Genomic DNA, 57,671 nt, shown 5'->3' with positions numbered 1-57,671 from the left:
GCTAACTCTAATGTGATGCGAACGAACTGGTCGTCTTGATACTGCACTTCATAATTGAAGGTACCACTGGCGTAAATGCTGCCAAGGAAAAGTGAGCGTTGACTCATCGGTCCGCGGAACAGCATCGAAATAGGAGCGATTAGGGCGTTATTATCATCGAAGTGCTGATTTAAGTTCTCAGAAAGCACACACAGCAAACAGCCGTGTTGGTCGTGAGATAAGTCGACGTCTTCCGGTCGCGATAATAACACGGTAGTCCCCAGTTTCTTCTCAATCTCGTTGATCAGCAGCAAGTAGCTATCTAGATCGGGTTGAGGATTTCTGGGTTTGTCTGCACCGACGCAGCGCTCGAGTAATTCTTCCAGATTTCCGTTCTCACCTTTTGCCTGCTGAGTCAAAGACTTTAACGGCTTTTTAATCAGCTTATAGCGATTACTCTTCAGTTTTGGTTTCAGCCATTTCTGAAGTAAGTCATTACGTTCTTTAAGGGAGAGGCCATGCGAGGACGCGTGAATTTTAAAGTGCAGGTGTAATAAAGCGTGAACCGCAAGCTCACTCAGAAGTTGATTAGCATCTGTAGACTGTCTTGCCTGCTTAGAACTTTGCATTACACTCGAACAAAATTAGGGAAGAAGGATAATGGTGCCGAGAGAGGGACTCGAACCCTCACACCAAAGGCACTAGCACCTCATGCTAGCGTGTCTACCAATTTCACCATCTCGGCATCATGATGCTCTGAATACTCAGAGGCCTCGAAAGAAGCAACGCGAATTGTATAACCAAAATCCACCTGTTGGCGAGAGCAAAATGACGAATTTTGGCTCTTTCGAGTTTGATTGCATATTTATTGGTCACTTTTATGTTTTTTACCATCAACGCCTATCCTTATGCCCTTACTTTTATTAATAGTATGACGACAAAAGAGTACTTTTGCCTAAATTTTGAACGCTTGAACGTTTGCGTAAATAAATGTGATGAATATCTCTTTTTGTTGGCTATACTTGCGTCCCGTTTAAGCGGGAATTAGGGTTTAGTTGTTCAGGACCCTTACCCATACAAGCCGTCACATGGAGCAGGCCAAGCAACATGCTCGCCAGCAGTGAATGACCCCACGGACCGGACCAGCTACGTTCAATTGCTTGTATAAGGTAAAAATAAGATGTCGAACTATTCGTTCTGTCTACATTCTGGATCTAAAAGTGAGTTATCACTCGCTGCGTTGTCCCTTTCTTCTGCCAATTCCTTTGGCTCTTTTTTCTTTTTCAACGTTTAGTAGGTCCAGCTCATGAGTGTTCTATTTAGTCTATTTGGTATTGTTGCACTGCTAGGTTGTGCTTTCCTACTTTCTGAGGGTCGTTCTTCCATTAATTGGAAAACTGTATCTCGCGCCTTGATGCTACAAATGGGGTTTGCTGCGTTAGTGCTCTATTTCCCGTTGGGTCAAGCGGCGCTGGCGAGTTTAAGTAATGGTGTCGCGGGGCTACTCAGCTTTGCTGATGAAGGGATTAAATTCCTCTTTGGTGACCTCGCTTCTTCTGGCTTTATCTTCGCTATCCGTGTCCTTCCTATCATCATCTTCTTCAGTGCTCTTATCTCCGCCCTTTACTATTTGGGCATTATGCAAAAAGTGATTCAATTTATTGGCGGCGCTATCCAGAAGTTCTTGGGTACGAGTAAAGCAGAGTCTTTGGTTGCAACAGGGAACATTTTCTTATCTCAAGGCGAGTCACCACTTCTTATTCGTCCATTTCTTTCTAACATGACTCGCTCTGAACTGTTTGCCGTGATGGCTGGTGGTATGGCTTCAGTGGCGGGCAGTGTGCTTGGTGGTTATGCTGGTTTGGGTGTCGACCTCAAATACTTGATCGCGGCAAGCTTTATGGCAGCACCAGGTAGTTTGATGATGGCAAAAATCATCGTTCCTGAGCGTCAAACGCCAAGCGATTACAACAATATTGAGCTAGATAAATCAGAAGAAAGCAACGTAATTGATGCGCTAGCAAGCGGTGCCATGGGCGGTATGAAAGTTGCCGTTGCTGTTGGTACCATGCTTATCGCTTTCGTGAGTGTTATCGCGATGGTGAACACGGGGCTAGAAAACTTGGGTGAGATACTTGGTTTCTCTGGCGTAACGCTACAAGCGATTTTTGGTTATTTGTTTGCACCTCTAGCGTGGTTGATTGGTGTGCCAAGCCACGAAATTCTAGCTGCGGGTTCATACATTGGTCAGAAAGTGGTGATGAATGAGTTTGTTGCGTTTATCGATTTTGTGCAGCACAAAGCGACACTGTCTGAGCATACTCAAATTATTATCACTTTTGCGTTGTGTGGTTTTGCGAACATTGGCTCAATTGCGATTCAGTTGGGTTCTATCGGCGTGATGGCACCTGAGCGCCGCAAAGATGTTGCAAGTCTAGGCCTAAAAGCGGTTGCTGCTGGTACACTCGCTAACCTGATGAGTGCGTGCTTAGCGGGCATTTTTATCTCTCTCTAATTTAGATTGAAGATACACACTAAAAACCCGCCTAAATGGCGGGTTTTGTTATTTCTAAGGCTTGGGCATTAAGCCGTAAGGTATCGATTTAAAAGCCTCTGGGTGCTCTTGATAAGTTGGCGCTTTATGTACCCCTTTCCAATCGAGCAGCATGATGGCTAGTACGTTACGGTGTTCGCCGTACTTGAGATCAAAGTTACCGTCGACCGACGGAATCATCCCTTTTTCTGCGTTGATTGCGTGACGAATGGCTTGGCGGGTTTTCTTTACGACCGGATCATGGTCCAAGCCTGCTAACAAAAACGAAATGCCGACTTCCGCAATCACGTCTTCTTTGGCGCGCAGTAGGATAGTGTCGATATTGTTGCGAAAGTAATCATAAATCCATTGGTGTTTCTTCTCGCTTACTCGCTCCTGATAATACTGTGAATCGGCAAAGATGATGTGCGTCATACCATAAAGTTTGTTCCAATACTGCTGAGCTGAAAGCATCTTATCTTTATCGTCGGGGTAGGTGTCACGGAAGGTTTGAGTGAATTCCTCGACCACATCTTGCTCTCCTAACTGACGAAGCCAGTAGACTTGGTTTGCAAGCTGAGCTGCCCATGCTTCTATCATCTCTTTGTCCGTAACGTAACGCGAGAAATCGTAGCGCCTAATAATTTTTCTCAGCGTTTTGTCTTGTTTATGCTTTAGGCCGTATTCGTTTGCTCTTGCCATTGCGCCAAGCAAATCCACACCAAGATAAAGGTACTCAGGATGGTGTTTAGTCACGGTATAGCGTCGCTGCCCTCGTTCGGTTTCTTTCTCTTGATACGTGGTCAGCCTTTGAGATGAATAGAGAATGATGTCTTCTGGTTCAACGACTTCATTAGCAAATTGGTTTAACCGGCTGGCTACTTGTGCCATGTCGGTCCAAATGGCAGCGTGATATTTCTCATCTAATGTTTGGCGGTACATGCGTAAGCCAAAATGGCCCTCTTTAAACGCCGGGAAAGTGAACAGTTCTTGTTCGTAGGTACTACGAATCAACTGCGCTGATTGAGTATTATCGAGAAGCGGTACCTCTTCCTGTGATGCCTGAGCTGCAAAGGTAAGTGAGCAAGAGAGTAAGACCGCTAAGCTAAGAGGTTTAATACGCATAAATCCATTCCCTATGAAGTCCTGAACCTAAACCTACCATCAATATTAATTGAGAATGTAAAAGCTGAGTCAATAGTTAAAAATTTGCCTAAAAGTCAGGTTGATACGTTCATCTTTGGTTTTCGCGGTTTTTGGTACGCAGTGCTTCCAGTGATGCTGTAGCTCGCCAGCCATAATCAGTAAGGAGCCATGAGAAAGCTCATATTCAATCTCAGTTTTACAATGTAAATTTCTAAGCAAAAATCGACGTGTTTCACCTAAGTTCAAAGATGCGATAACAGGGTTTCTACCTAACTCTGGTTCATTATCTTGGTGCCAGCCCATTGAGTCTTGGCCGTGTCGATATAAGTTAGCGAGAACAGAATTAAAAGTGACATCAGCAACTGATTCACAACGCACTTTGAGCTGAGTTAACTCAGGAGTCCAAGGGTGAGGCTGCATGGTTAAGCCTGAGTAAGTATATGCTGCATCACCGTGCCACGCTTGTAAGCGAGGTTGAAGTACTGACTTGCCGAACATAGCAATGTGTTCTTGGTGCCATGGCAGTGTCTTTCGAAGTTGGTCAAAGTAATTATCCGCCTCAAGATGGTTAAGAAATTGAGGATCATAATAAAGTTTTCCTCTTTCTACTTCTTGCCATAGATCGCCGCCAAATAAATCGCCTTGTTGATGCATCATCTCACACCTAAAACATAAAAGTTGTCAATCACTGTTACCTTTCTGATTATGATTGGTTATTCTTGTGATAATAAGAATTTTAACAATAAATAAAAAATCTCGTAGTTGTATACGAGTTGTGGGGAGAAAATGCGTTATTTACCCAGAAAACGATGCTATTTTGCATTGTTCTTCCTCACCTTTTTCGCTTTGTGTATTGGGGTTATCGAGCTGTTAAATCGAAACCAGCAAGAGCTTCACAAAGAGCGAGTTCAAGTTGAGGCCAAAGAACAACTTTCCATTCTCCGTTCCAATTTGGAAGCGGTACTTATGGCGGATATCTACAAAGCCAGTACTTTAGCGACACTCATTACGTTACTTCCTAAAAACCAAGAAGAAGAATTGAGTATCGCCGCTCACCGAATCCTAAATAAAAGTAAACATATTACAATCATCGGTATCGCGAAAAATGATGTAATTAGTCATGTATTTCCACGCCAAGGTAATGAGCGCCTAATCGGCCTTGATTACCGCGCAGTGCCACAGCAGTGGGTACAGGTGCAAAAAGCCAAGGATGTACAAGAAATTTTCATCGCAGGGCCAGTGACTTTGATTCAAGGTGGCCGAGGTTTGATCGTGCGTGTGCCTGTTTTTCTTGATCCTCCAATGAATCAGGACTACTGGGGAGTGATCAGTGCGGTGATTGATTTCGATGCTCTGATGAGAGAAACCGGCGTAATTGATTTCTCGTATCGTTACCCTTTAATGATCCGTGGTTACGATAGCGGTGGCTCATTTGGTGATGCTTTCTTTGGCGCGCAAAGTGTAAATAGCATGGTATATGCAAAAGAGATGGTTCATTTTCCTTATGGTGGGTGGAGTATGGTGGTTTTCTCTGGAGGCAAAGCTGATCGCCAAATCTCTTGGCATCAGTTGCATTTAGCTAGAGTAATCGGCTATCCCATTATATTCGCACTTAGCCTCGCGCTGTTCGCCATTTATCGACTGTATACCATTGCAGATGACAGAGCTTTACACGATGAACTCACGAATTTACCAAACCGTCGCTATTTTATGAAGTTTTATAAGCAGCAGTTCGAAATAGCGAAACGTTATAAAAAGCGTTATAGCTTCGCCTTAATTAATATTGACCTAGATAGGTTTAAACACATTAACGACACCTATGGTCACGACGCAGGTGACAAAGTTTTAATCGCTACGGCTGAAAGGGTAAAAAGCTCTCTGCGTAAATCAGACATCGTGGCCAGAATGGGCGGTGATGAGTTCTTAGTTGTAGTTCATCACCCAGGAACGGAAGAAAATGTTCAGTCCCTTCTACAAAAACTTCGATTAGCGCTATGCTCGACGCCCGTCATTTACGATGAAACGCTTATCTATTTGAAAGCCAGTATTGGGTACGCGATATTTGACCCGAAAATGTCATCTCCTGAGCAAATGATGAAAATAGCCGATGAGAGAATGTATCAACAAAAGCATGGCGGATGAGCCTGAACCCAGTTTCAATAAGGGGTTAGAAGAATGGTAAAGTTGGGAGCCCGAAATCTCATCATCATTGAGGTGCAAGAATATGTGACTTCATATGTTCACAGACACTTTGCTGAGAGAGTCGTTATTAGCAGTGCATTCAGTGGCATATTTGCATAATGTTGCATTTTGCAAATGCAGTTTGCGAAATTAATGGTTAATAAAGCAACGATATGCATCTGGATCTACTAAAAAACGGCTTTTTTAAAGTTGGCACGCATCGTGCATTACTTAGAGTGACCCTTATTAAGCCGAGGGTCACCTAGCCAACTGACGTTGTTAGTGAATACAAATTGTTCACAAGTATATACCGCCAATCACGTTTATTGTGATTGGCGTTTTTTCTTTCTAAAGCCCGATGATATTCACGTCGCTGCCCGTCTCATCAGCTTCTCCGCACTTGCTGTAACAACTAGGTTGTCTTGGACAAACCGCCCCTCTGGAGCAGATCAACCTTGCTTGGGTTTGAATCCCGCGCTCTATCCAGTTGATGTTTAATATCTTAGCGATAGTCGTTAAGTCTTTTTTGATGTGGGGAGGAATAACACTACTTCCGCCGGAAGCGACACAAAGGGACTTAAGTTCTTCCGCTATGGAAACGGCATCGCCACCTTGTGCAGAAATGGCAGGGTTAAGATCAATACCGGCACATAGCACGCGATTATTCCCCGCAGGATCAAATACGTTGACCGATTCGCAGCAGTAGATACGTGGCTCGTCGCCAACATTTAAAATCGAAATTTGCGCTGAACTGGTATCCAAAGGCTGGGAAAGGCGTCGGAATACCGCCCAGTGCTGGCAAGGGTCGTTCACTTTGCGCATGTTACCCCAAGGCAATGGAATACCATTTCCGCGATACACGGCTTTTAACTTGCCAGGGCCATAGGCATCAAAATAGTGCCAATGAGGGTAAGGCGAGACCACCGTCATGCGACGCATTGCAACAGAAGGAGAAACCCCCGCCTTTTTGTGAACATCAATCTCGTAACCAGAACGGTCAAGCAACTGACGAAAGGGTACTTTGGGGCAGAGTAGGGCACCGGCAAAGAAGCTGGACTCAAAATCACGCCAAGCTTGCAGGATATCTTGCGAATTGAGTTCAGAGTTCGACACAGGGCTGTCCATTTGCTCCCAATTGTTTTGATGCCCGATAGATAGAACGTTATTCATTGCATCGCTGCTATGGAGCACTCGATGGCCGATATATACCGCCAAGTCATACTTCAATCGGGTTGGATAGTCACGCATTCGTTTATTGAGATAAATAGTCCCAGGAGGCTCCATGAAAGACGTAATCAACTGTTTGGCGCTGACGCCCAGTTCATCAATCACATCTTGTGGCGCTCGATCTACCCAGCGGATATCCAATCCCATACTCTTTGCAATGTCTACGAGATCTTCTACAGATAGATTCAGCCGCTTCAAGCCGACCTCTTCGGCGGCGCGCTCTAAATCAGGAAAATGGTTTTGATGGTTTTCTTGGTGTGCTCGAATCAAGAGATGAGCAAACTGACGCCCCGTGATACCTGTTTGGGAGAGCATTTCTGGTATCGCGATTTGAAGAATATCATTGGAGAACAGAAAGCTCGGCTCCAACGCCATGCCACTAATCCCGCCACGATTTCCTTTGTTGGGTGTGATGGCTTCTAATTCGGGTTCATCATCTAAAAACCACGCCGGATCTTTTTGAAAAACTTCCGCGATCACTTCGAGCATATCGATACTCGGTACGCGTTTTCCGCGCTCAATCATTGAAAGGTAAGAAACCGACGGAGCGTACTCTGGATTAATTCTTACACAACGGGCAGACAAATCTTCCATCGTTAAATGGTTGTTTTTTCTTAGGTTACGAATTTTCGTACCAAGAAAATGAGACTGACGAATAAGGCTTTTTGACACAGACATTTTGTAAAATTCACATTGTAAAATTTTTGTTGTGAAATTGTAGTCAATATTTCGCTAGTCTACATAATGAGCAGGCAAGGAAATTAACCATCCACTTCACAGAATTGCCTGAAACTTAAATAAAGGATTTAAGTTTTTACTCTAGGACGAGTTTTTAAGTGCGAGGATATGACGATGAATATGCTGAACTTCGATAAAAAAGAGATGCAACAACAACAACGCCCATTTATCGCTGAAGCCGTATTTGCCGTCGAAGCGGTAAGTGCTGAGCAGCAGAGTGAGAAACAAGTAAAAGCGAAGCAACTGCTTGACCGCATGTTCCCATTGGAGAACGGGTCGCACCAAGATGTATCAAGTTACGTGATTGATTACCGCCATGTTTTGGCTTATTTCAAAGACGGTACACACAGCGGCCTGAAAAGCCCAAAACACTTCGTGGCGTACACTGGTGAAAAGGAAGATCCAAAGTCTATTTTGTTCAAAGATGATTCGGGCAATCATGTAGAAGTGCTGTTTGGCTGTCATAAAGGCACTGGTTGCGTGGAATTAGTGGACATTGACGATATTCAATTGGAAACTCGCACGACGTTTCATCCTGAACTAACTGGCAATTCACCAACCGCGATGCGCCATTGGATAAGTCTAATCAAAGGCGACAAAAAAGGTAAGCCGATGGCATGCAGTGAAGATAAAGAATATACCGCAAAAAATGGTGACGACTATATTCTAAGTTACTGCTACAGCGTCGATTAAGATACTCATGATTGGATATAAAAACCCCGCACTTTACGTCGCGGGGTTTTCTTTTTCATCGTAAAAGTCGTTTTCGCTTAGTCAGTTTATTTAAATTGGCATCACGCGGTTACGACCGAGTTGTTTTGCTTCATAAAGCTGTTTATCGGCTTTATTGATTAAGGCTTCAGGCGTATCACCAGGCTCAAATTCTGCTACCCCAAAAGAAGCGGTAATGCTGTGAACTTGTGTGCCTGAGCGCTTATCTCTGATACGCAGTTTTTCTATCATCCGGCGTAGTGTGTCTGCATATTGGCGAGCAATTCGCAGAGATTTGTTAGGTACAATTAACGCGAATTCTTCACCACCAAAACGGTACGCACATATCCCATCTCGACAACTTTGTTGTAGCCGGCGGGCAATGGCTTTTAATACTGTATCGCCAAAAAGGTGCCCGTAATTGTCGTTAAATGATTTGAAATGATCGATATCAAGCATGATCAAGGTCATTGCCTGATTTGATGCAATAAGTGAAGAGAGATCTTTGTCAAATGCTCGGCGGTTGTATAGGTTTGACAAACCATCGAACAACGCATCTTGCTGTACTTCAGCCAGTTGGTTTTTGAGGCGAGAAATTTCTTCACTCGCGTTAGTCAATTGGCTATTCAAAAACTTTGTTGAGTGACGAATTTCGTGTGACTCTGCGACAAGTTGACGAATCACTACCATCACTTCTTCAATGCTTAGGCTATTGTCCTCAACTTTTTCCAGTTTATTAAAGCTTTTGTCTACCATCTCAGAAAAGGAGGAAGTATCTGAAATCGTATCGCTCATTGAACTGGATACTTCGTGTAGCAGAACTTCTACATTGGTTCTAAGATCTTCAAGGCTGGTTTCTGCTTTGCTGGCCACATAGTTGTTGTAAAGCTGTTTATTGGTTGCTGGCGGGCAAATACCGTAGTTTTCTAACACCATGTCTAACTCAAAGTTGAGTTCTGGAATGGTCTTGTCAACGTAGGTATACCAAAGCGCGTAGTTGGCTGGCGTGGCAGCAACATGGTTTTTGATCATCAGTGGGACCGCTTTTTTTAAATTAGCGGTTGATTTCTTAAACTCGTCGGTCATTTCTGCGATGGTACTAGCAAAATGGGATTGGGCTTAGATTAACGGATATTAACTAATGTCGCTTTAATTTTTATCACTTTTGCATGGTTTATATAGAAAATGAGTGATTAAGATCGTGATCAATACCGTTGGATTCGAATTTTATAAAATATCAGTATGAAACATGTACAGGCATTTGGTGGTATTGCGTGTTTTGAGATATCCAGCAAATGGATTCTGTGTAAACGTTAGTAACCTAATGATCGTCAAACTCTCGTTTTCGTATAAAAGCAAGTAAATCAAAAGGCTTAACGTCAGGGTCTCCGTGAAAAGAACTCGTAGACGAAGAATTAACATCTGAGGGTGCGAATTGAAAAAGAAAATAGGACTTTATTGGTTCACGAACGACTTGCGATTGCACGACAACCCACTGTTGAAAAGTGCCAGTGTAGAAATGGACGAGTTAATTTGCTTGTATTGCTACCCTTCAATGACGCCTTACTTGCATCACTTTGCGCAGGAAGCCTCTTTCGGGCGTGCGAAATTGCAGTTTCTCGACGCATCGCTTAGTGAACTCAATCAATCTTTGAATCACCTTGGTCAGCGATTATGGGCGGTTGAACTAACGCCCGATCAAGCAATCAAGTATGCTGTTAACCGCTTCGGCGTCACACATATATATGCTGACGCCTTTCCCGGTTCGGATGAGCAACAAGCGTTAGATCGCGTAGCTGAAGGCGCTTCTCATGTAAAAATAAAACAGCAAGCAATCCGGACCCTGTTAAGGGAAGAACAACTGCCATTTGACTTGAGCAATCTGCCTACCACTTTCACGCAGTTTAGAAAGCAAGTTGAAGGTTTAGACATCTCTCGGCCCCACGAGAGTATCCGTTCGTTACCTCCAATTCCTTTAGGTGTGAATCTTCCTTCCGTTACTGCATATTACTTTGACGCAAAAGCTGCGTTTCATGGTGGAGAAAGCCGCGGGCTTGAACATTGTCGCCAGTATTTTGCTTCCACACTAGCCAGTGAATACAAACAAACACGCAACGGTTTAGATGGCATGGATTACTCCACCAAGTTCTCTCCTTGGTTAGCTCATGGGTGCGTTTCTCCGAAAACTATTTATGCCATGTTGAAACGTTATGAAGCGGAGAATGGTGCAAATGATTCAACCTACTGGATTTACTTCGAACTGCTTTGGCGTGAATACTTTTATTGGTATGCCCGTCGACACAAGCGACAGCTCTTCCGATTCGGTGGCATCCAAAATCGAGCACCACTCACCAGCTTTTACGCGCACCGTTTTCAACAATGGAAGAAAGGTGAAACGCCATTTCCTATCGTCAATGCGTGTATGCACCAACTTAATGAAACGGGTTATATGTCGAATCGTGGCAGACAGTTAGTTGCCAGTTGTTTGGTGCATGAGCTTGGCCTCGATTGGCGTTATGGCGCGGCGTACTTTGAGTCACAACTGGTCGATTACGATGTGGCATCAAACTGGGGAAATTGGCAATACTTAGCAGGCGTTGGTGCTGATCCGCGTGGTTCACGACAATTCAACCTCGAAAAGCAAACCGAAATGTACGACCCGCACATGGAGTTCATCGATAGGTGGCAAGGTCGTTGTCCTGGCGCGCATTTGGATAGTGTAGACATGGTCGATTGGCCGATTGTGATGGGCAGCAGTGACAAAGCTTCGTCATCGGAGAAACCGTAATGCAATTTGAAACCGTACGATTGATCTTGGGCGATCAACTTAACAGTGAGCACTCTTGGTTTCAGCAACCGGATGAGCAAGTGCTTTACCTGATTGCGGAGCTCAAGCAAGAGAATACTTACGTCACGCATCATATTCAGAAAGTGTGTGCGTTCTTTTCCGCAATGGAACAGTTTGCGAAAGAGCGTCAGAGTGAAGGTCACCAAGTTCTGCACCTCACGTTGGATGACACACAATCCTTCGACGATCTTGAGCAAGTCTTGCAACACTACGCGAGTGAAGTTGGTGCAAGTAAGTTTGAATATCAACGCCCGGATGAATACCGTCTTCTGGAGCAGTTAGCCAAACTAAAGCTTGATGGGGTCGTGACGCGTTGTGTCGACTCGGAACATTTTTTGTTGCCGTTTGAGGAAATAGAATCGCAGTTTCCTCAAGGTAAACACATCATGATGGAGCACTTTTACCGCCGTATGCGCAAGCGCTTCGACATCTTGATGCAAGACGGAAAGCCCGTCGGCGGAAAATGGAATTACGATGCCAATAATCGTAACAAGCTCAAAGCCAAAGACATTGAACAACTGCCACAACCTTTGATGTTCAGTACTGACATCCACGGCATTATTGAGCGGCTGGCACGACATGACATCAAAACCATCGGAAATCTCGAAGGGGACTTGTTGTGGCCGATTAATCGCGCGCAAAGCCTCTCTTTACTCGCGCATTTCTGCCAAGTCTGTCTGCCGTTATTCGGACGTTTTCAAGATGCCATGACAGGCCAGCACGACGCTAAGTGGAGCTTGTATCACAGCCGAATTTCATTCTCGCTTAACAGCAAATTACTGCACCCGAGAGAAGTCATTGATGCTTCACTCAAGGCATTTCATTCCAACGCGGACATCGACATTTCTCAAGTTGAAGGGTTTATTCGCCAAATCTTAGGATGGCGAGAGTACATTCGAGGGGTCTATTGGGCGAACATGCCTCATTACCCGAAAAACAACGAATTGGGCGCAGAAAGAAAGCTGCCAGATTTCTTCTGGAATGGTGAAACTAAAATGGCTTGTATGCGCAATGCGATTGGGCAGTCCCTCGATTACGCCTACGCACACCACATCCAACGATTGATGGTCACTGGTAACTTTTGCTTGCTAACCGAGATCGACCCAGATCAAGTGGATGAGTGGTATCTCGGTATCTATGTTGATGCGATTGAATGGGTCGAAATGCCGAACACACGTGGCATGGCATTGTTTGCGGATGGCGGCATTGTTGGCACCAAACCTTACGCGGCGAGTGGTTCTTACATCAACAAAATGAGCGACTACTGTAAGGGTTGCCATTACGACAATAAGGCGAGGAGTGGGGAAGGATCGTGTCCGTTTAACAGCCTTTATTGGCGCTTTATGAACAAACACGACAAGCGCCTCGCAGCCAATCCACGAATCGGGATGATTTTCCGCTCTTGGGACAACATGGAAGAACAACAACGCCAAGCGATTCTTGATACCGCAGAGCACTACATAGAAAACGTGGAGAACTTGTGATGGAAATACTCATCGTCGGTGGCAATGGTGGAATTGGTTTGGCGATGGTGAGAGAAGCCGCAGCTCGGTTTCCTCAAGCTCGCGTGCATGCCACTTATCGTAAGCAGCAACCAGATTGGCAACACCCAAATGTCGTTTGGCATCAAGTGGATGTATCGCAAGACGAGCAGGTAAAAGCGTTCAGTGAGCAGATTGAACACGTCGATTGGTTGGTGAACAGCGTCGGTATGTTGCACACCCAAGAAAAAGGCCCTGAGAAGAATCTTAGCTCGCTCGACGCAGACTTTTTTCAGCAAACCATCACGGTTAATACTTTGCCAAGTTTGCTGTTGGCGAAATACTTCACGCCCAAACTAAAACGCAGTACTGCACCTAAGTTTGCGACCATTTCGGCCAAAGTTGGCAGCATTAGCGATAATCAGTTAGGTGGTTGGTACAGCTATCGAGCATCGAAAGCCGCATTAAACATGTTCCTTAAAACCATGTCGATCGAATGGCAAAGAATGGTCAAACATGGCACGGTGCTTTCACTTCACCCTGGCACCACAGATACCGCTTTGTCGGCACCTTTTCAAACCAATGTCCCAGAGGGAAAGTTGTTCACGCCAGAGCGAGTTGCTAAGGATTTATTAGGCTTGATAGAAAAAGCAACCCCGCAAGATAGCGGGGCGTTTTGGGCTTATGATGGGACGTTATTACCTTGGTAAGAGAACGCGTACAAACGTTAATACAAATGAAATAACATACTCCAGAGAGGGTCGGAGTGACCTACGTTTTCGTTGATTTATTTCTTCGGCAACGCTCAGAACAATAAACGATTTCCTCCCAATTTCGCGCCCACTTCTTTCTCCAAGAAAATGGGCGCTGACAGACCGGACAGACTTTCATGGGAAGGTTGGATTTAAAACCTTTCATCGCGCTGAATGTTCACTCCTAATTTGGTTAAAACTACTTATCAAATAGGTACAGGTAATCGCCGTAGCCTAAACTCGCCATCTTGTTCACAGGTACAAATTTCATCGCAGCAGAGTTCATACAATAGCGTAATCCCGTCGGCTTCGGACCATCTTTAAACACATGACCTAGGTGTGAATCACCAAACTTACTGCGGATCTCCGTTCTAGGGTAGAGCAGTTTATAATCGGTTTTCTCCACGATGTAACCCGGGTTAATTGGTCGAGTAAAGCTTGGCCAACCTGTGCCAGATTTGTATTTATCAGTAGAAGAAAATAGCGGTTCACCGGTCACAATATCCACATAAATTCCCGCTTCTTTGTTGTCCCAGTATTCATTATCAAACGGACGCTCCGTGCCTTCTTCTTGCGTCACGTAATACTGTAGCTCTGTTAAGTTTGATTTGATTTCAGACTGAGCAGGTTTACTGTACGCTTTCACTTTCGAAAGCAGCTTTTTTTCTTCAATCAACTGTCGAAGTGTTTTAGGACTTTCTTTTCGATCTTCACCAAATACTTCGTCGAGATATTTATCGCGACCTGATGCGTAGCGGTAGTATTTGTACTTCAAGCTACTCTTCTTGTAGTAATCCTGATGGTACGACTCCGCAGGGTAAAACTTTTCAAACTCGATCAGCTCTGTTTTCAACGGTTTTGGATAGATCATCGCCTTGTCGATTTCCATCATAAACTGCTTAGCAATCTGCTTTTGCTCCGCATTATGGTAGAAGATCGCTGGACGGTATTGAGGACCACGGTCAACAAATGAACCTTTATCGTCGGTAGGGTCGATATGACGGAAGAAGTAGTCCAGCACTTGCTCGTAGTTCACGACAGCAGGATCGTACTTCACCTCAATCACTTCAATATGACCAGATTTACCAGAAGAGACTTGGCGGTAAGTCGGGTTTTCAATATGACCACCTGAATAACCTGATACAACATCGATTACGCCGGGCAGTTGCTCTAAATCCGATTCTGTACACCAGAAACAACCGCCAGCTAGCGTTGCGATTCTTGTATTCTCTGAAGCCTTCAGCTTATCCATCGTATCGGCGGTACCTGTTTTACTCAATAGTAGAAACAAGACTGGAAGTGCGAAGGAGAAACCGGCCAATAACTTAGACATATTCTTCATAGCTACCTCATCGTTATTTTGTAGAAAGTGTTACTTAAATAAAAAGTGTTACTTAAATAAAAAGTGTTACGTATAGAGAAAGGTAACCGAGCGAAAAAATTACAGTAATGTTGAAAATTCCGTTGCCCTTTTATGCGATAGAGCTAAAGTATCGACAAGAAACACACCGCTAGTAAGGGCAACGATGCCTTGAATAAGCGATGCTAAATGAGGTAAATCATGCAAGCTGAAGTTAAATGGATAGAAGATTTTAAATTCCTTGGGCAATCTCAGTCGGGCCACTCCGTAGTGATGGATGGCAATGGTGGTGCAACCGCACCAAGCCCAATGGAAATGGTACTAATGGCTGCTGGTGGCTGTAGCTCTGTCGATGTTGTTGATGGTTTGAAAACAGCAGGCCAAAAGGTTTCGTCAGTTAATGCCAAGCTAACCACAGAGCGTCGTGAAACCGCGCCGCGTATCTTTACGCAAGTGAATATCCACTTTGAAGTGTCAGGTGACGAGCTTGACCCAGAAGTCGTAGCAAAAGTGGCGGCTGACTCGCTAGAAAAATACTGCTCGGTTTGCTTAATGCTAGGCGAAGGTGTTGAGATGACCCACAGTTGGGAAATTGTGTAAGTCGACAAACTCCACAAAATATAAAAACAGGAAAGAGAAAAGTCCGGGCTTTTCTCTTTTTTTATTTTGCAATTCACGTACCTTGTGAGGAGTCTGAAAGCAGTAATTGCAGGTTGTAGGAGTCTTCCAGTGACAGAACTAGAAAAAATGATGTCTGGCCAGGTCTTTGATGGCATGGACAAAGAAATTGACGCCATTAGAAGCCATGCTCTTCAAGCACTTAGAGCACTCAATAATAACACCGACGAAAGTCAGCGCGACGAATTGCAAAAGCAGCTATTTGGCAAGGTAGGCCGTTGTATTGTCCAGGTCCCTTTTCATTGTGAATTTGGTAAGACCATCGAAATAGGTGAAGAAACCTTTATCAACATGAACGTGGTCATGCTCGATGGTGCCAAAATTACCATCGGGAACCACGTGCTCATTGGACCGAGCGTGCAATTTTATACCGCTTCTCATTCTGTTGATTACCGAAGTCGTCGACGTTGGGAAACGTTTTGTAAACCTATCACGATTGAAGATGATGTGTGGATTGGCGGAAATTCCGTCATCAACCAAGGTGTAACAGTTGGCGCTCGCTCGGTGATTGCGGCGAACTCGGTCGTTAACCATGATGTGCAGCCAGATTGTCTATACGGAGGCACGCCAGCTAAGTTGATTCGCCGTCTCAACGAAGAATAGTAGAGGTTAGTATGCAATAACTCTGGCGATTAGAGAGTTCAGACTGAGCTCTCTTCGTCGAGTACATCGTTATATTTTAATGTTAATTCCTCACTCAATTGCTAAAAGAACGGCACCAATTGATAAAGTCAGGGCAACGACAACAGAGTTAACAATGATAATACCTAGTAATAGAATCGACAAATAACGATACCATTTTGGTACTTCTCTAGAAATATTAGGTAATTTTCGCTTTTCACCTGAGCTAGGTTGAACGATTAAACGAACAAACATCAATGTTCGGAAAAATGCGTAAGGCCACCCTGTGAATAAAGAAAGCTCAAATTCATTAAAATATGGTTTTTTAAAATAGTTTCCAACAATCTCCTTCGGCATCAGAAAGTGCATGACACCGATAAAAATGGTTTGTAAGAAAATAATAATCACACCAGTCATTAAAGTGTAAAAAAGAAATGTGATTACTTGCTGCATATAGACTCTATTCCAGTACTAGCGACTAAGTTTGGCTTGCTTTCAATTGAATTATAAAAGCTTTTTGCCACTTTACCGGATGCATAACCTACAGCCGTTGAACCGGCAGCGAGTACAATGGCAGTCCCCCAGCCAATAGGGTTTGATACTAAAAATAGACCGACTAACGCGCTGGTACCCATTCCTACAGCTGTGCTAGTTATTGACTCAACAAAAATTTCATTCTTCTCATGTTGGTCTTGTGTATTCGCAATCTGAATGCAGGAAGCCGTCAGACCAACACCGACTAAAACATGTCCGCCCACTTTAGATGCTTGAGCTATTTTATTCAGTTTTTCGGCTTGTTTAACTATATGAGCATTCGCAGGTAACCCTCCACTTCGAGCTATGCGAATAGACTGGTGAGTCGTTTTGTTGCCAAATAGCAGCTTTTCCATAGGGCCAACATTTTTCTTTAGTAGGTCTAAATGTTTTTTACGTCGACCATCATATTGTCCTTTACTTATTACTCCGTTTTTATAGTTTGCGTAAAGGTCGTTGATGTTCTCAATGAGCTTAATATTTCCTTTACTCATCAAGTTCCCTGTAGCACCCATCAAGGTACCTCCTGGAATAGTAATCATATTGGCGTTGTTTTCCAGCCATGCCAACGCCCAAAACATGTCAGCATGTTGCGGTGGAACTTGATTTGAGATTGATTTTGGAGGTTGATTGTAGCTGAGAAGATTGGGAGGCAAAACTTTATGGGGAGGAGTGCTGGGCATTTGAGGTTTAGACGCTGGGTAGGTCCCTAGCTTCGCGATACTTTTAGGAGGTAACGCATTGTTACTTTGAGTTTTAAGTTGAGAGCTTGATTTGGGTAGAGCTGATAACCAAATGATATCGCCTGCTCTAATGCGGTTAGGATCTGAAATATGCTTGTTTAATGTCATTATATGAGTCAGTACCATCTGATAGTCCTTGCTACCATATGGAGCACCATACATGTTTAATATAATAGGTGATAAGTTATCATGACTTTTATTTTATACTTAAAAGATCCCGACACAGAGCACCTCTAGCTAATAATTTATTTGTATAGATATTAACAAGAAACTATATTTAAAAATTTTATTTTTTTTGCATTCTAGACTTTCATTTTAAAAAGCCATAAATTAGCTGATGTATTTATTATTTGTGTGAAATTCTTAATGTTATTTACATTTAAAGTGTGACATTAGACTTAATTGGATAGGTAAAGGTCATACATGATCTGCTAATGATAAAAAACCTGCGATAAAAAATACAAGCGCTAACATTGTAGAGTTTATGATAATTACCCATATTAAAATGAAGGATAATAGACGGTACCACCTAGGCACCTCTTGGGATACATCGGGTAACTTTCGTTTTTTACCTGAGTTAGGTTGAACGATTAAACGAACAAACATCAATGTTCGGAAAAATGCGTAAGGCCAACCTGTAAATAGAGCTAGTTCGAAAGTGTTAAAATAAGGTTCTTTAAAGTAGCTATTGACAATGTCTTTTGGCATTAAAAGGTGCATGATACCTATAAAGAATGTTTGAAAAAAAATAACTAATACACCAGAGAACATTAAGTATCCAATAATGTTCCAGATCAATTGCATATTGCACCTATCCTTATAATAAACCGATGCTTTTTCAAAGGTTTTATCCTAATTTTTATCATGAAGAAATAAAGAGACTAACAGATAACCTATATCTTAGCTATGAATGTAAGGGCGTTTTTAAGGAGTGTCGAGAACGAAAATAAGAACTATTTTATTGATTTTTATGTAAATATAGTTGGTCGTGTATAAAATGGATAACGTGTAATGGCGAGATGTAAGCCTTGCACAACTAACAAAGGTTGGTTAAACAAGGCTAATAGTCGGTTATGGATGAATAACGATTTGTTGCTCCTCAGTCATCACAAGTGTCGCTTTGCTTTGTTCGATAAGTTGGGCAGCATAAGAAGGGGTAACTGCCTGCATATCACCTTTAGATCGAAGAGTTAAAGACTCCCACGCTTGATCTCGATATTTCCCTGCTTGGGTGTATTGAATCAGTACTTTCATAGCTTCACGCTCCGGTGTGGTTGACGTGCTACTTAAGTTAACGATCTTAGGTTGGTTGCGCATCTGTTAAAAATGAAACATTAGTTTAACTAAATGTGCCTTTCCAAATATCGCGCATTGAGCAGAGCAATTTAGAATCCTTGTGATGGAAGGATGAAGAACACTCAATCTTTCGATTCATACTGCGCAATATAATGTTTGAGAGATTTGGTTTCCGCACTCTGAAACTCTTCATCGTGCATACGCAGTGCTTGGATACGGTCGAGGCGGAACTGGCGGTAGTCATCGCGCAATTCGCACCAGGCGACCAGCGTCCAGACTTTGCCCCAAAAGAACTGGCCTAACGGTTGGATTTTTCTTTCGGTCACCTGTCCGCTTTCATCTTGGTAATCCAAACTGACCTTAAACTGATGATCAATCGCGTGGCGCAGAAGCTGCCCTCGTTTGGCAGTCTCGGATTGGGTGTGATAATCGGGCACAATCAGCGGACAATCTTCCACTTGTTGTTTGAGCTTATCGGGCAATACCGAAAGTATTTTGGTGGACGCAGAGTGAGACGCTTCGGCGAGTTCAACATCCGACCAGGCTCGAACCATCCGCATACCCAGTTCAAGCGCCATCATCTCTTTTTCTGAGAACATCAAAGGCGGCAGATGAGAGCCAGCTTGCAACAGGTAGCCAACACCTGCTTCACCTTGAATAGGAACACCAGAACTAAGCAACGACTGAATATCGCGATAAATCGTACGTTCGCTGACTTCCATTCTTTCTGCGAGCTCTTTCGCTGTCACGGCGTAACGCTTTGCGCGCAAAAGCGTCAGTAGCTCAAACAGTCGTTCTGATTTGCTCATGATGTTCCTTATCTAGACCTACTGGTTGTTAGTAGTAGTGTGGCTGATTACTTCTCTAGCTCACTGCACATTTTTAAGTTGTGATGTATAAGCTCGAGGCTTTCGCAGTCAATCATTGATAACAGAGGCTGAAATTCAGCGGCTTGCTTAAGCTGTTTTCCCGCCTGTTTTGCATCGTCCATTGAACGCCAGTAAATGATGTCTGTCCACACATCGTCCGTCGCTTCGTGACTGAGTGAGCGATACAAAAAGCCCGGCAGATTCTTCACAAACGTTTGTGACTGTTTGGCAGCGGCGATCACGTCTTGCTCTGTTGTGCCTGCGGTTAGACGAAATTGCACAGTTTCGATAACGGTTTCCATATTGTGATTCCTTATTGGTTTTGGCGGATTGCCTGTTGAGTTCCAAAGAAGGTTACGCGGATGGAATGTCAGAACATGTCAGTAGTGAAATCTCACTCACTTATCATCAATATGGTTATTTTTCTGGGCTGTTGTAACGATCCCAGTAAGGTAAATCTGTGCCGAGTTTTTCGCTGATAAAATCGATAAAGGCTCTTACTTTCAACGGCATGTGCTTGCGCTCAGGGAACACCGCATAAATGGCGTGTTCTGGTAGAGAATACTCTTCCATCACCGGTTTTAGATTTCCTGCGGCAAAGTCTCTTCCTGCAATAAACGTCGGCAGTTGCGCAATGCCCGAACCTCTCAACAGCAACTGGCGAATGGCTTCGCTGTTATTGACGATAAAGTTTCCTTTTGGAAGCACCTTGTATTCGCTGCCGTTGTTGATGAACATCCATTCGACGCCGCCACGGAAATAGGAGTAGCGCAGGCAGTTGTGACTGACTAAATCACTTGGTTTTTGTGGTGTTCCAAACTCCGCTAAGTAATCTGGCGAGGCACAAAGCACACTTTTACAAGGGGCGAGGCGTTTTGCGATTAGATTGGAAGAGGTGAGTTCACCAATACGGATCCCCAAATCAAAACCGTCTTTAACCAAATCGACCATTTTGTCTTCGAGGTTTAAATCCACTTCAATTTTCGGGTAACGAGCGAGAAACTCGCTGATCAAAGGCGCGATATGCAGCACACCGAAAGACATCGGCACGGTAATTTTGAGCCGACCTTGTGGAGAGCCTTGCAGTTCCGATACCGCGTCTACGCCTTGCTGGGCCAGATTGAGCGCTTGAGAAGCGTACTCAAAATAGCGTTCTCCCGCTTCGGTCAGGCTCAGCTTACGCGTAGTTCGGTTAAGGAGACGAATGCCCAAATCGTCTTCTAGTTGGTTGATGCGTTTGCTGATCGCCGATTTCGTCAGATTCAGCTGTTTGGCCGCAAGGGAAAAGCTGCCGCATTCGACAACAGCAACAAAAACGGGCAGGGAGGCAATCGCGTTCACATCAATCTCCTATTATCGTGAAGCATTTATTGTTGAGCACAAGGATACAATTAATTTCCAATTATAGAGATTATCTTCAAGAAGAAAACAATCTAGACTATGCACCAGTATTACGACCTTGATTTTGGGAAGAAGAAAATGAAGTACGATTGGATCCTGTTTGACGCTGACGAAACCTTATTCCACTTTGATGCTTTCAAAGGTTTGCAGCTTATGTTTTCTCGCAAAGGCGTAGATTTTACTGAACAAGATTTTGCTCATTACCAAACCGTAAACAAACCGCTTTGGGTGGATTACCAAGACGGCAAAGTAACGGCAGATGAGCTAAAACATAAGCGTTTTACCGAGTGGGCTGAGAAGCTGAATACCACAACAGCAGATCTCAATAGCGCATTTTTAGAAGCAATGGCCGATATTTGCAGCTTGTTGCCAGGTGCAAAAGAGCTGATGGAAGCGCTGCAAGGCAAAGCCAAAATGGGCATCATCACCAACGGTTTTACAGAGTTGCAAGCAATTCGCCTTGAGCGCACAGGGATGACTGAGTACTTCGATAAAGTAGTGATCTCTGAACAAGTGGGCGTAGCAAAACCGGACTTAGGTATTTTTGAATACGCGATGCAGCAAATGGGCAACCCATGCAAAACGCGCGTACTGATGGTGGGTGACAACCTGCATTCCGATATTCTGGGTGGTAATAATTTTGGTATTGAAACTTGCTGGTTAAATACCACAGGCGCAAGCGTCGATGAGCGTATCGCACCAAATTACACCGTTGAGTCTTTGAGTGAACTAAAGAACATTTTGGTGGCGTAACCGAATCGGGTATTATTCCGCAGTAACCCTCAGAAAAATCAAGGAATAATCATGTCAGACATCAAACAGCTAGACAGCAAAGTCGTTTACCAGAATAAGTGGATGACGGTGCGTGAGGACAAAATTTTACGTCCGAGCGGCGCAGAGGGCATCTATGGTGTGGTCGACAAACCTGATTGTGCTGCGATTCTGGCTATCGATAACGGGATGATTCACTTGGTTCAGCAGTACCGTTACACCGTAGGTCAACGTTGTTGGGAGATCCCACAAGGGGCGTGGGAATCAAACCCAGATGCGGATCATCTTGAGCTTGCCAAAGGCGAGCTGCGTGAAGAAACGGGCATGCAGGCGAGCGCTATGGCGTATGTCGGCGCGCAGTTTATCGCATACGGCTTTTTGAATCAGACATGTCACGTCTACTTCGCCACTGATTTAACGGACGTGGGCAATCAACTCGACAGTGAAGAAGAGGATTTGATCACTCGCGCTTTTTCGGTTGAGGAGTTCGAACAGATGATGATCGACGGCACGATCAAAGATTGTGTCACCATCGCCGCTTATGGTTTGGCGAAGCTGAAGAAATTCATTTAGTTATCCATGACGATTTTTAATGAAAACAGCGGCCTAGTGCCGCTGTTTTTAGTTTGGGTGAGTTCGTTGAGCCATCGCTTACTCGTCGATTTTCTTACCTAAGATTTCCACTTGCGCTTTTTTAGTCACCCCCGCGACTTGCAGCGCAGTGCTGCCAACCGATTCATAGTTCAACTCGATTTTGTCTAACTTCGCGTTATCTTTTGTTGGTAGGCTTAAGCTTCTTGATGACATGCCTTTAGTCAGAACACCTAAACTGTCGAACGTCTTTTCCTGACCATCTTTCATGATTACTTTAACGCTTTTCAGATCGACCGTACCTTGTGTACATTTGATTTTTATGTGGCTGAAACGAGCGTTAGCAAATGGTGACAGTGGATTGACTGTGTCGGTTTCCGATTTAAAACTGACGGTCTTATCTGCAATCTTGTCCCAATCGTTGTCTCCTGCAACCGATTGGAAAGAGGCTACAGCCGCTAAAAGACAGAGTGCGATGGTGTTGAACAGTTTCATAGCTTTTCCTTACCTTAGGTTTAGATATTCTGTTTAATCAGTTCGATGACGTGTGTGACTTCGTCTTGAGTTAAAGCCCCTTCTTTCACGAATAAAATTTCACCTTGTTTATTTTGTACGATAATCGCAGAACTTTCTTGCTGCAGATCCCAAGTTGTTGCTAATACGCCATTTTTGTCTAACACCATGGAAGACCAAGAGAATGTCTTTTTGCTGTCCTCTGCCGACGATTTTACAAATGTACCGGTTCCCCATATGGCGTCTTCTTGGTTGATCACGGTTGTGGTCTGATACTGATCTTCAGGAAAGTGAGCGGCAGTGATTGCTGACATCAGCGGCGCGTTCATCTCTTTGGCTTTACTACGACCTGCAATGGCTTGTATCACATGGACTTTGCCTAACATCTGCTGAGTTGCCCAAGGTTGATAAGCCACATCGTTTCCTTGCAGCGTCATTTCGCCATCGGTATCAATGCTGACGGAAGGGGTGGTTTGACCGACAGAAAGGTTATGAGAGAAGGCGAATGTCGGGGCGAGTGCGAGTAAGAGTGACAGAACAGATGGAGTTTTCATCGGGGGTTCCTGTAACGAAGTGAGGTTAGAGCGAATCAAAATAAGGGGCAAATACGATGCCCCCTATCGGATATGGCGATTAGTTAGAAAGTACAACGCGCGCATTTAGCGGTTGCAGCGGACGATTGTTTTGTCCCATGACTTCCATCAGTTTCGCGGCTTGATCTTTGGATAAGGTTTGAGTGTCTTTAAGCACAAACCAGCGCACACCTTCTGAACATGGCGGTGTGGTTAAAGAGCCGTTAAATCGATAGTAGTTTGCAGTTTTTGGCAGTAAGTCGTTAATCTCAAAAGTATCTTTAAAGAAGGTGGTTTGATTCTCTTGTGGGATTGCGTTGATCAGTTTAGACAGCGCTGCGTTTTGATCGCCAGCATCAAACATCACCGAAATTACCGCCAACTCGCCGTCTGCGTTGGCGTGTACAAAGTGCGCTTCAAGTGGATATTGGCGGCCTTTGATTTGGTTTTCTGATGGTGTGTGGAAATGGAACTGTTGCAGCTCGAACGTCTCGCCATCGATGGTGAAGCTGTTACGTCCGTTCACTTGCGCTTGCAGCGTATGACCATTGTTGGTTAAACCAATGACCTGACCAGTGTACGAAAGGTTCAGTGCTTCCAGTTTTGCATCGGCTGGGTTGTCGATGTTGATTGGGCTTTGGTTTTTCGTGGTTGCGCAGTCTTTGGCGATTTCTCCCCAGTGTTCTGGCCCGTGTTTGTCATTGCCATAGCCCCATTCCGAAGCCTGAGCCGCGCTTAGAGTGAGAAGTGAGAGTGAAAAAGCAAGTAGTGTTTTGTTCATAATAATGTCTCTGTTCGGTCGCTTTGATAAGCGTTGTTACAAGGCAATGACCTAGAGGTTTGATCACTGCCTGACAAATTAGAAACGGTGGCTGAGTTGGGCACCAATTAGGAACGCGTTTGAATGGGTAACGCCCGTCACCATCGGTGCAGGAACACCTTCATACGCGTACTCTTCTACGTTGACATCTTCACCAATCAAGTACGTCATGCCGATGTCAACCGTGGTATCTGATGACCATTGGTAAGAGGCCCCCGCAGATAACCAGTGACGGTTCGAATCTGGAATAGAAAGCGAAGTCAGCTCATCGACAGGTGTTTTGTCGAACATGTAACCCGTGCGAAGTGTCCAACGTTCATTGGCGTACCAAGTCGCACCGATGGAGTAGTGCGCGGAGTCTTGCCACTGAAAATCTTTTAGCAACTGATCATCAGCTTTCAAGCTGTCAAATGCTGACCAACCAATCCACTGCACAGAATAGTGCAGGGCAAATTTAGGTAAGACGCGGTGATAACCGGAAAACTCCGCAATATCCGGTAGCGGCATAGCAAGCGAGTCGTACGATTCGCCAGCAAAGTGGATGTCGCCCTTGGCATCTATGTTAGGGCTGTGCTTGTAGCTTAAACCTAAGCGATGACGTTCGTTAAACTCGTACATCATGCCAATGTTCGCGCCAAGCCCAATGCCGCCAGCTTCCACATCAAGTGCGTTGCCTTTTACGGATCCACAGCGTTGTTCTAGTTCGTTTCCAAGTATGTTCCCACCAACGCAAACACCCACGTCCATATCGCGGTACAGCTCACCAGAGCCGTAAATCACATCAATACCACCACCGATACTAAAACGGTCGTTCACCTTGTATGCCAAGCTTGCGCCAAGGTTGACACTCGCTACGCTGGTGACACCGCCAAAAACAGGTGCGCCATAGTTTGGTTTAAACTCCATGTCGGTTCCGAAGTTGGAATATGCCGATAAGCCTAGATACCAGTCGTCGTTGATAGGATGAATAAAGTAAAAATTGGGTACAACGGCTGGTTGACCAACGCCATCGACGTCATCAATGTCGGTCACGGTTTGAGAGAAGGACGGGGTAATGTCAACTTGAGGGGACGGAGGAAAACCGCCCATACCAACATTGACATCTGCATTAATGTTAGCTCGATGATATTGCGCATTTTTAACGGTAACGTCAGGTTTGACGTAAGTGACACCGAACGATAAGGCATTTTGTTTAAACAGCGTCATCGCTGCGGCGTTGCGGCTGACTACAGATGCATTATCACCAATGACGGCATCACCAGCAAAAGCACGACCAAGACCCGTCGCAGAATGTTCGTTAATTTGAAAACCACCGGCATACGCCGTCGAGGAGGCTAACCCGATTAATAAATAAATCGGTGAAAGAGTTAATTGTCGCTGCATGTTTTTCTCATGAATTAATTAGAAGTTGTATTGCAACTAAAATTAGTAAAATAAACAAATCTGACCAGTGTATTTAAGAGTAAAACTAACAGTGTGCTGACAATAAGTAAATTTAACTTAATAAATATTTATTGTTGAATTTATTAATGCTTCATGGCGTGAATATAGTAGTTATTTAAGTGTAAATTAAACCCTGAACCTCTATTTTTATTTTTGCGGTATTACTTCTCTATTTTTATTGTGCTGACTGTTCCCTAACAAATAGAGGGAAATCCAGCGATAAAGTGTCCGTGATGGAAACTCTGAGTCATTTGTATTTCCATTGCATCCCAACGTTGGTAGTTCGAATCAGCAAGAGAACTATCGTTTTAAACCCACATGACACACCCCTCTCGGTCTTACCTGTGTTATGTGGGTATTTTTTATTTAACTTGTCACTTAACTCCTCTTTAAATTCAATCATCAAAATGGCCATCATGAAATTTAAATTAATGGAATGTTGAATAATTTTGGATTTTACTGGTTTGTTAGTATTTAAAAGTTTTGTTTATAATACTTATAACTTGAATTTATATATTAAAAATGATCTTTGTTATATTTATTGAATGATAAAGTTTTGAAGTGACTATAATATCTCTGATTTTTCACGTTAGTGAAGTTATTCATTCAGTTTCTTGACGTTAATTTACCTATCTTTACGTCTCGTACCCTGTACGGCTAAGACAAATAGCAGTATAAAATCAAAACGATTATTTACTTCACTCCTGCTATGAAACTCAATAAAAAATGGCTCGTTTTGTGTGGCCTACTTGCTTTTGGTGCTGGTGGTTATCATTATCTGCAACGTCCAGAACCCATTTCTCCTTACGCGACAGAAGTCGTTCGCAAAGGCAATATCGAAAAGGCGGTATTAGCTAACGGCATGTTGCAAGCGTCCAAATTGGTGAATGTAGGTGCGCAAGTATCTGGGCAAATTCAACGCCTCGCTGTGAACTTAGGGGATGAGATAAAACAGGGGGACTTGATTGCACAGATTGACAGCCTGACTCAGCAAAACAGCCTCAAAGAAGCCCAAGCGTCTCTTAATAGTCTCAACGCTCAGTACCAGGCTAAGCAAGCGCAGATTAAACAAGCAAACTATGAATACGTGCGCCAAAAAGGCATGTTGGCAGCGAAAGCGAGCTCACGAGCTGATTACGAGAATGCCGAAGCGACGCTCGCCATCTACAAAGCCGAGTTAGCGCAACTGGATGCCGAAATCGAGAAAGCCAAAATCAACGTCGACAATGCGCAGTTAGATCTCGGTTACACCACCATCAACGCACCGATGGATGGCACGGTGGTCTACACCGCGGTGGAAGAAGGACAAACCGTAAACGCCAATCAAACCACGCCAACTATTATCGAGTTAGCTAAGTTAGATACGATGACGGTGAAAGCCGAAATCTCGGAAGCTGATGTGATTTTTGTTCACCCAGGCCAAACGGCGCTGTTCACCATTTTAGGCAAACCGAATCAGCAGTTTAAAGGCACATTGCGCGCCATTGAGCCGGGGCCAACCATCATGGATGGCGATGACAGCGATTTGAGCATTTCAGATAGCGACGCCATTTACTACAACGCTGTATTTGATGTGAAGAACCCGCAAGGTATTTTGCGCATCGGCATGACTGCGCAAGTTTCGATTGTCCTTGAGCAATCGGAAAATACCTTGATTGTCCCTTCACAAGTGCTGCAAAAATCTGGCGGCAAAGGCAACTATACCGTGCCAGTGCTTGAACAGGGCCAAGTGGTGCAAAAGCCCGTGACAGTGGGTATTAACAACAAAGTGAACGCAGAAATTCTCTCAGGTTTGAAGGAGGGCGACCAAGTTGTTCTTGGCAATGCTATGGATGGAGAATCATCAAGCCGAGGTGATCGTCGTCGACCTCCGATGAGGTTCTAAGATGAGTGACGTGCTTTTAAAAGTTGAGGATTTAACTCGACGATTTGTCTCTGGCGACGAGTCGCTTACCGTGTTGAACCACATTAATTTAGAGATAAAACGCGGTGAAATGGTCGCGATCGTGGGGGCATCAGGTTCAGGTAAATCGACACTGATGAATGTGCTCGGCTGCTTGGATAAACCGTCCAGCGGTCGATACTTCATTAATGGGCAAGATGTATCGACGTTGGAATCCGACCAACTGGCGGAACTGCGCCGCGAGTATTTTGGCTTTATATTCCAGCGTTACCATTTGCTGGGGGATTTAACCGCGGTGGCAAACGTGGAAGTACCAGCGGTTTACGCGGGAGTTCCTCATCGTCAAAGAACGGAGCGAGCGCAGTCGTTATTGGCTCGCTTAGGGCTGGAAGATCGTTTGACCCACAAGCCCAGCCAACTGAGTGGTGGCCAGCAACAGCGCGTGAGTGTTGCTCGTGCACTGATGAACGGTGGTGAGGTGATTCTCGCCGATGAGCCCACTGGCGCACTAGACAGTCACAGTGGGCAAGAGATGATGGCACTGCTTAAAGAGTTGCATCAACTTGGGCATACTATCATCTTAGTGACTCATGATATGAACGTGGCGAACTTTGCGGATCGCATCATTGAAATCAAAGATGGTGAAATCATTGCAGATACGCCAAATGCACAAGTTGTAATCAATGAGCAAGCAGCAAAGACACCGAGCGCGTCTTTTCATCGCCCAGCGCAAGCCGCCAGTAAGTGGTGGAAGTGGGACAGTTTTATTGACGCGCTAAAAATGGCGCTGCTAGCGATGTCTAGCCACAGAATGCGCACGTTTTTGACCATGCTCGGCATCATTATTGGTATAGCCTCGGTGGTTTCCGTGGTGGCACTAGGTAATGGTTCACAACAGCAAATTTTGTCGAATATTTCATCCATGGGAACAAACACCATTGATGTCAGGCCGGGCAAAGGGTTTGGTGACCGCCGCTCCGGACGAGTGAAAACGCTAACCGCCGACGATGCTAAATCGTTGGAGAGTCTACCTTTTGTCGACAGTGTCACGCCGTCTTTATCCAACAGCTTAACCGTGCGTTACGCCAATCAGGATGCAACTGCGTCTGTGGAAGGGGTTGGGGAAGATTATTTCCGTGTGCGCGGTTATGAGATCGCCAAAGGTCAGTTTTGGGATGAAGAGAGCGTGAACTCACTCGCCCAAGAAGCAGTGATTGATGACAACACCAGAAAGGAAATGTTTGCAGATAGAAATCCGATTGGTGAAGTGATTTTTCTAGGTTCATTGCCAGTGCGTATTGTGGGTGTCACGCAGAAAAAAGAAGACGCGTTTGGCAACAGCGACGCGCTGAAAATTTGGGTGCCATACACCACCATGTCTGGGCGCATGATGGGACAACGTTACCTCAACGGCATTACTGTACGGATTGATGAGAACGCCCCAAGCGCAGCGGTAGAACAGAGCATCATCAACTTGTTAAAAATGCGCCACGGTACAGAAGATTTCTTCACGATTAACACTGACACCATTCGTCAGAGCATAGAGAAAACCACCGCAACCATGACGTTACTGATCTCAGCGATTGCGGTGATCTCCCTAATTGTCGGCGGAATTGGCGTAATGAACATCATGTTGGTGTCGGTGACAGAGCGCACGAAAGAGATCGGTGTGCGAATGGCTGTGGGTGCGCGGCAAGCGGATATTTTGCGTCAGTTTTTGATTGAAGCGGTACTAGTGTGTTTGTGTGGTGGTATTGCTGGTATTGGGTTGGCGTTTTTGATTGGTTTTGCATTCAGTACATCTGGCAGCAGCTTCCAAATGATTTACTCAATGAACTCGATCATCTGGGCGTTTATTTGCTCAACGTTGATTGGCATCGCTTTCGGCTTTTTACCCGCTCGCAATGCCGCCAAACTCGATCCAATAGAAGCGCTAGCGAGAGACTAAAAATGAGTAACACAATGAAATTCAAAACTCGATTGGTCGCGGCTGCCTTAAGCGCAGTGTGGTTGTCAGGTTGTGGTTCGCTTATGCGTAGCGACTATCAAGCTCCTGAGGTGCAAGTGCCTGCAAATTGGCAACAGATGCATGTTGCGGGTGATGTCAGTATGGATCCTTGGTGGTTGGCGTTTAACGACCCAACGCTTAATCAATACATTACTCAGGTGTTGGCTCAAAACAACGATTTGACGCTGGCAACGCTAACGCTAAAGAAAGCGCGTTTACAGCTGGGTTTAGCGCAAGATGACCTTTTCCCTACGTTGAGTTCTTCCACATCAGGACAAGTTCAAAAATCTCTTGATAGCGGGGAATCGGCAGATAGCTACAGCACTAACTTGTCCGTCAATTACGAGTTGGATTTGTGGGGAAAAATCTCGGCGGACGTTGACCAAGCCAAGTGGACGGCGATGGCAAGTCAACAAGATCGCGAGGCGACCGCACAAAGTTTGGTGGCAACGACGGCATCGTTATATTGGCAAATCGGCTATCTGAAACAGCGTTTAAACCTCAGTCAGCGTAATGTGGAAGACGCAGCTCAAACGCTACAATTGATTGAAAAACAGTACCAACTTGGCGCTGTGGATCAGTTAGATGTGCTTGAAGCCAAACGTACGTTGGCAAGCTTACAAGCGCAGCAAAGTGAGTTTGAACAGAGTTTACTTGAGGCAAACAACGCCTTTGCGATTTTGTTCAATCAACCGCCGAAGAGCATCAGTGCAAACATCCAAATGCTGCCTGAAGGCGATATGCCATCGTTGAGTGTTGGTGCTCCGTCTGATTTATTGATCCGCAGACCCGACATTAAAGCAGCGATTTATGACGTCAAAGCCGCGCTAGCAAATAAAGACGCAGCAGATTTGGACTATTTGCCCAAGCTGACGCTTACTGGGGCTCTGGGTGGATCGTCACAAGCGCTCAAAGACCTGCTTTCCAACCCGATTGGCAGCTTAGGTGCGGATATGACGCTACCGTTTTTGCAGTGGAATGAGATGAAAAATAGCCAAGCCATTGCCGATTTAGACTATCAATCGGCCATTGTGAGCTATCGCCAAGTGTTGTACGCCGCATTCCAAGATGTCGAAAATGCCTTGTCGGCACGCGAGAAATTGAAGTATCAGGCGGCGCGTTTACAAGAACAGTATGATGCCGCGAGTGCCGCTGAGTTCATTTATGCTGCGCGGTATCAGTATGGCTCGACATCGATCATGGACTATTTGAATGCACAAGAAGATACCAGAAACGCGCAAGCTTCTTTGTTGGAGAACCGTTACAACCAGTTTCTCACTCAGGTTACGCTTTACCAGTCTTTAGGAGGAACCGATGTTGCGCCGTTGTAATTAGGGGTCAGCTCACACTAGCGAAGCGCCATGCAACAAAGCCTTTTTTGAAGGTATTACTGGTCCCATGAATGGGACCAGTAATAAAAGCTTAAGTTACTTGGCGAACTTCTTGAAAGGTGCATCAACCGGTGTGTCAGCTAGGTGATTGGTGTAGTTACTCATCACTTTTTGCGCTAGACCAAGAACAATTTCAAGCAGTTGCTGCTGTCCGTAACCCGCCGCAAAGAATTTCTCTATCTGAGACTCTTCCACTACACCACGTTGGCGCACCATTTGAAGCGTTGTCTCTCGTAGTGTTTCAAGTTTTTCGTCTGCCAATGGAGTTTGGTTGACGAGAGCATCGACAATCTCCTGATCCACTTTCATTGACGCCGCGATCGCACTATGAGCAGGAACGCAGTAGTGACAACCATGTTCAACGTTGATGGTTTGCCATACGACGGTCAATTCTTCTGCGTTAAATGATGTTTGTTGAAAGAGCTCATGCACAACTTGATAACCCTCAAGTAAGGTTGGCGCTTCAGCCATAACAGCATGAAGATTTGGTAGCATGCCAAACGCTTTGACTGAATTTTCAATCAGGTGCTTTGATCCTTCGGGTGCGTTTTCTGCGGTATACAGTTTAAATTCTGCCATGTTTAAATCTCCTGTAATTGGATATGAGCGGATTAGGCAAGAACAGGATAGTTGATTTTGAGCGGTCGCTCAATATAAAATTGAGCATATGTTCAAAATTGATAATTGCTCATGGCGAATACAAAGAAATTCCAACGTGATGAAGTGGTGAAAGCCGCCTCGGATCTATTCTGGAAGAAAGGTTTTCATGCAACATCTACACGTGATTTACAAGATAGCGTGAATCTGCGTCCTGGAAGTATTTATGCGACGTTTGGGTCAAAAGAGGGGCTATATTGTGAAGCGCTAAAAATGTACGTTGCGAACTTACAAGCCCTGTTTGAGTTGCATTTAGCTCAGAACACAACGGTTCTAGATGCAATAGAAGCTTTCGCGATTGATGTGGTTATCAATCAGCGAGACTCCAATCCCAGTGAAGTGTGCATGTTAGTCAAATCAGCAAGTGAATTTGCTGAGGATTTTAATGCGCTGCGCAATCAAACAAACAGCTTAGCAAACCAATTTGAATCTTTTCTTGCAAAGCTGTTTGAGCGAGCAATCGAGAATGGCGAAATTGAAGCCCAGGATACATTGCTTCTTGCTCAGTTGTTCCAGGTTCAGTTTACGGGTATACGAGCCTACTCATACCGCAGTGATGATGAAACCTTAAAGACGTTGATCTCTATTATGGTGAACAGCTTCCGCGGTAACGTACCAAAACAGAACGCTGAATGAGACTGCTCAAAGTCAACGTCTCTAAATCAACGGCTTGAAGTAAGCGAGCTCAAATAAACCCATTATCGGGGGTCGATATCGATAAAAAATGACCACGAAGCATCGTGGTCATTTTTATGCAGATTAACTTGCAATGAACAACAACGGCTTATTAAAAGCGAAACTCTTCTAAGTTATTGCTGCTTTCTAACATTTTTTCTGCCACATAACGATGCGTTGCTGTGGTTGGGTGAGTCACATCCCAGAACACGAACTTATCTGCGCCAGATGCTGCACATTCAGAACGTAATGAGTGAGTGTACATGTAGTCAACAGAGGATGAACGGTTGATGTCTAAGCAAGGGTCGCTTGCATTTACGAAACCGTGTTCTTCTGGTGCCGAGGTTAACTTCTCAAACAGTGCGTGTGTATCAAACAATGCGATGTTGTAGCCTTGGGCTTTGTAGTACATCGCTTGTGCTTTGATGAACTCGTTCATCTTCAATACTTTCGCACGAATCGTTTCAATTTCTTCCTGTGTTGAGTATTTGAACTGTGGTGCTTTGGTTGCATCTGGCAGTGTCATCAACATGAAGTTCTTCGCGCCAGCGTCTGTTAAACGAATCAGAGCTTCAGCGTAATCCGCTTTTACTTCCGGCACGCTACGGTTGTAGTTCATGAAATCATTTAAACCAAACTCTAACGTAAACAATGTGTTAGCAGGGTTGTAGTTCTTCGCAAGCTTTGTGTAGGTTAAGTAAGAAGAAACTTGTTCGCCGACACCAGTTAGCGCGATGTATTGGTTTTCACCTGCTGCGCCACCAACTGCCCAGTTGTATAGCGGTAAGTTTTTGGCTTTAGCAACGTATTCCGTCCAAACAAAACCGTTTGAGAAGTGACCCAAGAACCAGCTATTCGGGTTAGGAAAGCGCCATTGGGACGCGTTAAAGATGTTGCCTGTATCAGACAAGCTATCGCCTAAAGCCACTACTTTGTTTATCTGATCTGGTTGCATTGCAGCATCATTGCTCCAGATCGTGTGGTTATAAGAATAACGATTGTCGGCAGCAAAAAATGTAATGTCTGCGTTCTCGTTCGCTAGATCTAGTGTTTCTTCACAACGCTGGCGAATTACGTTTTGTGAGGTATTGGTGTAGAACATGTTTTTAAATGAAACAGAGCTCCACCAATAACCATCGATAGTGAAGTCACTACCATCTTTGTTTTTTGCCCATTTCCAATCGGTAGCCGCATCGTCCTTAGAGTGGCTCGTACGATACCAGCATCGAACGTACGTATAAGTTTGATTTTCTTGCGCGCTAACCACTTCAGCCGCAGAAACCATTGCCGGTGATAAAGTTGGCTCCTCTGCAATGGCGGAGGCAAGCGGAAGTAATGCAGTTAATAGTGTGATTGTTTTTTTCATCATTCACTCTTCTTGTAATGGTTATTGTTCCGAATGCGTGAATACGCTCGGCTATAACAGTATTTAGATGAGAATTTTTCTCACTAAACCTTCTAATTCTGAGTAAATGCTCAAGACAGTCAACAACTAAATATTCAATATTTCAGTTTTGGCACCACGGTCAAAAAATCCATTCAGCATAGCAATCGATTAAATGGGTGATATTTAGAATAATTACTCACTAACATTAATTTAACATTCACTTTTTGTTAATTAAGTAATTGCTTTATAAGGTTTTGTCGATGATTTTTAATGTTAACTTAAAGTGTTTATTGAATGATCTTTTGTACAAATTTGTATATTCATGAAACAAATTGTTTGGCATTTTTGCTCTGTAAACTATAGCTGAAGCTCTCATGTAAACATCATGATGATGACTTTTCATGAGAATATAGTGAATAAAAATTAGCTCAAATAAGGAATAGGGCAAATGCACTACACAACAAGTAAAAAACAAGGCTTATTTTCGTTGTCTGCCGTAGCAATAGCACTGACCACTTCGATGTCAGCGTTTGCGGCTCCACCAATGGGATTTGATGAATCTAAGTTACCGACGAAGTACATCGTCAAATTCAAAGAAGATGCAGTCAGCCGTTCTTCAATGGGGGGTAACTCATTCTGGGGGCCACGAATCGCGCAGGAGTCTGTTCTAGAACAGGTGAAGGCACGTAAGGTGGAAAAACTGGGCAATCGCGCCATTTACAGCGTTGAATTGGATGGCGATGACTTAGAGCCGCTTCGCAACCGTAGTGATGTGGAATACGTGGAAGTCGATCCACCTCGCTATTTGCTCAGCGAAACGACTCCATGGGGATATGAAGCGGTTAATGCTCAACTGTTAGCTGACTTCAATGCGGGTAATCGCACTGTATGTATTATCGATTCAGGGTACGACATTTCGCACAACGACCTAAGCGGAAACCGCGTTGCTGGTACTAACGATAGTGGTACGGGATCATGGAGTGATCCGGGTAACAACAATGCCCACGGTACTCACGTCGCGGGTACGATTGCTGCGATTGCCAACACCGAAGGTGTAAAGGGTGTGATGCCAAACCAGAATGTGAATTTGCACATCGTGAAAGTATTTAACGAATCGGGTTGGGGTTACTCATCTGGGCTTGTTAAAGCAATCCAAACCTGTGCCGATAATGGTGCTAACGTTGTGAACATGAGCCTTGGTGGTAGTCAATCAAGCCGAACTGAGCAAAATGCACTGCAAAATATTTACGATCAAGGCGTTCTATTGATCGCCGCAGCGGGTAATGATGGCAATACAGCGCACAGCTATCCAGCTTCTTATGACTCAGTGATGTCTGTTGCGGCTGTTGATAATCAAAATGATCATGCAGCGTTCTCACAATCTACTAATCAAGTTGAGATCTCAGGCCCGGGTGTGGCGATCTTATCAACGGTTACGGTAGGTGAAGGTAAACTTTCTGATATTACCTTGAATGGTGTCAGTCAGTTTGATCGTGGGATTGTTCCTCACAATCGTTTGATCAATAACGGTTCTTCGTATGTTCCGGATCCAATCGCGGGTTCAGTAACTGCAACGCTAGATAGCTGTGATGTCTCTGGCGGTAACTTTAACTGTGGTGATATGTCGGGCAAAATTTGTTTGACTGAGCGTATCGGCAACCAGTCTTCAGGAAACTACCCTGAAGTAGATGCGGTTCAGGCTTGTTACAATGCGGGTGCGCGAGCTGCAATCGTATACAGCAACTCTGAACTACCTGGTTTACAAAACCCTTTCTTGGTAGACACAAACAACGCTTATCGTATGGTTTCGGTAACGGTTGATCGTGCATTTGGTCAAGAGCTATTGGGGTATGTTGGTCAGGAAATTACTGTTGCAACAACCTCTGGTGAAGATTACGAGTACTACAATGGTACATCAATGGCGACACCGCACGTAACGGGCGTAGCTGGCTTGGTGTGGAGTTACCACCCAACCTGTACAGCAGCGCAAGTACGTAATGCCCTAGTGAAAACTGCAACAGATATTGATGTTGCTGGTCGAGACAACCGTACTGGCCACGGCCTAGTTAATGCTGAAGCGGCGAAGCTGTTCTTGGACGCTGGCTGTAATGGACCTGATGGTGGTAGCTCTTCGGACTCTAGCTTCTCAAATACCAGCCCTGTTGCGATTCCAGATAATAAATCTTCTGGCGCAATCAGTGCAGTAGAAGTCGATCGCTCTGGTGATTCAGGCACAGTAAGTATTGACGTTGATATTAGCCACACTTACATCGGTGATCTACGAGTGACTTTAACGTCACCGACTGGTGGAGAAGTTGTACTTCACAATAATACTGGCGGCAGCGCTAACGATATAAAAAATACGTTCCAAGCGGATTTTTCTGGTTTTGAATCGCAAGGTACATGGGAACTAAAAGCGGTGGACAGTGCCAGAAGAGACACAGGCACCATCAACAGTTGGACTCTGACCTTTCAATAAGGAGTGACTATGAAGAAGTTGACCTTACTTTCTTTGTCTGTGGTAGGCGCTACCGCACTATTGGCAATCGGACTGAGCTCAAGCAGCTTGGCAAACAATCAAGGATTTCCTCTCGTGGATGAACGCCAAGATCAAGCCGAGCAGCAACCTGCACGCTACTTTGTTAAGTATCATGAAGGAAAAGAGAGCGAGGTGAGAGCGCTTCTTCGTCAGCACAACATTGAAGTGGTCGATGCTCTGGTGAAACAACATGTGTTGATTGTGGTGGGTGAACAGGCGGAAGTCGATAAGCTCGCGGATCACGATGCGGTCGAATACACCGAGCAAGAGCCGACAAGAAAGCTGCTATCTAACGGAACTACGCTTCAATAAGCCAAACTTCCTTGAGATAGTGCCAAAAAGAAAAACGCCCCTCACGTGAGGGGCGTCTGTTTTCTTTCATGATCCGGTTCTTATAAAGCCAGTCGCTTGCTATGACTAGAGGTTCTTTAGGATCGATGCCGATGAGCCTATTCCCGCATCAATCAAGCCAGTTCTCAGCTAATCATATTAAGCTAACCACTTAGCGAACAATCAGACCCAGTAAGATACCAACAGCGCCGAAGTCTGCGTCACTAAAGGTTGTGTTAGCAAAGCCTAGGTCACCAAGCACTGGCATTAGGAATACTGGTAGGAAGGTAATCAGTAGACCTTGTGCAAAAGCACCCAAGATTGCACCGCGACGACCACCTGTAGCGTTACCAAATACACCTGCAGCAGCACCCACAAAGAAGTGCGGAACGACGCCTGGGATAATCACAGTAAGACCCATCACGTAAAGTAGGAACATGCCTACAAGACCCGCCGCGAAGCTCGATAGGAAGCCAACTAATACTGCGTTTGGTGCGTATGGGAATACAACCGGACAATCAAGCGCAGGTTTTGCGTTTGGTACTAGTTTGTCTGAGATGCCTTTAAACGCTGGAACGATTTCTGCGATAACCATACGTACACCTTGAAGGATAACGTACACACCACCGGCGAATGTGATGGATTGCATCAGCGCGAACATGAACCAGTGCTTACCACCGCTGACTTCGCGTACAAAGTCACCGCCAGCGAAGATACACGTCACCATAAAGATGATGCCCATAGTGAACGAGATTGCCACTGGCGTGTCACGTAGGAACAACAAGCTCTTAGGTACGTTCATCTCTTCAGTAGAGTGTTCTTTGTTACCGAACTTGCTGCCAATAAAGCCAGCTAGTACGTAAGAAAGGGTAGAGAAGTGACCAATCGCAACGTCGTCAGAACCTGTTACTTGCTTCATGTACTTGTGAGCAATCGCAGGGAAGAACACCATCACAGAGCCCACAACCAGAGAGCCAAGCGCGATCAGTGGAACACCTTTCATGCCGCTAGAAGCAAGGATCGCCGCTACCATCATCGACATAAATAGTGTGTGGTGACCTGTTAGGAAGATGAATTTCCATGGCGTGAAGCGAGCGATCAAGATGTTCACTAACATACCGAAGAACATGATCATCGCCATCTCTTTACCAAACGCTTCTTGCGCGATAGAGACGATAGCTTCGTTGTTTGGAACCACGCCAGTGATGCCAAATGCGTGTTGGAAAATCGTCGCAAAGTCACCCAGAGAAGTCACAACCAGACCAGCACCCGCGCCAAGCACGATGAAACCTAGAATGGTTTTTACCGTGCCTTTAATACACTCGGTGACCGGTTTTTTCTGGGCAATTAAGCCGATTAGGGCGATGAGACCTACCAGAACCGCCGGCTCTGATAGGACATCGTTCATTAAGAAACTGAAGAATTCCATAACGCCACCTTATAGAGCGCCAAGCTCTTGAAGTGCCACAGATAGACGCTCTTTCATTGCCACTTTGTCGACCATGTTATCAAGCGCAACGATGCGAGGTTCAACGCCAAGCGCGTTCAACTGTTCAACGATGTCGTTAGTACCGATGAAGATGTCACAATCCGTACCTTTTGCAGAACCTAGATCGATATGATCCACTTCTGCGTTTACATTCAATTCTTTCACGATGCCTTTGATGCTCATTTCCATCATTAGGCTAGTACCAAGACCGTGACCGCAAACAACCATAATTTTCATAATTCAGACCTTTTCTTTTTATAGGGGTGTATGCCCATTTTGAAGGGCACATCAGGAGTTAGTATTTTTCGATGATCGCAAGAACATCTTGTGTGTTTTGAGCGGAGCAGATGGCTTCTACATGCTCTTCATTCATAAACAACTCAGCCAGTTTAGAAATCGCATCCACGTGCGAGTTACTGTCTGTCGCGGCTAGCGTAACCAGCATTTTCACTGGGTCGTTACCTTCAGAATCGAAGTTCACGCCGTTTTGAATCACCGTGATAGCAAGAGACAAACGGTTAACGCCATCTTCAGGGCGAGCGTGTGGCATTGCCATACCAGGACCTACCACGTAGTAAGGACCAAGCTCTTCGTGGGAGCGGTAAATAGCGTCCACGTAGCTTGGCTCAATCGCGCCATTTTCAATCAGTGCTTCACAGGATTTGCTCACCGCATCTTTCCAGTCAGTGGCATCAGAATGGATGCGAATCACATCAGAGGTAATCAGTTCACGTAGCATTGGATCTTTCCGGTTTGTTGTTTTGTTGATGGGTACTTTATCGATCAATTTGTCAGAAAAACCTGAGAATGATCACAAATGGTAGCGCTATCTGATAGCGCTATCATAAATTGTGATAGCGCTACCATTTTTATCAGTCATCCGAGTTTCATATGCTTGTGATCGACTTCTAATGCGCTAATATCAAAACCACTAAAACGCTGTGGTAAGATGTCGCGGCAGAAAATAGAGAACACTAAATAAGAACAATGAGCGAACCTCGCAAACGAAGAAGTACTGGCAATGTCACCTTGGCGGACGTCGCTAAAAAAGCCGGCGTAGGCACCATGACGGTGTCGAGAGCATTACGAACGCCTGAGCTAGTATCTGACAAGCTGAGAGAAAAGATTCAACAAGTGGTTGATGAGCTCGGCTATATCCCGAATAAAGCGGCAGGGGCTTTGGCGTCTGCTGAAAGCTACTCCATCGCTCTTATCATTCCTTCCCTGTTTGAAAAAGCGTGCGCGCTTTTCTTACCGAGCTTTCAACAAGCGTTGAACAAGGCGGGTTATCAGTTACTGCTTGGCTACAGCGACTACTCGGTAGAACAAGAAGAGAAACTGCTTTCGACATTTCTTGAGAGCCGTCCAGCCGGAGTGGTGTTGTTTGGTAATGAACACAGCCAGCGAACCAATCAGCTTTTGGAAGCCTCGAATACGCCAGTATTGGAAATTGCTGAGTTAAGTTCGAAAGCGAGCTATCTCAATATCGGTGTTGACCATTTTGAGGTGGGTAAAGCCTGTACCAAGCATGTGATTGAACAAGGCTTCAAGAACGTTGGCTTCATTGGTGCGCGTGGGGATCACTCCACTTTGCAACGTAAGCTACACGGCTGGCAAAGCGCGATGATTGAGAACTACCTTGCACCGGACCATTTCTTAACCACCCACGAAGCGCCATCTTCACAATTAGGTGCGGAAGGGTTGGCAAAGTTATTGCTGCGCGATTCAAGTTTGAATGCTCTGGTATGTAGCCATGAAGAGATTGCGATTGGCGCGTTGTTTGAGTGTCACCGCCGAGTGCTGAAAGTCCCGACCGACATTGCGATTATCTGTTTGGAAGGCTCTTCGATGGGTGAGCACGCCTACCCAAGTTTGACCTGCGCGGAATTCGATTACGAACGTATGGGGACGAAAGCCGCAGACAAGTTACTGCAAGCCATTAAAGGTGAGCCTGTAGAGCATGCAACGGACATGGGCTTTAAGCTAAAACGCCGAGCTAGTACTGCGATCAACTAACCTCATTTGGTTAGAAACTAATACGTGATACAAAAAACCTCTCGATGCTGAGAGGTTTTTTTATGCGTGAGAATAGTGATTGTCGACTAAGGACGCTCACCTGCTGCTAGGCGACGTTCGATATCTGCAACCACTTCTGGGAAGTCAGCAATGGTGTCGATAAGGTAGTGCGGCGAGCTCTTGATCAATTTTGCACGCGCTTTTTCACGAGCGGCATCAAGCGTTGCTTCGTCCGCGGCTTGGTATTCTTCAAACGTTAGACCCGCTTCGTTACCAGAAAGCAGCAAACCAACGGTCCACATACCGGCGTTGTGACCTTCATCGATGCCCGGTGCTGCGTCATCCACTTTGATACACGCATTAACGTCCGTTACATTCAGCTCAATCACGTTTTTCAATGCCATAAATGGTGCAGGGCGACCACCTTGTGGTAGGTCATCCGTTGCTACTACGTAATCCGGTTTGTAGCCGTAATCCGCTGCAACAGGAATCAGTACGTCCATCACTTCGCGAGGGTAACCAGAACAAGAACCGATCTTGATGCCTTTGTCTTTCAGAGCGTTCACAACTTCAATCGCATTAAGGATTGGCTCTGCGTGGCCAGCCACTTTTGCTTTTTGCAGAGGCATAAATGCCGCGTAAATTGCGTCGATGTCTTCGTTGGTCATTGAGCGCCCAAACTTCTCATTCCAACGTTTATCAACTGCAGGGATGCGACCCACAGCTTGGATGTGATCCCACTTACCAAGCCCCATTGGCTCACGTGCTTCTTCAAGGTCGATGTCAAAATCAAAGCCTTGTTTGAATGCTTCCACAAAGATGCTAGTTGGCGCAAAAGAGCCGAAATCGACGATAGTGCCAGCCCAGTCAAAGATCACTGCTTGAATTGGTGAGTTGCTCATGTTCAATCCTTTTTCTTGCTTGCCAGAGCGCTTGCCCACTCGTTGGAACCGCGCTCTGAATAAATTGATTTTGTTGAGGTCTATTGACCCTAAAAGTAGTTAAAGTCTTTACACACTTTGGCGATGGCTTCTTCGAAGATCGCCAACGCTTCTGTTAGTTGTTCGCGGGTGATGATCAGCGGTGGGCTGAGTTGAATCACATTGCCTTGCGATACCTTGAAGCTCACACCATTGTTGAGGCATTGGTACAACACAGCTTCCGCTTCGTCATACGCGCGTGCCTTGCTTTCGTGGTCAGTGACCAACTCAATACCCCACAACATGCCAATGCCACGAACATCACCAATCACAGGGTACTTGGCTTTCATCTCTAGCAGCTTTTCACGCATGAACTGGCTGTCGGCTTTGGCTTTATCTAGCAAGCCGTCTTGCTCAATGGCTTCCATGGTTGCCAGTGCCGCAGCACAACCGATAGGGCTTTTCTCATGAGTGTAGTGACCCATGGAGATTTGCTCGGCGGTGTTGTATTTGTCTTTGGTTACCATGGCTGCGATAGGCACTAAGCCACCACCCAAACCTTTACCGATGCAGAGCATATCTGGCTCGATGTCGTAGGCTTGGTAGGTAAACCATTCGCCGCTGCGACCCATTCCGTTAGGGATGTCGTCGATGATCAGCATGACATTGTGTTTGTCACAGATTTCACGGATGCGTTTCCAGTAGGCTTTACTTGGCACTTGAACATCCGTGTTGCGAACTGCTTCTGCGATAAACGCGCCCACGCCGCCTTCTTTCTCAATCACGTATTCGAGGTAATCGGCGTAATGCACATCGCTGCCGTCCGCGACTGGGAAAGCGCCTCGGTAAGATACGGCTGGTGGAATGCGTTCAACGCCTGCCATTAATGGTCCCATGCCTTGGCGGAAACACGCTTCGCCGCCCACAGAGATGGCATCCAACGATGCGCCGTGGAAAGAATCCCACAGAGACACCACCTTGTAGTTGCCCGTGATGTGGCGCGCTAGTTTAAGTGCCATGCCAACTGCAGATGTGCCACCCGGAGCAAACAGCACGCGGTTCAATTCGCCGCCACAGATTTGGGTGAGTTTTTCGGCACATTCAATCGCGGTCTCGTTGGTAAAACGGCGTGGTGAAAACGGAAGTTTGGCAATTTGCTCTTGCACGCGTTTAATCACATGCGGATGACCGTAGCCCAGTTGATGGACGTTATTGCCATGGAAATCCATGTACTTTTTGCCGGTAGCATCTTGGATGTAGATGCCTTCTGCTGCTTCCAAGGTATCTAAGCAAGGCGTTGACATGGCTTGATGAAGAAAGACCTCCGAATCACGCTTCAGTAATGCTTGCGTGCGTTCGTCATCCATCGATGCATTCCAAGCTTGGCGCGCAGGTGTCGTGTTGACATCGCCTTCGCTGCGAAAATGGGTCGGTTTGATATTCTGAGTCATAACGCTCTCTCAATCAGAAGGTTGCTTTACGCAACTTGCCAATACATTGCTTTTTCAATCGCACCGATTAAGCGCTCGATATCTGCTGGGTAAACTTCGCCAATGTTGCCGATGCGGAAGCAATCTGCGTTCGATACCTTACCCGGATAGATCACGAAGCCCTGCTCTTTCAAACGTGTGTAGAACGCTTTGAACTGGTAATCACTGTGCGTCGGAGAGTAGAAAGAAGTGATGATTGGCGAATGAAGGTCATCACTCAGTAGTGGCTCAAAACCCAGAGAGCGCATACCTGCAACCAGTGTTTTCTGGTTAGTTTGGTAACGGTGATGACGCGCTTCAATGCCGCCCTCTTGTTCCAGTTCTAACAAGGCTTGGTAGAAAGCGCGCACCGTGTGCGTTGGAGACGTGAAACGCCATTTGCCGTGGTTCACTTCCATGCACTGCCATTGGTCGTACAGATCAAGGCTCAAAGAACGTGCCTGACCTTGGCACTTTTCTAGCTCAGTTTGTTTCGCAATCACAAAGCCAAAGCCCGGTACGCCTTGAATACATTTGTTTGCAGAGCTGATCATAAAATCGATGCCAAGCTCTGCGATATCGATAGGAATGCCACCAAAACTCGACATGGCATCGAGAATCACCACTTTACCGTGTGCTTTTGCCGCAGAAGCAAATGCCTCAATTGGGTTAAGCATGCCAGTGGTTGTCTCACAGTGAACAATTGCCACGTGTGTGATAGCAGGATCCGATGCCAATGCAGTTTCCACCTCGTTCAAGTGTGGCTGTGATGTTTCGCCTGGGGAAACTACATGGCATGGAATATTTAGGTAATCAGCGATCTGAGCGATACGCGCACCGTAAGCACCGTTGTCGACAACCAACAATTTTCCATCTTTGCCAATGGCGCTGCCAATCGTCGCTTCTACTGATGCGGTGCCGCTACCTTGCATTAGTACGCTGGTGTAGCCGTCTTGTTCCGTCGCCAGTTTTACAAGCTTAGTGCGGATCACTTCTACAATGTCTTTGTTGTATTCATCATCCCAAGTACACCAGTCTTTTAGCATGGCTTCACGTACTGTTTCAGAAGTAGATAGAGGACCTGGAGTCAGTAGTAGGTATTCGTTTTTCATCTCGATTTCCATCAGAATAGGCTAATTGGTCTACACCAAATTTCAAGTTCACTCTAGCGAGGAAGAAAAGGGCAGTAAATAGGCGAGTCTCCAATTTCATAAAACTTTAATATCCAGAAAATGGCGGATCAATTGAACGATTATTCATCGATAATTTTCGTAAAACTGCCATTTAATGGTCATGATTTCGTCACAAAGGCTCAGTAGGGTGTATATCGTCATTTGGTACAGACCAAATTAAAACTTAGCCAAATTAACTGGAGAAAATGATGAAAAACCGTTTGATGAAAGGATCGCTGGCTGCACTTGTCTCTCTGCTAGCTACGAATGCAATGGCAGCACAGGAAGTCACGGTTTACACCGCTTTCGAAACTGACATTCTTGCGAAATACAAGTCTGCGTTTGAGAAAGATAACCCAGATATCAAGATTAAGTGGGTTCGCGATTCAACCGGTATCATGACGGCGAAATTGCTGGCAGAAAAGAACAACCCTCAAGCGGAAGTGGTTTGGGGTCTTGCTGGCTCGTCAATGGCACTGCTTAAAGATGAAGGTCTTCTTAAGCCTTACACACCAAAAGGTTTGGAAGAGCTGCACGCGAATCTAAACGACCCTCAATCAAACCAAGCTTGGTTCGGTAACGATGCGTTCTTTAACGCAGTTTGTTTCAACGAAGCGGTAGCGAAACAACTTAACCTACCGAAACCAACGTCTTGGGAAGACCTAACAAAGCCGGTTTACAAAGGTCACATTGCAATGCCTAACCCAGCTTCTTCAGGCACTGGCTACATGCAGGTTTCTGCTTGGCTACAAAACATGGGTGAAGATCAGGCATGGAACTACATGCGTGACCTAGACAAGAACATTGCACACTACACGCACTCGGGTTCTAAGCCATGTGTTCAAGCGGGTATGGGTGAAGTGGCTATCGGTATCTCGATGGCGAGCCGCGGCGCGAAGCTGAAAACACAAGGTGCACCACTAGCGGTTATCACACCAAAAGGCATCGGCTGGGAATCAGAAGCTGTTGGTCTAGTAAAAGAATCGGATGCAGCGAAACGTGTTGTGGACTGGTCAATCTCTAAAGAGGCAAACGAGCTTTACGTAGAAATGTACCCAGTGGTTGCACATAAAGACGTGAAAGCGACCGTATCTAACTTCCCTAACGTTCAAGAGAACATGGCGAAGATGGACTTCGCGCAAATGGGCAGCAAGCGTGCAGAGATCCTAGCGGCATGGTCTGAGAAGTTCGACGCGAAATCAGAGCCAAAGTCTTAATGGAATTTGCTTTGAGTTGAATGTTGAAATCCACCTCGGTTGAGGTGGATTTTTTGTTTTCTCTTTTATTTCAGAGTTTGTTGAAAGTAGATTCCTAGTCTCACCTAGGTTCGCTGGAATGACGGACTTAAGAAAGTTGGGAGCTTCTATCTACACTCACAACGTCATTCTCGAGAGCGACGAAGGAGTGAGTCGGGAATCTCTAATTACCGCTTAAACAAACCTCATCGCCCTTCATCTATTTGTCATCTTCTGGCTATAAATTTGTCATTGGAACGTAACACTCCAAAACTAAAGTTGGTATATACCATTTGGAGCGTGTGTTATGTCAACTAACCAACATTACCTAAATATTGAAAATGTAGTGAAGCAATTCGGACAGTTCACTGCATTAAAGAAAATCTCGCTAGCGATTGAAAAGGGCGAGTTCGTTTGTTTTCTTGGTCCTTCTGGCTGCGGTAAAACCACTTTATTACGTGCCATTGCAGGTTTAGACTTGCCAACGTCTGGTGCGATTTTTCAAAACGGTCAAGAGACCACATTCCTACCACCAGAGAAGCGCGATTTCGGCATCGTATTCCAATCTTACGCGCTGTTTCCGAACCTAACTGTGCAAGAGAACATTGCGGTGGGTTTGAAGAACCAAGGCATGTCGACCAAAGAAGCGTTAGAGAAAGTAGATTACTGGCTAGAAACCATTGGTCTTCCAACCTCTGGCGAGAAATTCCCTAACCAGCTTTCTGGTGGTCAACAGCAGCGTGTTGCTTTGGCTCGTGCATTGGCGTTGTCTCCGGGTCTACTGCTGCTTGATGAGCCGCTGTCAGCGCTGGATGCAAAAGTACGTGTTCACTTACGTGACGAGATTTGTAAGCTGCAACGCAAGCTGGGCATCACCACCATCATGGTTACGCACGATCAGGACGAAGCGTTGTCGATGGCGGATCGTATCGTTGTAATGAACCATGGTGTGATTGAGCAAGTTGGCACACCTCAAGAGATCTACCAACAACCAGCAACGCGCTTTGTTGCGGAGTTTGTCGGCAGCATGAACTTTATTGAAACCTCAGTTGCAACGGACTCCCAAGTGCGCATTGCTGAAACCTTGATGCCAGCGCCAAGCTTGACCAATCGTAAGATTCAACGTGGTGACCGCTTTGACCTTGCGGTGCGTCCTGAAAGCATCAAGTTCGTTGAAAACTACAACAACTCTTTACCTGTGCGAGTTACGGCTACCGAGTTTTTGGGGGCGTTTTTCCGCATTGATTGCGTATTGCAAAACGACAGCTCAACGAAAACCATCGTAGTGGATGTGCCTGTGGAAAAGGTTCAAAAACTCAATATCAAGGCGGGCGATGTACGTTACATCCAGTTTGCTGAAGAAGGGCTGCATGGTTACGCCGTGCCCTCGGTTGATAAAGCGCTAGCAGCGTAGGTGTAAACATGGATGCGAAGACAATGACGATGAATAGCCTGACCACACAAGACAAAGCAAAATCCCTACTCGGACGTGTCAGCCGCGATAACCTAGTGTTGTTTGGTTTGCTCGCTGGTTTGTCGACCATGATGGTGCTGTTCATTTTAATGCCGCTTTGGGCAATGTTGACCAAGAGTGTGCAAAATGCCAATGGCGAATTTGTCGGATTGGCAAACTTTGCGACGTACTTTTCCTCTTCAAGCTTGTGGGTGTCGGTGGGAAACACCTTCACTTTGGGCGTGATTGTGACCTCAGTAGTGGGTGTGCTTGCGTTTGGCTATGCCTACGCGCTGACGCGTTCATGCATGCCGTTTAAAGGTTTGTTCCAAATCCTAGGTACTGCGCCGATTCTCGCGCCTTCGTTGTTGCCGGCGATCAGTTTGATCTTCCTTTTCGGTAATCAAGGCATTGCTAAAGAGATGCTGTTAGGAAACTCGATTTACGGCGTGATTGGTATCTCGATGGGTTTGATTTTCTGGACCTTCCCTCATGCATTGATGATTTTGACCACTTCGCTGCGCACTTCAGATGCCCGCTTGTATGAAGCAGCCCGCGCACTCAAAACCTCACCCATCAAAACCTTCTTTATGGTGACGTTACCTGCGGCGAAATACGGTTTGATCAGTACGCTTATTGTCGTCTTTACGCTGGTTATCACGGACTTTGGTGTGCCGAAAGTGATTGGGGGCAGCTACAACGTTTTGGCGACTGACATCTTCAAACAAGTTGTGGGACAGCAAAACTTTGCCATGGGTGCGGTGACAAGCATTATGCTTCTATTCCCTGCGGTAATGGCGTTCGGCGCAGACCGCTGGGTTCAGAAAAAGCAAAAAAGCTTATTTGACACTCGCTCGGTGCCTTATCAGCCAGAACCTAACAAAGCGCGCGACAGCATCTGTTTGGTTTACTGCAGCATCATTTCTATTGCAGTGCTGGCTGTGCTTGGCATGGCGGTGTATGGCTCGTTAGTTACATTCTGGCCTTGGAACAAAGCGCTGACGCTAAATAACTACAACTTTGCCGAAATGAGCACTTACGGTTGGAGCCCATTCTTCAACTCGCTAACGCTGGCAGGTTGGACAGCGGTTATTGGTACAGCCATCATCTTTGTCGGTGCTTACTGCATTGAGAAAGGGCGTGCGTTTGGTCCAATTCGTCAGGTAATGCAAATGCTTAGCGTGGTGCCAATGGCAGTTCCGGGTATGGTGCTTGGCTTGGGCTACATCTTTTACTTCAACGATGCGAACAATCCTCTGAACGTGCTTTATGGCACCATGGCATTCTTGGTGATTAACACGGTAGTGCATTACTACACAGTGGGGCACATGACAGCCCTGACAGCGCTAAAGCAGTTGCCATCGGAGATTGAAGCCACGGCGGCATCGGTGAAGCTCCCTCAATACAAGTTGTTCTTTAAAGTGACATTACCTGTGTGTTTACCTGCGATTTTGGACATTGCGACTTACTTGTTTGTTAATGCATTGACCACCACTTCTGCGGTAGTATTCCTTTACTCAACCTATACGATTCCGGCTTCGGTCTCGATTCTGAACATGGACGATGCAGGTCAAACTGGCGCTGCAGCAGCGATGGCTGTGATGATCATGATGGCTGCCGCAATTGCGAAGATTGTTCAGATGACTTTGGGTAAATTGTTAGAAAATCGCACACAAGCTTGGCGCAAAAGATAAGGACACTTCGTGCAATACGTAAAAATTAAAGATTCGATTGTTGAACAGATTGAAGCGGGCATGCTATCGCCGCGTCAAAAACTGCCAGCAGAGCGTAAGTTGGCGGAGTCGTTCGATACTACACGCGTCACTTTGCGTGAAGCGTTATCACTGCTGGAAGCAGAAGGTCGAATCTATCGCGAAGATCGCCGAGGTTGGTTTATCTCACCTGAGCCATTGCGTTACGACCCAACCCAAACGCTGAACTTCCCGAACATGGCGAAAGCGCAAAATCGTGTGCCAAAAACGGAGTTGGTTGCAGCAAAAGGGACGCTGGCAAACAAACAAGCCGCGCGCTTGCTGGACTTGCAGCCTTTCTCGGACGTGTATCGAGTCGACCGTGTGCGATACCTTGAAGACAGACCTGTGGTATTCGTAACAAACTACATTCGCCCAGAGTTATTTCCGAACCTGTTGGACTACGATTTATCAAATTCGCTGACGGACATTTATCGCGATCATTATGGCGTTACATATCAAAAGATTCGCTACCGCATTTCAACCAGTACTTTGTTGGGTGAAATGGCTCAAGCATTGCGCGCGACAGCCGGCACGCCAGCGATGGTGGTGGAGCGCATCAACTACAACCAGCACGGTGAGTTGATTGATTGCGATATCGAGTATTGGCGACACGATGCCATCAGCATTGAATCTCTTGCGGAACTCAATCGTTAAGTGGATTTTCTCATTATATAAGGCTCCATCTCGGGGCCTTTATTTTATTCAGACAGGAACATTGAAATGGATTTGTTGGCGATTGGTCTCGTCGTTTTTTCTGCTGTTCTCCATGCGGGTTGGAATATCCTTGGCAAAAGCAACTCAGGCTCTGGACTCGCGTTTACTATGGCGGCCAGCTTTTCTGCATGTGCCATTCTTACCCCTTATTTGATTTGGTATTTGGCGACCATTGGTTGGACATCATTACCGAGTGAATTTTGGGGATTGCTGTTCATTAGCGGCATTTCACAAATGGTCTATCTAGTCGGTTTGATTGTCGCTTATAAGCACGCAGACGTGGGTGTGGTTTATCCGATTGCTCGGGCACTGCCTGTGATGATGGTCGGCGCAATCAGTGTGGCATTGGGGCATGAATTATCCAGTCAGCAGTGGCTTGGGTTCTTGCTGATTACCCTTGGTTGTATGCTGGTGCCACTGACGAATTTTCGTCAAATGACATTGGGCTCCTATTTGAACGTTGGTGTGTTCTGGGCATTGATTGCCGCAATAGGCACAACGGGTTACTCGGTGGTCGACAAAGAAGCGCTGAGTTTACTCACAGGACAAGCATCAGAGATCTTGAATGATCAGTACAGTGCAATCTTCTACTTGGGCGTGCAGTTTTGGGCAATTGGTATTCCTGCTCTTGTGTGGTGCTTAGTTACGGGCAAACCAGATGAGATTAAGACAGCGTGGCAGATCCGCAAAACAGCCAGCATGGCAGGGGTAATGATGGCATCCACCTACGGCTTGGTGCTGTTTGCGATGACCATGACAGACAACGTTAGCTTGGTCGTAGCACTAAGGCAAATCAGCATTGTGTTTGGATTGTTTATGGGGATTTGGTTTCTGTCTGAGAAATGGTATCTCACCCGAGGGCTTGGCGTTACTTCGATTGTGGCGGGGATCATTCTCGCGCTTGCGTATTGACCTATATTCACGAAAAAAGGCAGCGAATGAGCCTCTCGCTGCCTTTTGTATTAACTTGTAAGCCTTGTTTAAAAACGCAGTTGCGCACCAAACATCACGCCGTTAGAGTCAAAATCGCTGTTTTTTGAGTACACATATTCTGCATTCAAACCAAAGTGTTTATAGCTCCAGCCGATACCGCCAGCCGCTTCACCTCCGACACTTGAGTGTTCGATGTTCTTGCTCTGACCGTTCACTTTATAAGTGTATTCGAGAGTGTAGAGAGTGACACCTGCCTTGCCGTACAGTTCGAAACCTGAACCCAGAGGATAGCTAGCATAGCCACTCAAGCGAGGTCCGGAGAAGCTCGTATCGGTGACTTCTGAAATCGGACTCACGAGTATCGAGCCGATACCGTCAAACGCGCCTTTATAACCTGCTTCGATACCAAAGTTATGTGTTGGCATGTAGCGGTAATATATTTCACCTAAGAACATGTCGCCTGATTCTTTGCTTGTCGGAGCATCGTAGTTCACATCGCCATAACCAATGTTTGTACCTATGATGTGCTCACTGGTTTCTGCATTGGCTGACAAAGAAAAAGCCGACAGCACTAAAGCAGTAATGAATGAATAACGCATGAACGTTTCTCCTTAGCTTTTAGCTTGCTCGCCTTTTAATATTTGTTCGAAAGTGATCTTGGTGTTGTCTAGCCATTCATAACGGCGACGATACATCGAACGCTTAGAGCGCGACATGCCTTCGATATCTCGACGGGGTGCATTTACATCAATTGAGTAAAAATGACGATTGTATTCGGTGCCGCCCAATTCTTGCCAGAGTGCATCGTAATCCGTTTTGATTCGCCCTTTGCTGTAGCGCTTAGCTGCGTATGTATGGGACTGCGTTTTCACTGCTAGAATCGTATTTACTTCCCAAATTTGTGCGAGCAAAGTGAGCAAGCTCACCATCAAGCTTTTTGGTCTCTGTCCGTAAAGCTTACGGGTTAGCTTTTTAATTTTCGCGTTGTTTTCTTCACTGCTTCGCGGTCCTTGTAAGCCGCCAATCATAATACTGCGTCCAGATTCGATGTGACCTAGCGTAAAAGAGAGCGTGTAGAAGTTGCCATCTTCAGCGCTGTGCAGCACTAGGCTCATGTCGCCTTCTTTTTGATAACGTGCTTCGTATACTAATCTCACCGAGTACAGTATTTCGTCAATTTCAAAAGAGGCTAATGTTAGGCCTTTCGAGTCTGTGTAGATTTCTTCGATTGTTTGTTTAGAAAACAGTTCTGAAATCGTTTTATAGTGATCAACCACCAAGTTGGAGCGATCAAAGGCGGAGTTATTCTTGATGATGTACGGGCGAAACGGTTTTTCTAGGAATCGGTGTGTACGCGTACAAAGCAACTCTAACAATGACGATTCAATATTGTCTGAAAGGTGCTTAAACGCACGTTTGTAATAAAGCGCACGTAAGATGAACTTAGCTCTGTAGGTCCAAATTGGCTTGTAGACATCAGCATAATCATCTGAGTAAATCGATTTGCTATGGTAAAAAATGGATTTGTTCGCGGTCATTTTCACTCCAGATTAACTTGTGCTCAATAGCGACAATTAAGAACCGACGGACGAGCAGCGAAGAACCCGAAAAGGAGGAATGCAAAGCACGACTGAAAAGAGGTGGTTTTTGCTGTGTCCGACGTTTTTGTAAGGTTTTGAACACTGTTCTTTTGCTGGAATTCTAAGAGAAAATTGACCTTAGGTATTGTATGGTTTGGTAAGGAAGTGTCAGGTTGAAACCCATTGTTCAAAATGAAGAAAATGCGAATGTCGGCTGAATATGACGTTGAGTTGCTAAGTTAATGTGAAATAAGTTGAACGAAAATTGAACATTATTTGAAATTGTTTTGACGTGTTTTAGGTCTTTATACGTACCTTATAAGTATCGAGCCAATTTTGGCCCGATGTAAAGGTAAGTAAGGAGAGGTTTATGAAACGCTTAACAACTTTAGCAAGTACGATTGCTCTGATTGCTGCACCTTCTATGGCTCTTGCTGGTGGTTATCAGTGGACAAACGATACCGAAACTATCCATGGCGACGTAATGGATAGCAAACAAGCGGCTTATGAAATGGGCCGAGACATGATCCAAAGCTACCAAAATAAATCATCTGGACAACTCCGTGATGAGTTTACGAGCCTTACAACGTATGTTGATCGCCAATCGTTTTCTATCACTGACTCAAAAGTCATGGTAAATGAGTTCTTGCAAAGTGACGGGCAAGTTGTTTACCAGCCTATTCTCAATGTTCAATACGAGTACCGCATGCGTGATACCGGTAAATACTAACCAGTAAGACGGACTCGAATTGTTTACCACTAATATTTTTTGCTGTTTGTTTTGGGGAGTCACGAGCTCCCCATTTTGTTTTTGTTGGAAGCGAAAATTCGCACACTCTCAGTGCAACATTTTCTATCGCTCAGCGTTAGATTTTCTTGCTCGTTGATTGTCATCATCGTTTGTAAAGTGTTTGCGGAAATGGATGTAACGCACTAACGAGGATACCCGATGACACATCATTCATATTGGTTCAAGCAGGCAATTGAAGCTGAGCAACCAGAAACGCCACAACCGTTACAGCAGAACATTAATACTGACGTTGCGATTGTTGGTGGCGGATACACCGGACTTTGGACCGCGATTATGATTAAGCAGCAATCTCCGGAAAAAAAGGTAGTCGTGATTGAAAAAGGCCTTTGTGGCAGTGGTGCATCGGGCGCAAACGGCGGTTGTATGCTGACTTGGTCTACCAAGTTTCCGACATCGAAACGGTTATTCGGTGAAGAACATGCTGCTTGGTTAGTAAAAGAGTCGGAACAAGCAGTGCTAGAGATTGACGACTTTTGTCAGCAGCACAACATCGATGCGCACTTATCGTTGAAAGGGGTTTATTACACTGCAACCAATCAGGCTCAAACTGGGGGAATGCAGCCAGTTGTGGACGAGTTAAAGCGATTAGAAGTGAACAGTTGGCGTCGTTGCTCGGTGGAGGAACTGCGTGCCAATGCGGGTTCACCTCGACATATAGAAGGCTTTCACTCTCCAGTTGCAGCCAGCGTTCAACCTGCATTATTAGTGAGGGGGTTACGCCGTGTTGCTATTGATCTGGGTGTAGAAGTTTATGAGAACACGCCGATGACGCGTCTAGATTATGGAAAACCTGCCACTGTCTGTACACCTAAAGGAAATGTTCAAGCGCAGCAGGTGGTATTGGCATTAAATGCATGGATGGTGGAGCAGTTTAAACAGTTCAAAAACAGTATCGTGGTGGTCTCTTCCGACATGGTGATCACCAAGCCGCTTGGTGACGCACTACCTCTATCTGGTTGGCAGGCAGGTTCTAGCGTGTTGGATTCACGTATCTTCGTCCACTATTACCGAGATACGCCAGATGGCCGTTTGATGTTGGGGAAAGGCGGCAATCAGTTTTCTTTCAATAACCACGTTGACGCAATGTTTAACAAGCCAACACGCTACCAAGGTCTACTGCGCAAGTCGTTCGATAAGTTGTTTCCTCATTTGAGAGGAGAGGAGTTTGCTTATTCATGGACGGGGGGCTCTGATCGTTCTGCTACTGGTTTCCCTTTTTTCGGCGAGCTAGATAAACAGAGCAATATCTTTTACGGATTTGGTTATTCAGGCAATGGTGTAGCGCAGACTCGAATGGGCGGAAAGATCTTATCTTCATTGATATTGGGAATCGATAACGAGTGGACGAACAGTGGTTTAGCCAAAGGACCGTTGGGGTATTTCCCACCAGAACCGCTTCGCTGGACCGGGGCTATGATAGTGCGCAACGCGGTACGTCGAAAAGAGGAAGCAGAAGATAACGAGAAAACGCCGTTTATCTGGGATAAGTGGCTAGCAAAACTCGCGGGACCAGCAGGCAAAGCGGATAAGCTTGACTAAACTGAAGACTTTAGCCACAAACGAGACAGTTTGCAGTGAAAGTCATTGGGGCGCGATGAAGCCTTGTGTTAGCCTCTGTCTTTCAAGCTCAGATTTAAAAGGTGAGTCATAAAATGAAAGTATTCAGCAACTTCGATAGCGGCAGCATTCACGTAGTGAAAGCGGACGACAAAAACGACATCCAACTCAAAATTCCTAACGACAATATGTCGGAATTCTACCAGTGGTTCCACTTCCGTCTTGAGACAGAAGCCGAGCAATCACACACCATCAAATTGCTTGATTTGGCTAAATCGGCTTATCCAGAAGGATGGCAAGGTTACGATGTGGTTGCGTCTTACGATCGTGAAGAATGGTTCCGAGTACCGGCAGAGTTCGATGGCGACACGCTGACTTTCACTGTAATCCCTGAGCGCAGCTCAATTTACTTCGCGTACTTTGCGCCATACACGTACGATCGTCATTTAGACTTGTTACACATGGCACAAAGCGCGCACCACTGCCAACTTGAAACACTAGGCCACACATTAGACGGCAACGACATGAGCTTGCTTACTTTCGGTGAGCCAGAAGAAGGTAAAAAGAAAATCTGGATGATTGCACGTCAGCACCCAGGTGAGACGATGGCAGAATGGTTCATGGAAGGTATGATCCAACGTCTGTTAGATGAAAACGACACGGTCGCGCGTGCATTGCTTGAAAAAGCGGTGCTTTACGTCGTACCAAACATGAACCCAGACGGTGGTATTCGCGGTCACTTGCGTACCAACGCAGTAGGTGTAAACCTAAATCGTGAATGGCAAACGCCATCAATGGAAAAGAGCCCAGAAGTCTACCTTGTGCGTCAGCGCATGCTGGAAACGGGTGTTGACATGTTTTTAGATATTCATGGCGATGAAGCGATTCCGTATAACTTCGTCGCTGGCTCAGAAGGTATTCCTTCTTACGATGAAAATCTTGCCGCTTTAGAGACATCATTTAAGCAAGCGTTACTGACTATTACGCCAGAGTTCCAAGATGAGATTGGTTACGATAAAGATGAGCCTGGTAAAGCGAATTTGACTGTGGGTTCAAATTGGATTGCAGAGCAGTTCAAATGCTTGTCTTACACAATCGAAATGCCATTTAAAGATAACAACAATCACCCTGATCCACTTTACGGTTGGTCTCCTGAGCGTAGTGTCTTGTTTGGGCAAGATGTATTAGCTGCAACGTTAACCGTAGCGGATAAAATTTAGCGCGACGAGTTAACGCTTTTTCATTATTTCGAAAACAGCTCATTTAAATGAGCTGTTTTTTTGTGCTCTCCACATCCACGCTCCCCTGTAAAAATTTGTTGCCATTCACAAGCTTAAATGATGATTCTTAAATTTGAGAAAGTGGCTTTTTATGGTGATTTGCGTCACAGAAAGTTGGCTTCTTTGTGATATTCTCCGCAACGAATTGACTATGGCTAAACCAACGCAACGAACTTTATTTTTCGGTTGGGTATGCGGATGAAGCTCATGAATAGATGGTCTTGAGGTTACCTTTTTCCGTTTTACGTCATTGGCGTTTGAATATCATTTTTGATTCTTTCCTACGCTATTTAGCTATTTCTATTCGAAGAAAAGAGAAAGTTACGGCTTCATATTTTACGGCAGTATGCTGCCGCGATGTGTTGCTTTGTGTACAAGAAAAAGGAAAAGAATAATGAAAAAAATCGCTATAGCAGTGGCTACTGTACTTGCTGGTGGTGTGATCTCAAACGTTGCACTTGCTGACACTTACATGGGCGGTAAAGTAGGTTACAACTCTCTAAACGATGCGTGTTACCTAAACGAACCTTGTGACGACGACAGTTTTGCAGCATCTATGCACTTAGGCTACAGCTTCAACAAGTACGTTGCGGCAGAGTATGGTGTTGATTACCTTGGTGACTTCACTGCAAACTTCAAAAAGCCTGGCCTAAACACCGTTGATGGTGATCTTTGGGCATTGACGCTTGCTCCTAAATTTAACCTACCACTAACGGATTCTTGGAATCTATTCGCGAAAGTTGGTGCTGCATACATGATGGCTGGTGACGAGAAAGATTTCGTACCAACTGGCTCTCTGGGTGCTGAATACCAAATCAACTACAACTGGAGCCTACGTGCTGAATACCAACGCTACCAAGATATGTCTGATGATGTAATTGAAGACATGGATTCAGATTTCTTCGGTATCGGTTTCAACTACAAGTTTGGTTCTGAGCCAGTCGTTCAAGAAAAAGCCGTTGAAGAGGTGGTAGAAGCACGTCCTGCAACACGCATTGTAGATCACGTTTACCCTGCTCAAACAACAGCGACAGTACAATTCGACTTAGAAAGTGCAGAAGTGAAAGACGCGTCGAACCTTTCTGGTACCGTTGATTTGATGAATACTTACCCACAAGCTCAAGTTGAGATCACGGGTTACAGCGATACGACAGGTTCTGCTGCTTACAACAAGCAACTCACAGAAAAACGTGCGAAAGCCGTTGCTGACGAGTTCCAAGCAAAAGGTATTGCGGCTGAGCGTATGACAGTGAAAGGCATGGGTGAAGCTAACCCAGTGGCAAGCAACGAGACACGTCAAGGTCGTCAAATGAACCGTCGTGTTGAAGTGGTTGTTCCTGCGTTTGAATACCAAACAACTGAAAAAGCAGAATAATTCCTGCTTAAGATAAAGTTCCAAAAGCCAGCGTGTATCACGCTGGCTTTTTTGATCCCGCTTAACAAACTCAGTAGTTGTGTAGAAACATAGTTATATCGGGACGCTTTGACATGTGCTCAACATACGTAAACTCAGCTCCTTCATCAATTTGTCATCACCAGTTCATAGCATGACAGCCAAGTGCTTGGGAGAATGATATGCAAAGTTTACCGCCGCTCAATTTGCTCCGAGCTTTTGAAGCCACGGCGCGACTACAGAGTTTTACAAAAGCCGCAGAGGAGCTAAATGTGACTCGTGCGGCCGTAAGCCAACAGGTGAAATCGCTAGAGTCACAGCTCAATGCGACGTTATTCGTGCGCAAGGGCACTCACCTTACGCTGACCTGCTCCGCACAAGAATACTGGCCTGTGGTTAATCATGTGCTTCAAACATTATCGACCACGACGCAGCATTTATTTACTCGTCCCAAGAATACGCAAGTTAACTTACATGTCGCTCACAGCTTTTGCTCTCAGTGGTTAATGCCAAGATTGGCTGATTTTCAGCGACAATTCCCAGACATTTCCTTTAAAGTCTCGACAACTGCTAATACAGTTCCAAACGCCAGTGCGATTGCGGATATCGAAATTATTAACGGAGATGGAGATTGGCAAGAGCAAGAAGCCATACGATTAACCCAAGAAAACTGGATTGTTGTCGCAAGCCCCGGCTTTATGCATTTAAACCCGATAAATGACCTCTCGCAGTTAGCTAAAGCGCCTAAAATCTGTACTAGCGGTTATCATGAATCTTGGCAAGAGTGGCTTACGCACCAAGGTTATCAAGGGAAGGTGAGCAAAGTCGTCGCCGAGTTTGAACACTCATTGCTTGCTATTCATGCTGCGATTAATCAACTTGGCGTGTTGCTGGTAAGAGACTTTCTTGTTGAGGATGAGCTGCAACAGGGCGTATTAGTCCAGGCTGGAAATTGGCATATGCCAAGTTCTGGTGCACATTATATGATGGTTCGAGCATCCGAAAAATCACACGTAAACACCTTTGCTCAATGGTTAATACAGAGTCTTTAATGTTCGTTCAGCGAGTAAGTAGAGCGCATGTGTGGTTTGGCTATTATTAGCAGTAGCAAGTCATCAGTCTAGGACTGAGCGACATGCTTAATGACATCTAATAACCACTGATTTACCGGAGCTTGCTGTTGAGAGCGACGACAGC

56 protein-coding genes and 1 tRNA gene (2 of these 57 only partly in view) are annotated in these 57,671 nt (G+C 45.3%); 27 read left to right on the top strand and 30 right to left on the bottom strand.

Translation table 11 applies throughout. The features are described from left to right. Positions 1-608 carry the 5' portion of a DUF2913 family protein gene (locus R7O12_RS07785; RefSeq protein WP_005384170.1) on the bottom strand. It extends 4 nt beyond the left edge of the window, so only the first 608 of its 612 coding nucleotides appear in the window; its start codon is at positions 606-608; its stop codon lies beyond the left edge, outside the window. A 32-nt stretch (positions 609-640) separates the two neighbouring features. Beyond that, a tRNA-Leu gene (locus R7O12_RS07780) sits at positions 641-724 on the bottom strand. A 561-nt stretch (positions 725-1,285) separates the two neighbouring features. Here R7O12_RS07780 and R7O12_RS07775 point away from each other — a divergent pair. Next, positions 1,286-2,494 (top strand): NupC/NupG family nucleoside CNT transporter, encoded by a 1,209-nt coding sequence (locus R7O12_RS07775; RefSeq protein WP_017635515.1) that lies wholly within the window; start codon positions 1,286-1,288, stop codon positions 2,492-2,494. A 54-nt stretch (positions 2,495-2,548) separates the two neighbouring features. On the opposite strand, the gene R7O12_RS07770 is transcribed toward R7O12_RS07775, so the two are convergent. Together R7O12_RS07770 and R7O12_RS07765 are read right to left on the bottom strand one after the other, a co-directional pair. Next, positions 2,549-3,637: a DUF3541 domain-containing protein gene (locus tag R7O12_RS07770; RefSeq protein WP_005384167.1), complete on the bottom strand. Its 1,089-nt coding sequence runs from the start codon at positions 3,635-3,637 to the stop codon at positions 2,549-2,551. 69 nt (positions 3,638-3,706) lie between these two features. After that, a complete protein-coding gene (locus tag R7O12_RS07765) occupies positions 3,707-4,312 on the bottom strand; it encodes an alpha-ketoglutarate-dependent dioxygenase AlkB family protein (protein ID WP_054728611.1) in 606 nt (201 codons plus the stop codon). Between the two features lie 132 nt (positions 4,313-4,444). On the opposite strand from R7O12_RS07765, the gene R7O12_RS07760 reads away from it, so the two are divergent. After that, positions 4,445-5,800 (top strand): diguanylate cyclase, encoded by a 1,356-nt coding sequence (locus tag R7O12_RS07760; protein ID WP_021035911.1) that lies wholly within the window; start codon positions 4,445-4,447, stop codon positions 5,798-5,800. Between the two features lie 387 nt (positions 5,801-6,187). On the opposite strand, the gene R7O12_RS07755 is transcribed toward R7O12_RS07760, so the two are convergent. After that, positions 6,188-7,744: a DUF3612 domain-containing protein gene (locus R7O12_RS07755; RefSeq protein ID WP_080773721.1), complete on the bottom strand. Its 1,557-nt coding sequence runs from the start codon at positions 7,742-7,744 to the stop codon at positions 6,188-6,190. 174 nt (positions 7,745-7,918) lie between these two features. On the opposite strand from R7O12_RS07755, the gene R7O12_RS07750 reads away from it, so the two are divergent. Next, positions 7,919-8,497, top strand: coding sequence for a malate synthase (locus tag R7O12_RS07750; RefSeq protein ID WP_054574506.1), 579 nt, complete (start codon positions 7,919-7,921; stop codon positions 8,495-8,497). A gap of 90 nt (positions 8,498-8,587) precedes the next feature. Here R7O12_RS07750 and R7O12_RS07745 read toward each other — a convergent pair whose 3' ends face one another. Next, a complete protein-coding gene (locus R7O12_RS07745; RefSeq protein ID WP_047102820.1) occupies positions 8,588-9,601 on the bottom strand; it encodes a GGDEF domain-containing protein in 1,014 nt (337 codons plus the stop codon). Positions 9,602-9,950: 349 nt separating this feature from the next. Between R7O12_RS07745 and R7O12_RS07740 the strand changes: the two genes are divergently transcribed. Genes R7O12_RS07740 through R7O12_RS07730 form a run of 3 tightly spaced genes read left to right on the top strand, consistent with a single transcriptional unit; the run spans position 9,951 to position 13,554 of the window. Then, positions 9,951-11,303, top strand: a complete 1,353-nt coding sequence (locus R7O12_RS07740; protein WP_132936958.1) for a DASH family cryptochrome — start codon at positions 9,951-9,953, stop codon at positions 11,301-11,303. Then, positions 11,303-12,847: a cryptochrome/photolyase family protein gene (locus tag R7O12_RS07735; protein WP_005374147.1), complete on the top strand. Its 1,545-nt coding sequence runs from the start codon at positions 11,303-11,305 to the stop codon at positions 12,845-12,847. The genes R7O12_RS07740 and R7O12_RS07735 overlap by 1 nt, the downstream gene beginning before the upstream one ends. Then, positions 12,847-13,554 (top strand): SDR family oxidoreductase, encoded by a 708-nt coding sequence (locus R7O12_RS07730; protein ID WP_158155689.1) that lies wholly within the window; start codon positions 12,847-12,849, stop codon positions 13,552-13,554. The genes R7O12_RS07735 and R7O12_RS07730 overlap by 1 nt, the downstream gene beginning before the upstream one ends. Positions 13,555-13,615: 61 nt before the next feature. Here R7O12_RS07730 and R7O12_RS07725 read toward each other — a convergent pair whose 3' ends face one another. Continuing rightward, positions 13,616-13,762 (bottom strand): DUF2256 domain-containing protein, encoded by a 147-nt coding sequence (locus R7O12_RS07725; RefSeq protein WP_005374142.1) that lies wholly within the window; start codon positions 13,760-13,762, stop codon positions 13,616-13,618. A gap of 33 nt (positions 13,763-13,795) precedes the next feature. Further along, positions 13,796-14,938 carry a peptide-methionine (R)-S-oxide reductase MsrB gene (msrB, locus tag R7O12_RS07720; protein WP_005374134.1) on the bottom strand — a complete coding sequence of 381 codons (1,143 nt, stop codon included), beginning with the start codon at positions 14,936-14,938 and terminating at the stop codon, positions 13,796-13,798. A gap of 219 nt (positions 14,939-15,157) precedes the next feature. On the opposite strand from msrB, the gene R7O12_RS07715 reads away from it, so the two are divergent. Together R7O12_RS07715 and R7O12_RS07710 are read left to right on the top strand one after the other, a co-directional pair. Further along, positions 15,158-15,556, top strand: a complete 399-nt coding sequence (locus tag R7O12_RS07715) for an OsmC family protein (RefSeq protein WP_005374132.1) — start codon at positions 15,158-15,160, stop codon at positions 15,554-15,556. Positions 15,557-15,685: 129 nt separating this feature from the next. Continuing rightward, the gene (locus R7O12_RS07710) at positions 15,686-16,237 is read left to right on the top strand and encodes a sugar O-acetyltransferase (protein ID WP_170896879.1); all 552 of its coding nucleotides are present in this window, start codon (positions 15,686-15,688) and stop codon (positions 16,235-16,237) included. A gap of 90 nt (positions 16,238-16,327) precedes the next feature. Here R7O12_RS07710 and R7O12_RS07705 read toward each other — a convergent pair whose 3' ends face one another. From R7O12_RS07705 to R7O12_RS07675, 7 genes are all read right to left on the bottom strand, one after another. After that, positions 16,328-16,708: a hypothetical protein gene (locus R7O12_RS07705; protein ID WP_005374128.1), complete on the bottom strand. Its 381-nt coding sequence runs from the start codon at positions 16,706-16,708 to the stop codon at positions 16,328-16,330. Beyond that, entirely contained in the window at positions 16,696-17,658 is a 963-nt protein-coding gene (locus tag R7O12_RS07700) for a glycine zipper family protein (RefSeq protein ID WP_318125731.1), read from the bottom strand. The genes R7O12_RS07705 and R7O12_RS07700 overlap by 13 nt, the downstream gene beginning before the upstream one ends. A gap of 291 nt (positions 17,659-17,949) precedes the next feature. Beyond that, complete coding sequence (locus R7O12_RS07695; protein ID WP_017819737.1) at positions 17,950-18,336, bottom strand: hypothetical protein; 387 nt, start codon at positions 18,334-18,336, stop codon at positions 17,950-17,952. 267 nt (positions 18,337-18,603) lie between these two features. Further along, a complete protein-coding gene (locus R7O12_RS07690; protein WP_021035913.1) occupies positions 18,604-18,786 on the bottom strand; it encodes a hypothetical protein in 183 nt (60 codons plus the stop codon). A gap of 164 nt (positions 18,787-18,950) precedes the next feature. Next, a complete protein-coding gene (locus R7O12_RS07685; protein WP_005374113.1) occupies positions 18,951-19,637 on the bottom strand; it encodes a helix-turn-helix transcriptional regulator in 687 nt (228 codons plus the stop codon). A gap of 47 nt (positions 19,638-19,684) precedes the next feature. Continuing rightward, a complete protein-coding gene (locus tag R7O12_RS07680) occupies positions 19,685-19,999 on the bottom strand; it encodes a hypothetical protein (RefSeq protein ID WP_318125730.1) in 315 nt (104 codons plus the stop codon). Positions 20,000-20,114: 115 nt separating this feature from the next. Next, a complete protein-coding gene (locus tag R7O12_RS07675) occupies positions 20,115-21,038 on the bottom strand; it encodes a LysR family transcriptional regulator (protein WP_005384329.1) in 924 nt (307 codons plus the stop codon). A 138-nt stretch (positions 21,039-21,176) separates the two neighbouring features. Here R7O12_RS07675 and yjjG point away from each other — a divergent pair, with 138 nt between their 5' ends. Together yjjG and R7O12_RS07665 are read left to right on the top strand one after the other, a co-directional pair. Further along, positions 21,177-21,851 (top strand): pyrimidine 5'-nucleotidase, encoded by a 675-nt coding sequence (gene yjjG / locus R7O12_RS07670; RefSeq protein WP_005374109.1) that lies wholly within the window; start codon positions 21,177-21,179, stop codon positions 21,849-21,851. A gap of 51 nt (positions 21,852-21,902) precedes the next feature. After that, a complete protein-coding gene (locus R7O12_RS07665; protein ID WP_017635078.1) occupies positions 21,903-22,442 on the top strand; it encodes an NUDIX domain-containing protein in 540 nt (179 codons plus the stop codon). Between the two features lie 78 nt (positions 22,443-22,520). Here the strand turns inward: R7O12_RS07665 and R7O12_RS07660 are convergent, their stop codons facing one another. From R7O12_RS07660 to R7O12_RS07645, 4 genes are all read right to left on the bottom strand, one after another. After that, complete coding sequence (locus R7O12_RS07660; RefSeq protein WP_005480927.1) at positions 22,521-22,955, bottom strand: hypothetical protein; 435 nt, start codon at positions 22,953-22,955, stop codon at positions 22,521-22,523. A 20-nt stretch (positions 22,956-22,975) separates the two neighbouring features. Next, a complete protein-coding gene (locus tag R7O12_RS07655; protein ID WP_053307146.1) occupies positions 22,976-23,527 on the bottom strand; it encodes a YtfJ family protein in 552 nt (183 codons plus the stop codon). Between the two features lie 79 nt (positions 23,528-23,606). Continuing rightward, positions 23,607-24,326: a carbonic anhydrase gene (locus tag R7O12_RS07650; RefSeq protein WP_020841751.1), complete on the bottom strand. Its 720-nt coding sequence runs from the start codon at positions 24,324-24,326 to the stop codon at positions 23,607-23,609. A 78-nt stretch (positions 24,327-24,404) separates the two neighbouring features. After that, a complete protein-coding gene (locus R7O12_RS07645) occupies positions 24,405-25,748 on the bottom strand; it encodes an OmpP1/FadL family transporter (RefSeq protein WP_005497916.1) in 1,344 nt (447 codons plus the stop codon). A gap of 769 nt (positions 25,749-26,517) precedes the next feature. Here R7O12_RS07645 and R7O12_RS07640 point away from each other — a divergent pair. From R7O12_RS07640 to R7O12_RS07630, 3 genes are read left to right on the top strand one after another with little or no spacing between them, the layout of a single operon-like run. Continuing rightward, positions 26,518-27,693, top strand: coding sequence for an efflux RND transporter periplasmic adaptor subunit (locus tag R7O12_RS07640; RefSeq protein ID WP_149192187.1), 1,176 nt, complete (start codon positions 26,518-26,520; stop codon positions 27,691-27,693). A gap of 1 nt (position 27,694) precedes the next feature. Continuing rightward, entirely contained in the window at positions 27,695-29,659 is a 1,965-nt protein-coding gene (locus tag R7O12_RS07635; RefSeq protein ID WP_029855402.1) for a MacB family efflux pump subunit, read from the top strand. A 14-nt stretch (positions 29,660-29,673) separates the two neighbouring features. Continuing rightward, a complete protein-coding gene (locus R7O12_RS07630) occupies positions 29,674-31,050 on the top strand; it encodes an efflux transporter outer membrane subunit (protein ID WP_165439084.1) in 1,377 nt (458 codons plus the stop codon). A 96-nt stretch (positions 31,051-31,146) separates the two neighbouring features. Here R7O12_RS07630 and R7O12_RS07625 read toward each other — a convergent pair whose 3' ends face one another. Further along, the gene (locus R7O12_RS07625; RefSeq protein ID WP_005374097.1) at positions 31,147-31,689 is read right to left on the bottom strand and encodes a carboxymuconolactone decarboxylase family protein; all 543 of its coding nucleotides are present in this window, start codon (positions 31,687-31,689) and stop codon (positions 31,147-31,149) included. Positions 31,690-31,800: 111 nt separating this feature from the next. Here R7O12_RS07625 and R7O12_RS07620 point away from each other — a divergent pair, with 111 nt between their 5' ends. Then, positions 31,801-32,403, top strand: coding sequence for a TetR/AcrR family transcriptional regulator (locus R7O12_RS07620; RefSeq protein ID WP_005384344.1), 603 nt, complete (start codon positions 31,801-31,803; stop codon positions 32,401-32,403). Positions 32,404-32,554: 151 nt separating this feature from the next. On the opposite strand, the gene R7O12_RS07615 is transcribed toward R7O12_RS07620, so the two are convergent. Next, positions 32,555-33,811 (bottom strand): type 2 secretion system lipase, encoded by a 1,257-nt coding sequence (locus R7O12_RS07615; RefSeq protein WP_104980377.1) that lies wholly within the window; start codon positions 33,809-33,811, stop codon positions 32,555-32,557. Positions 33,812-34,277: 466 nt separating this feature from the next. Between R7O12_RS07615 and R7O12_RS07610 the strand changes: the two genes are divergently transcribed. Continuing rightward, positions 34,278-36,308: a S8 family serine peptidase gene (locus tag R7O12_RS07610; RefSeq protein WP_025768035.1), complete on the top strand. Its 2,031-nt coding sequence runs from the start codon at positions 34,278-34,280 to the stop codon at positions 36,306-36,308. Positions 36,309-36,317: 9 nt separating this feature from the next. Continuing rightward, a complete protein-coding gene (locus R7O12_RS07605; protein ID WP_149192185.1) occupies positions 36,318-36,680 on the top strand; it encodes an ATPase in 363 nt (120 codons plus the stop codon). Positions 36,681-36,870: 190 nt separating this feature from the next. Here R7O12_RS07605 and R7O12_RS07600 read toward each other — a convergent pair whose 3' ends face one another. Genes R7O12_RS07600 through R7O12_RS07590 form a run of 3 tightly spaced genes read right to left on the bottom strand, consistent with a single transcriptional unit; the run spans position 36,871 to position 38,926 of the window. Next, a complete protein-coding gene (locus R7O12_RS07600) occupies positions 36,871-38,127 on the bottom strand; it encodes a PTS ascorbate transporter subunit IIC (protein WP_010450752.1) in 1,257 nt (418 codons plus the stop codon). A 9-nt stretch (positions 38,128-38,136) separates the two neighbouring features. Continuing rightward, on the bottom strand, positions 38,137-38,424 hold the full coding sequence (locus R7O12_RS07595; protein ID WP_005374080.1) for a PTS sugar transporter subunit IIB: 288 nt from the start codon (positions 38,422-38,424) through the stop codon (positions 38,137-38,139). Positions 38,425-38,482: 58 nt separating this feature from the next. Beyond that, entirely contained in the window at positions 38,483-38,926 is a 444-nt protein-coding gene (locus R7O12_RS07590) for a PTS sugar transporter subunit IIA (RefSeq protein ID WP_025768034.1), read from the bottom strand. A 248-nt stretch (positions 38,927-39,174) separates the two neighbouring features. Between R7O12_RS07590 and R7O12_RS07585 the strand changes: the two genes are divergently transcribed. Further along, a complete protein-coding gene (locus R7O12_RS07585) occupies positions 39,175-40,203 on the top strand; it encodes a LacI family DNA-binding transcriptional regulator (protein WP_005442357.1) in 1,029 nt (342 codons plus the stop codon). A gap of 86 nt (positions 40,204-40,289) precedes the next feature. Here the strand turns inward: R7O12_RS07585 and phnX are convergent, their stop codons facing one another. From phnX to phnW, 3 genes are all read right to left on the bottom strand, one after another. Next, positions 40,290-41,105, bottom strand: coding sequence for a phosphonoacetaldehyde hydrolase (gene phnX, locus R7O12_RS07580; protein ID WP_149192183.1), 816 nt, complete (start codon positions 41,103-41,105; stop codon positions 40,290-40,292). A gap of 89 nt (positions 41,106-41,194) precedes the next feature. After that, the gene (locus tag R7O12_RS07575; protein WP_029835029.1) at positions 41,195-42,574 is read right to left on the bottom strand and encodes an aspartate aminotransferase family protein; all 1,380 of its coding nucleotides are present in this window, start codon (positions 42,572-42,574) and stop codon (positions 41,195-41,197) included. Between the two features lie 26 nt (positions 42,575-42,600). Then, on the bottom strand, positions 42,601-43,704 hold the full coding sequence (gene phnW / locus R7O12_RS07570; RefSeq protein ID WP_050920178.1) for a 2-aminoethylphosphonate--pyruvate transaminase: 1,104 nt from the start codon (positions 43,702-43,704) through the stop codon (positions 42,601-42,603). Positions 43,705-43,970: 266 nt separating this feature from the next. On the opposite strand from phnW, the gene R7O12_RS07565 reads away from it, so the two are divergent. The 5 genes from R7O12_RS07565 to R7O12_RS07545 all read left to right on the top strand — a co-directional run bounded on the left by R7O12_RS07565 (position 43,971) and on the right by R7O12_RS07545 (position 49,832). Next, positions 43,971-44,981 (top strand): putative 2-aminoethylphosphonate ABC transporter substrate-binding protein, encoded by a 1,011-nt coding sequence (locus R7O12_RS07565; RefSeq protein ID WP_114323473.1) that lies wholly within the window; start codon positions 43,971-43,973, stop codon positions 44,979-44,981. Positions 44,982-45,306: 325 nt separating this feature from the next. Beyond that, positions 45,307-46,413 (top strand): putative 2-aminoethylphosphonate ABC transporter ATP-binding protein, encoded by a 1,107-nt coding sequence (locus tag R7O12_RS07560; protein ID WP_258660772.1) that lies wholly within the window; start codon positions 45,307-45,309, stop codon positions 46,411-46,413. Between the two features lie 8 nt (positions 46,414-46,421). Next, positions 46,422-48,146 (top strand): putative 2-aminoethylphosphonate ABC transporter permease subunit, encoded by a 1,725-nt coding sequence (locus R7O12_RS07555; RefSeq protein ID WP_258660775.1) that lies wholly within the window; start codon positions 46,422-46,424, stop codon positions 48,144-48,146. A 9-nt stretch (positions 48,147-48,155) separates the two neighbouring features. Then, complete coding sequence (phnR, locus tag R7O12_RS07550) at positions 48,156-48,860, top strand: phosphonate utilization transcriptional regulator PhnR (protein WP_005442366.1); 705 nt, start codon at positions 48,156-48,158, stop codon at positions 48,858-48,860. A 66-nt stretch (positions 48,861-48,926) separates the two neighbouring features. Then, a complete protein-coding gene (locus R7O12_RS07545; RefSeq protein WP_138939767.1) occupies positions 48,927-49,832 on the top strand; it encodes an EamA family transporter in 906 nt (301 codons plus the stop codon). A 68-nt stretch (positions 49,833-49,900) separates the two neighbouring features. Here R7O12_RS07545 and R7O12_RS07540 read toward each other — a convergent pair whose 3' ends face one another. Both R7O12_RS07540 and R7O12_RS07535 read right to left on the bottom strand, forming a co-directional pair. After that, the gene (locus R7O12_RS07540; protein ID WP_138939766.1) at positions 49,901-50,452 is read right to left on the bottom strand and encodes an outer membrane beta-barrel protein; all 552 of its coding nucleotides are present in this window, start codon (positions 50,450-50,452) and stop codon (positions 49,901-49,903) included. 12 nt (positions 50,453-50,464) lie between these two features. Next, a complete protein-coding gene (locus R7O12_RS07535; RefSeq protein ID WP_005384371.1) occupies positions 50,465-51,391 on the bottom strand; it encodes a VirK/YbjX family protein in 927 nt (308 codons plus the stop codon). A gap of 412 nt (positions 51,392-51,803) precedes the next feature. Between R7O12_RS07535 and R7O12_RS07530 the strand changes: the two genes are divergently transcribed. The 5 genes from R7O12_RS07530 (at position 51,804) to R7O12_RS07510 (ending at position 57,526) form a co-directional block, all read left to right on the top strand. Beyond that, entirely contained in the window at positions 51,804-52,163 is a 360-nt protein-coding gene (locus R7O12_RS07530) for a DUF3316 domain-containing protein (protein ID WP_017819758.1), read from the top strand. 219 nt (positions 52,164-52,382) lie between these two features. Further along, a complete protein-coding gene (locus R7O12_RS07525; RefSeq protein ID WP_318125729.1) occupies positions 52,383-53,783 on the top strand; it encodes an FAD-dependent oxidoreductase in 1,401 nt (466 codons plus the stop codon). A gap of 113 nt (positions 53,784-53,896) precedes the next feature. After that, entirely contained in the window at positions 53,897-55,021 is a 1,125-nt protein-coding gene (locus R7O12_RS07520; RefSeq protein WP_206954544.1) for a M14-type cytosolic carboxypeptidase, read from the top strand. Positions 55,022-55,475: 454 nt separating this feature from the next. Further along, entirely contained in the window at positions 55,476-56,456 is a 981-nt protein-coding gene (locus R7O12_RS07515) for an OmpA family protein (RefSeq protein ID WP_005374035.1), read from the top strand. A gap of 200 nt (positions 56,457-56,656) precedes the next feature. Further along, positions 56,657-57,526 carry a LysR substrate-binding domain-containing protein gene (locus tag R7O12_RS07510; RefSeq protein ID WP_005374033.1) on the top strand — a complete coding sequence of 290 codons (870 nt, stop codon included), beginning with the start codon at positions 56,657-56,659 and terminating at the stop codon, positions 57,524-57,526. Between the two features lie 68 nt (positions 57,527-57,594). Here R7O12_RS07510 and R7O12_RS07505 read toward each other — a convergent pair whose 3' ends face one another. Further along, positions 57,595-57,671: the end of a LysR family transcriptional regulator gene (locus R7O12_RS07505; protein ID WP_258509820.1), read on the bottom strand. 799 nt of this gene lie beyond the right edge of the window; the window shows 77 of its 876 coding nt (coding positions 800-876); the start codon falls outside the window, past its right edge; it ends in the stop codon at positions 57,595-57,597.

The sequence above is a fragment of the Vibrio sp. Vb1574 genome, assembly GCF_033338675.1.
This window is presented reverse-complemented; position numbering and strand designations above follow the sequence as displayed.

Excerpts from the sequence above, each read along its gene's own strand:
- R7O12_RS07525 (WP_318125729.1), top strand. The coding sequence starts at position 52,383 with ATGACACATCATTCATATTGGTTCAAGCAGGCAATTGAAGCTGAGCAA.
- R7O12_RS07520 (WP_206954544.1), top strand. The coding sequence starts at position 53,897 with ATGAAAGTATTCAGCAACTTCGATAGCGGCAGCATTCACGTAGTGAAA.
- R7O12_RS07615 (WP_104980377.1), bottom strand. The coding sequence starts at position 33,811 with ATGATGAAAAAAACAATCACACTATTAACTGCATTACTTCCGCTTGCC.
- R7O12_RS07695 (WP_017819737.1), bottom strand. The coding sequence starts at position 18,336 with ATGCAATTGATCTGGAACATTATTGGATACTTAATGTTCTCTGGTGTA.
- R7O12_RS07535 (WP_005384371.1), bottom strand. The coding sequence starts at position 51,391 with ATGACCGCGAACAAATCCATTTTTTACCATAGCAAATCGATTTACTCA.
- R7O12_RS07680 (WP_318125730.1), bottom strand. The coding sequence starts at position 19,999 with ATGGAAACCGTTATCGAAACTGTGCAATTTCGTCTAACCGCAGGCACA.
- R7O12_RS07585 (WP_005442357.1), top strand. The coding sequence starts at position 39,175 with ATGAGCGAACCTCGCAAACGAAGAAGTACTGGCAATGTCACCTTGGCG.
- R7O12_RS07620 (WP_005384344.1), top strand. The coding sequence starts at position 31,801 with ATGGCGAATACAAAGAAATTCCAACGTGATGAAGTGGTGAAAGCCGCC.
- R7O12_RS07575 (WP_029835029.1), bottom strand. The coding sequence starts at position 42,574 with ATGACTCAGAATATCAAACCGACCCATTTTCGCAGCGAAGGCGATGTC.
- R7O12_RS07515 (WP_005374035.1), top strand. The coding sequence starts at position 55,476 with ATGAAAAAAATCGCTATAGCAGTGGCTACTGTACTTGCTGGTGGTGTG.
- R7O12_RS07545 (WP_138939767.1), top strand. The coding sequence starts at position 48,927 with ATGGATTTGTTGGCGATTGGTCTCGTCGTTTTTTCTGCTGTTCTCCAT.
- R7O12_RS07770 (WP_005384167.1), bottom strand. The coding sequence starts at position 3,637 with ATGCGTATTAAACCTCTTAGCTTAGCGGTCTTACTCTCTTGCTCACTT.
- R7O12_RS07540 (WP_138939766.1), bottom strand. The coding sequence starts at position 50,452 with ATGCGTTATTCATTCATTACTGCTTTAGTGCTGTCGGCTTTTTCTTTG.
- R7O12_RS07730 (WP_158155689.1), top strand. The coding sequence starts at position 12,847 with ATGGAAATACTCATCGTCGGTGGCAATGGTGGAATTGGTTTGGCGATG.
- R7O12_RS07735 (WP_005374147.1), top strand. The coding sequence starts at position 11,303 with ATGCAATTTGAAACCGTACGATTGATCTTGGGCGATCAACTTAACAGT.
- msrB (WP_005374134.1), bottom strand. The coding sequence starts at position 14,938 with ATGAAGAATATGTCTAAGTTATTGGCCGGTTTCTCCTTCGCACTTCCA.
- R7O12_RS07725 (WP_005374142.1), bottom strand. The coding sequence starts at position 13,762 with ATGAAAGGTTTTAAATCCAACCTTCCCATGAAAGTCTGTCCGGTCTGT.
- R7O12_RS07530 (WP_017819758.1), top strand. The coding sequence starts at position 51,804 with ATGAAACGCTTAACAACTTTAGCAAGTACGATTGCTCTGATTGCTGCA.
- R7O12_RS07775 (WP_017635515.1), top strand. The coding sequence starts at position 1,286 with ATGAGTGTTCTATTTAGTCTATTTGGTATTGTTGCACTGCTAGGTTGT.
- phnW (WP_050920178.1), bottom strand. The coding sequence starts at position 43,704 with ATGAAAAACGAATACCTACTACTGACTCCAGGTCCTCTATCTACTTCT.
- R7O12_RS07715 (WP_005374132.1), top strand. The coding sequence starts at position 15,158 with ATGCAAGCTGAAGTTAAATGGATAGAAGATTTTAAATTCCTTGGGCAA.
- R7O12_RS07705 (WP_005374128.1), bottom strand. The coding sequence starts at position 16,708 with ATGCAGCAAGTAATCACATTTCTTTTTTACACTTTAATGACTGGTGTG.
- R7O12_RS07630 (WP_165439084.1), top strand. The coding sequence starts at position 29,674 with ATGAAATTCAAAACTCGATTGGTCGCGGCTGCCTTAAGCGCAGTGTGG.
- R7O12_RS07660 (WP_005480927.1), bottom strand. The coding sequence starts at position 22,955 with ATGAAACTGTTCAACACCATCGCACTCTGTCTTTTAGCGGCTGTAGCC.
- phnX (WP_149192183.1), bottom strand. The coding sequence starts at position 41,105 with ATGAGCAACTCACCAATTCAAGCAGTGATCTTTGACTGGGCTGGCACT.
- R7O12_RS07685 (WP_005374113.1), bottom strand. The coding sequence starts at position 19,637 with ATGAGCAAATCAGAACGACTGTTTGAGCTACTGACGCTTTTGCGCGCA.
- R7O12_RS07645 (WP_005497916.1), bottom strand. The coding sequence starts at position 25,748 with ATGCAGCGACAATTAACTCTTTCACCGATTTATTTATTAATCGGGTTA.
- R7O12_RS07565 (WP_114323473.1), top strand. The coding sequence starts at position 43,971 with ATGATGAAAAACCGTTTGATGAAAGGATCGCTGGCTGCACTTGTCTCT.
- R7O12_RS07560 (WP_258660772.1), top strand. The coding sequence starts at position 45,307 with ATGTCAACTAACCAACATTACCTAAATATTGAAAATGTAGTGAAGCAA.
- R7O12_RS07640 (WP_149192187.1), top strand. The coding sequence starts at position 26,518 with ATGAAACTCAATAAAAAATGGCTCGTTTTGTGTGGCCTACTTGCTTTT.
- R7O12_RS07755 (WP_080773721.1), bottom strand. The coding sequence starts at position 7,744 with ATGTCTGTGTCAAAAAGCCTTATTCGTCAGTCTCATTTTCTTGGTACG.
- R7O12_RS07750 (WP_054574506.1), top strand. The coding sequence starts at position 7,919 with ATGAATATGCTGAACTTCGATAAAAAAGAGATGCAACAACAACAACGC.
- R7O12_RS07595 (WP_005374080.1), bottom strand. The coding sequence starts at position 38,424 with ATGAAAATTATGGTTGTTTGCGGTCACGGTCTTGGTACTAGCCTAATG.
- R7O12_RS07590 (WP_025768034.1), bottom strand. The coding sequence starts at position 38,926 with ATGCTACGTGAACTGATTACCTCTGATGTGATTCGCATCCATTCTGAT.
- R7O12_RS07745 (WP_047102820.1), bottom strand. The coding sequence starts at position 9,601 with ATGACCGACGAGTTTAAGAAATCAACCGCTAATTTAAAAAAAGCGGTC.
- R7O12_RS07610 (WP_025768035.1), top strand. The coding sequence starts at position 34,278 with ATGCACTACACAACAAGTAAAAAACAAGGCTTATTTTCGTTGTCTGCC.
- R7O12_RS07760 (WP_021035911.1), top strand. The coding sequence starts at position 4,445 with ATGCGTTATTTACCCAGAAAACGATGCTATTTTGCATTGTTCTTCCTC.
- R7O12_RS07700 (WP_318125731.1), bottom strand. The coding sequence starts at position 17,658 with ATGGTACTGACTCATATAATGACATTAAACAAGCATATTTCAGATCCT.
- R7O12_RS07690 (WP_021035913.1), bottom strand. The coding sequence starts at position 18,786 with ATGAAAGTACTGATTCAATACACCCAAGCAGGGAAATATCGAGATCAA.
- R7O12_RS07600 (WP_010450752.1), bottom strand. The coding sequence starts at position 38,127 with ATGGAATTCTTCAGTTTCTTAATGAACGATGTCCTATCAGAGCCGGCG.
- R7O12_RS07655 (WP_053307146.1), bottom strand. The coding sequence starts at position 23,527 with ATGAAAACTCCATCTGTTCTGTCACTCTTACTCGCACTCGCCCCGACA.
- R7O12_RS07635 (WP_029855402.1), top strand. The coding sequence starts at position 27,695 with ATGAGTGACGTGCTTTTAAAAGTTGAGGATTTAACTCGACGATTTGTC.
- R7O12_RS07665 (WP_017635078.1), top strand. The coding sequence starts at position 21,903 with ATGTCAGACATCAAACAGCTAGACAGCAAAGTCGTTTACCAGAATAAG.
- R7O12_RS07510 (WP_005374033.1), top strand. The coding sequence starts at position 56,657 with ATGCAAAGTTTACCGCCGCTCAATTTGCTCCGAGCTTTTGAAGCCACG.
- yjjG (WP_005374109.1), top strand. The coding sequence starts at position 21,177 with ATGAAGTACGATTGGATCCTGTTTGACGCTGACGAAACCTTATTCCAC.
- R7O12_RS07605 (WP_149192185.1), top strand. The coding sequence starts at position 36,318 with ATGAAGAAGTTGACCTTACTTTCTTTGTCTGTGGTAGGCGCTACCGCA.
- R7O12_RS07765 (WP_054728611.1), bottom strand. The coding sequence starts at position 4,312 with ATGCATCAACAAGGCGATTTATTTGGCGGCGATCTATGGCAAGAAGTA.
- R7O12_RS07650 (WP_020841751.1), bottom strand. The coding sequence starts at position 24,326 with ATGAACAAAACACTACTTGCTTTTTCACTCTCACTTCTCACTCTAAGC.
- R7O12_RS07625 (WP_005374097.1), bottom strand. The coding sequence starts at position 31,689 with ATGGCAGAATTTAAACTGTATACCGCAGAAAACGCACCCGAAGGATCA.
- R7O12_RS07555 (WP_258660775.1), top strand. The coding sequence starts at position 46,422 with ATGGATGCGAAGACAATGACGATGAATAGCCTGACCACACAAGACAAA.